The sequence below is a fragment of the Butyrivibrio sp. AE3006 genome (genome assembly GCF_000424165.1).
In the GTDB taxonomy this organism is placed as follows: Bacteria; Bacillota; Clostridia; order Lachnospirales; family Lachnospiraceae; genus Butyrivibrio.
On record NZ_AUJJ01000029.1, the window covers coordinates 1 to 51,811 of the forward strand.

The following is a 51,811-nucleotide window of genomic DNA, read 5'->3' on the forward strand; positions in this document are numbered from 1 at the left end:
GTATTCCAGAAACAGGAAGCGGGTATGGGGCATATCAGTAACCAGAATTTTGTGCAGATACCAATGCTGATATTTGCAGATATGCTAAGATATAAGCTTGCTGAACACGGGATAAGGTTTGCACTTACAGAAGAGAGCTATACATCCAAAGCGGATTTCCTTGCGATGGATGCAATCCCTGTGTATAAAAAGGGAAGTAAGGCTGACTATGTTTTTTCCGGAAAAAGGATAAAACGTGGACTTTACAGGCACTACGATGGGACAATAACAAATGCAGACATAAACGGAGCTGCCAATATCTTAAGAAAAGTATTCCCAAAGGTAACCCAATGGGATAGGGGCATAGTGGACATGCCCTGTTCTTTGGGATGCACTAAGCATCCCAAAGGTTCATGCCGCTCTGCGGCATAACAGAAACCTCTTCCGACGCAGAGTCGGTGGAGGCAGTTCATTCAGATACTTCAATTTCCTTAATAAGAAATTCATTGCCCTGAACCAGGTATGTTTTTTCACTGCCGCAGAAGGGACAGATTCTTCCATGAGCTATTGTGCCATATTGTTTACCGCAGTCACTGCACTCAGTTATTGCCGGTATTGACTCAATATTGAGTTTAGTACCTGCCACAAAATCATGTTTTGCTGCAGCCCAATTCCATGCATCAGTAAGAAAATGAGGAATCACTGATGAAACCTCACCCAGTTCAATAGTCACAGAATCAATCTTCTCAATCTTATTCTCTTCTGCCACAACCTTTAAATCATCAATTATATGAAATACAACACCTAGTTCATGCATGTCTATCACCTTAAATAAATAACACTAAAATTTTACTAATATTTAAAACTACTAAAGCCATAGCTTTATACATATAAGTTCAGAAAAAAACGTATATTCCGCCATTGGGCTTATGAGCATGAATATTTTGTGTGAAGCTGCTTTTAAAAACGTCGGTTCTTAGGTGGCGTTTTTTGACACCTTAGAACCGCTACGTTTTTAACAGAGCGAGAGCGTCAGCAGAACACAATATATCATTCGATAAAACCACATGGCTGCCAATAAACTTATTTTTTAAACTTAATGTTTATAGCTCTCTTTGCTGCGTAAGGGATGATTGCCTTGAATTTGTCTTCGGAAGGAATCATCACGCTGCACTCAGGGTTCTCTCTGAAGAGATGGATTGCGTCGAATTCGCACTTTGTGGTACAAAGGCCGCATCCGATACACTTGTTGGTATCAACTACAGAAGCACCGCATGAAAGACATCTTGCTGTCTCAGCCTTTACCTGCTCCTCTGTAAATACCAGCTTGGCATCACGCCATGAATGCTTAGGATCAGCAATCTTATCGCTCTTTCCGGGAACCTGTCTCTTACAAGTATCGTAGTCCTTAACAAGAATATCATTCTTATCAAGTTCCTTGAAATCGTTACGGTTACGTCCGATTGTAAGTGATGAGTGAGGCTGTACAAAACGATGAATTGAAATTGCACCCTGTTTTCCTGCAGCAATTGCATCAATAGCAAACTTAGGACCTGTATAAACATCACCGCCGACGAAAATGTCAGGCTGCGCTGTCTGATATGTAAGGCTGTCTGCTACTGCGCCGTTTCCTCTGCCAAGCTCTACCTTAGAACCAGTAAGGAGATCGCCCCAAACGATGCTCTGACCGATACTTAAGAATACATGCTGACATTCAACAGTAACTGTATCATTCTCATCATACTGAGGATTGAAACGACCATCAGCGTCCTTAACGGAAGTACATCTCTTAAAGACGATACCCTTAACCTTACCGTTTTCTGTAAGGATTTCCTTAGGACCCCATCCGCAATTGATCTCGATTCCGTCCTCTTCAGCTTCCTCAACTTCATCGTCGGAAGCAGGCATGATATCTCTGCTTTCAAGACAGAACTGCTTAACGCTGTTAGCACCGCATCTTACAGCACTTCTACTTACATCGATAGCAACGTTACCACCACCGATTACTACAGCATCGCCTTCAACCTTGATCGTCTCATCATCGGTTACTGCATGAAGGAAATCTACAGCTGTTACAACGCCTTCTGCATCCTCACCGGGGATTCCTGCTTTTCTTCCGCCCTGGCATCCGATAGCGATATAAAATGCCTTGTAGCCCTGGGCTCTAAGCTCATCAAGTGTGATGTCCTTACCAACTTCAACGCCGGTCTTAATTTCAACGCCCATAGCCTCAATAATATCAATCTCAGCCTGAACTACATCCTTCTCAAGCTTATAAGAAGGAATACCATATACGAGCATACCACCGCACTTCTCGTTCTTCTCGAAGATTGTAGGGTTATAGCCTTTCTCTGCAAGGTAGAACGCGCATGAAAGTCCAGCGGGACCTCCACCGATAATAGCGATCTTTTCATCAAATCCACCGTTAACCTTAGGAATAACCTTTTCAGGTATGAAGCATGTCTCTGAATTAAGATCTCTTGCAGCGATAAACTTCTTTACTTCATCGATAGCAACTGCCTGATCGATAGTTCCTCTTGTACAAGCTTCCTCACATCTTCTGTTACAGATGTGTCCGCAAACTGCAGGAAGCGGATTGTTCTTCTTAATAAGTGCAAGAGCTTCTGTATATTTACCCTGAGCAGCAAGCTTAAGATAACCCTGAACAGCTATATGAGCAGGACAAGCTGTCTTACAGGGAGCTGTACCTGAATCATAGCAGTTAATTCTGTTGTTATCTCTGTAATCCCAATCCCAGTCAGCTTCTGTCCATTTTCTCTCTGAAGGAAGATCATGCTTAGGATATGTAACCTCTGATCCGTCCTTTCTGCAAAGCTTCTGACCAAGCTTAACAGCACCTGCAGGACAAACCTCTACGCAGCGTCCGCATGCTACGCAGTCCTGTGCAGTTACTCTGGCAACATAAGCTGAACGTGACATGTTGGGAGTGTTATAAAGCTGTGAAGTTCTAAGGGCATAACATACATTTACGTTACAGTTACAGATAGCGAATATCTTGTTCTCACCATCGATGTTTGTAATCTGGTGAACAAATCCGTTATCCTCAGCCTTCTTAAATATCTCAAGAGCTTCTTCCTTAGTGATATATCTTCCGCCCTTACCTGACTCTACAACGTAGTCAGCCATATCACCTACAGCGATACACCAATCGTTCTCATCATCGGCGCAGCCTTCTTCATATGTTTTTCTTGAACGTCTGCATGAGCAGGGGCTTGCAGCGTATTTTCCTTCATACTTATCAAGCCAGTGAGAAATGTGCTCAAGAGAGATAGATTCATTCTCCATCTCGATAGCTTTCTCAACAGGAATAACATGCATACCGATTCCTGCTCCTCCTGGAGGAACAAGCTTTGTAACCTTCTCAAGAGGAAGGGTTGTCATGTAATCAAAGAACTTACCCATTTCAGGATGTGCATCGATTACTTCTTTGTTCATGTTTGTGAACTCGGCACTTCCGGGAACGTACATGGGAACAAGGTACTGCTTCTCATGCTTCTCATTTTCCCAGTTGTACTCAAGGAGTCCTGTCCATGACATGTGGTCCAAAAGCTCCTGAAGATGCGCAGGTTCGATACCTGAAATCTTTTTAAGCTCATCAAAGGTCTTAGGCTTTCTAACACCCATCTTAAGAGCAAGCTCTGCTTCCTCATCTGAAACGATTGAAGCAAGTCCCCAATACTCAGGATCATCATTTGTAATTTTCTTAAAACCGAGCTTCTGAAGCGGTCTATCGGTGATCATCTTGCCAAGTTTCACGATAGGCTCACGAAGAACGGCATCATCCTTCACGTAGGAAGGCTTATAAGGTGGTTTTCTTCCCAAAGCAAAATCTCCTAACCTATATAATATAAATTTTTTTGTGTGATATTTATACAATACGAAACTAAATCGCAAATAAATGTTTCCATTTTTGAGTGCAAAATAATAGGGGGCTTTGTTAGCCTCCTATCATCCACGCGAATACGTGTGTCAAATACCCTGCCATCTTGACAGGGTATTTGATAAAAAGCATTTTATTATTAAGCTTTCTCTGCTCTTTCCATAGCAAGCTGGAAATCCTTAGTATCTGTAAATACTTCGTTTGCATAAGGATTCTTACCTGCCTTAACTGATCTCTTGATGATCTCAGCAATGCAGATAACATTTACTGCAATTGCAAGAACTGCTACAAAGCCCTGCATTCTGGGATCAGCTGTGATACCCATTGATGAAATGATCTCACCTGCCTGCGCTGATTTACCTGCACCTGAATTGTAGAGTTCAATTGCCTTAGCATAAAGATCCATTGTTGTGATGCCGTTTGCTGTAGCTCCGCCATAAACTGAAGGAAGAGCTGCTGCAAATTTAGACCAAAGCTGGAATCCGGGAACAACCTGTGCCCACATACACCAGATTGCAAGTGTATTAGCACGATTCTGGATCCATGCACCCTTGTTCCAGAAAGCATTAGCAAATGTAGGAGCAAGAAGAAGTGCAACACCGCAGTACCATGAATGTGTAGGAAGGTTGAGGTAAGTGTACTCAAAGTTCCAAACATCATAAGCTACGATGAACCATACTGTCATATCAGGCCAAAGCATATCTGACTTGTTAGCATCCTTTGATGTGTAAAGGTGAACGCAGCCTGTCATGCAGAAGATATTGATCATACCTGCAATAGCGTTAACAACGTTCCACCATCCACCATAGATGAATACGCCTTCATTTGAAGCCCACCAGGCACCGGAAAGGTCGCCTGTGATTGAGAATGCAGCAAGAGCTGACTCCATGTCTGAAACATTAGCGATCATGATGTTAGCTGCAACGATTGCCCAGGGGAACCATGCAAACCACTTTTCCTTACCAATGCCCCATTTGTACTTGATCATCATGAAGCCTACGCAACCTATATCTGCTGCATAAAGCTTGAAATAGTGGAACCAGCCATCCATGTATGCAACAGTAGGATTAGCCGATCCTCCGAATGCACCAAGATGTGCTGCGATGAAATAAACTGTAAGAATACTTGGAATTATAACAAACACAAGAATTCCGCCAGCCTTCGTTCTACGGCCGATCTCATTCATAAGAATAAGACCTGCAAATACAAGAACCCAACCTAAGAGCTGCATACTTGCACTAGAACCATATAACTGGAATAACATAAAAACACCTCCATTAAATAATAAACTATTAGCTTAATAATAATACCAATGGGGCGTTTTTTATTCTATTGGCAAAAGTAATATATTTTAGGTGAAATTTTTGGACACTATAATGCAAAAAGTAGTTTCCCAACGAATTATTTCAATATTTCCAGTAAATGTTTGAAATAATCCGGTAAAGGAGCATCGGTTTCAATGTACTCTCCAGTTGATGGATGTTTAAAACCAAGAGTCTTTGCATGGAGGCACTGTCCCTGAAGCTTGAATTTGCTTTTCCTCTCAGGTCCATATACCGTATCTCCAAGCAGTGGATGTCCCAAATGAGCCATGTGCACCCTTATCTGATGAGTTCTACCGGTTTCCAGATGGCACTCAATATAGGTCATCTTATCCTCTTCAAAACGTTTTAATACCTTATAATGAGTGATCGCATTTTTGCCCTGGTTTTCAGGCACAACTGCCATTTTTTTCCTGTCTGACTGAGATCTTCCTATATTAGTAGCGACAGTTCCCTCATCTTCTTTTACGATGCCGTGACAAATAGCATGATAAACACGGTTAATGCTGTGTTCTTTAAGCTGCTCAGCAATGCTGTTGTGGGCTTTGTCATTTTTACAGACTATAACAGAGCCAGTGGTATCCATATCAATTCTATGAACGATTCCGGGACGCATGACGCCGTTGATCCCTGAAAGGTTATCTCCTAAATGATACATGAGTGCATTAACCATAGTCCCACTATAGTGCCCGGGAGCAGGATGAACCACCATTCCCTTTGGTTTATTTACAATAATTACGTCTTCATCTTCATAAATAATATCCAGAGGAATGTTCTCAGGCTCTATATCCGGAAGTACCGATGCAGGTATCATCATATCCACAACATCGCCTTCATTAACAACAGTACTTGCCTTAACGGCTTTGTCGTTAATCAGGGCGCTTCCGCTTTTTATAAGCTTTTGAATATAACTTCTGGACATAGAATCAGAGAGAGAGCTCATAAGCTTATCAACTCTCTCTCCGGACATTTCTTCAGATATGACATATCTTATATGATTCTCATCACCTGACTGCATTATTTAAACTCCCTGTACTTGCGCTGCTGATTGAAGCTAAGGAAATCAAAATCCTTTTCTTTATAATAGAACAAAAACAGAAAAATGAATAATATAGTAGATACTGTTACATAGATATCAGCCACATTAAAAATAGGGAAATTGATTATTACAAATGAGATAAAATCCACAACATAATCATTTCTTAATCTGTCAATGAGGTTTCCTGCAGCGCCACTGGCGATCATAACAAGAACCACCTGCATTATGGTGTACTTTTTCTCATTGGGAATACGAAAAAGTACATAAGCTATTACAATCAGTATAATAATAGCGATCATTACGAAGAACACTTTCTGATTCTGAAGAATACCAAAGGCAGCTCCGTTGTTTTTAAGAAAAGTAAGCTCAAGCACCTTTGGAATAAGAACTATACTATCCTTATCCTGAAGATGAACTACTGCCAGATGCTTGGTGAACTGATCCAGTGCTATAAGAATCGCAATAACTACAATATCAAGCACCAGTGAAATCTTTTTCTTCTTAGTAAGTATATCCATAAAAAATCAAAACTCCTAAAACTATTACTTTATTCGAAATCCTCTGTCCATGTGATCTCTTTAAGGGCTGCTCTTACTTCATCATCCGTAACTGTCTTATCAAGGACTGCCTTACCTACCTTTTTAAGAAGCACGAATTTAATACTTCCGGAATCTGCCTTTTTATCAGAATGCATAAGTCTTATCACTTCGTCCTCGTCTATATCCGTAACTGATATAGGAAGACCGAAGGGAACAAACATATCTCTTATCTCATAGTACTCATCCATTGAAAGAAGCTCTCTCTTCCAGGAGATAAAAGCTGCGGCAACTGCGCCAAGTGCTACACATTCACCGTGAAGAAGCTCGAAATTCTTATATTTTTCAATAGCATGTCCTATTGTGTGTCCAAAATTAAGGAATGCTCTGTCACCCTTTTCTGTGGGATCCTTCTCTACAACAGCTCTCTTAATATCACAGCTCTTTTTAACCATGGTGATGAGTGTTTCGGGATCTCTCTCCTCAATCTCATACATGTTCTCGATAAGCCACATGTAAAAGTCTGAGTCCTTAATAAGACCGTGCTTCATAACCTCAGCAAAGCCCGAAGCAAACTGAACTCCGTCAAGAGTCTTAAGTACGCTTATGTTCATAAAAACAAGTCTCGGCATATAAAATGCTCCAACCATGTTCTTATAGCCTTCATAATCTACGCCTGTCTTACCCCCTACACTGCTATCTGTCTGAGCAAGAAGTGTTGTGGGAATCTGAATAAAGGCAATTCCTCTAAGATATGTAGCTGCTATAAAGCCTGCCATATCTCCGACAACTCCGCCGCCAAGAGCAATTATAAGATCATGTCTGTCCAGCTTTTCTTCTATAAGGAAACCATATACCTTATTTATTTCTGTAAGATTCTTATTCTCTTCTCCTGCAGGAATCTCATATACAACAACCTTACTTGCTATAGGTTCAAGTATGCTTTTAACCTGTTCTGCATAAAGAGGACCTACATTTGAATCTGTAATGATACAAAATCTTCTGTCTGAAAATCCAAGCTCTTTAACCTTCGAAGAAAGCTCATCAAAGCTGTCATCAAAAACTATATCGTAGCAGGGCTCCCCATTATATTTTACGTTCAATATTTCTGCCATAAATTCTCCCTAAAACGTACTTCCGGCTCGTAATCTTACCGGTATTCTACTCAAAAAAAGCAGAAGCAAAAGTGCTTCTGCTTAATTATCTAAATTACATTGACTGCGGTCCGGCACTACCCATGGAACTCTCAAAGGCACCGCCTAAGATATCCTGAAAATCACCGGAAATATCAACACTTGCAGGTGTCACTATAAATATATATCTGGAAATCTTCTGAAGATTACCTGATATTGCAAAGCAGGAACCTGATGTAAAATCAATGATTCTCTGAGCAAGCTCTACATCAATGCCCTCAAGATTAAGAACAACAGTCCTGTTATTAAGAAGTGTCTCAGTAATCTCTCTTGCATCCTCGATTGAAGTAGGCTTTACAACGCATACCTCCATACCTGAACCGATATTTCTTGTTCTGGCAGCTGTACTTCTCGGAGCGGGTGCAGACTTCTTGAGCTTCTCTTCATTTATTTCTATTGAAGGATCATCCTTGCCGATCCCACCCGGCTTACGAATAGGCTCAATGGTGCTGTCATAATATGCATCATCGTCCTGATCATAGTAACCACTTTCGTCATCCCCATTCAGCTTCATAGCTGATAAAAACTTATCCATTACGCTCATATTAACTTTCCTCATCTCCCGTTAAATATGATTTAAATAAAAATCAACTATTATATTATGCTAGTTTTCACTCGAAGTGTCAAGGTTTGCAGCCGCCTGCTCTGTTTCCACAGTAGATGCTTCAAGCACAATATAGTCATAGACGCTAAGTCCGTAGGTGGTATTTGATTTTACAATCGAATACTCATCATTCTGGTAAAGAATACTGATCTGTCTGAAGTCCGCATACCCCTTGTTGATGTTATAAACACCAATCAGCGTATCCTTCTGACTGATTGTAAATTTATCCTGTGAATCCATCTTAATGACTTCATCGCCGCTTCTAAGCGACACATCATCTATATAGTAGCTGTCTTCCGTCTCATTATAGAGCTCAACTTCCACAAATTCAGAGGTCTCATTGCCGCTTTCATCATATTTGTCTCTAAGAACACCATAGTTATTATTGCTGCCCTTAATTACATATTCTTTAGGAACAACATAGAAGCTCTTTTCAGCTATGGCGCTGTTTGGAATCTTAAGTCCCTTCTCTTCTTCAGTGATAAGCTCTACATTAAGGAATCTGTCCTTTGCAAAGGTAATCATTGAATTGGTAAAGGTAAATGCCACAAAGGTATCACCTGCATCATTTGTATAATATGAAACCTTACCCCAGGATTCGTCCTGGTTCTTAAGGAATCTTACCTTTACATATTCTCTCTCTGAAAGGTTCTGTACCTTCTCGAGATCATTTTCCTTAATAACAATGCTCCAGGTCTCATCTGTGACTATCTTGTAAGCGCCATCACCTGTTCCCATAAGAGTGTTGCTTATAAGCTGATTCTTTTCATATTTGGTGCTGTCAAGAAGATCAGCTGTCATATCATTTAAAGTCAGTTCTTCGTAACCATCAATGGAATACAGAACAATTCCCGTATCCGGTGCGTAACAGTAGTTGATACTCTGAGCCGTTGAACCACTGGAATTAAGAGACTGGATATTCTGAAGTACGCTTGCGCTGGCAAGCTTCTGTACCGTTCCATCCAGGCTGTTCTTAAAATCATAAACAGATGAAAACTCTGTAGGCTTAAAGCTTGATGAATAACTCACTATCTGGGTCCTAAGCTCGCTAAGATCCTCATCTGTAAGCTCTGCCTGTTCGGATCCTTGCGACTTAAGATAATCGAGAAGGTCACCTGATTCGTCCACAGTATAAACCAGATTACCTACAGCAACCCTCTGCCCTTCCGTGGCAAAATAGTTGATGTAGCCTGATTTATCGGTAGGTACTATCTTCTCAGTTCTAAGAGCCACTGCTTCATAGATATTATTTGAAGAAAGAGAGCCCTCCATTACCTCATAGCCAACAATATGCTTCTTGTTAAAATAAATAACAACGCAGATTACAACGTAAACGATCATAAATGCAAAAAACAGCATACCCACGTTTATGTGCAAAAAGAACGGATACCTTGTAACCTTCCTGTTTTTCTTACGTGCCATAAAAATATACAAACTAAAGAAAAAGCCGCGAGATAAAACGCGGCTTATCTTATTCCTATCTCATTCTAACCATCAAAGAGCTGTAGCAACCTTAGACTTAACTGACTCAGGAAGCTCAGACTCGTCCATAGAAACACTAAGTACAAAATCTACATTGAATTTCTCTGAAAGCTTATCAAGCTTATCAATTGTACTTGTAATGTCCTTGCCTTCAAGACAAGCGATACTGAGGAAACCATCGAAATACATTTGCTGAAGATCGTGATCCTGAGAAATCACGCCGCTGACGAAACCTATGAATTCATCTGAATTTTCGATCATAAATTCCGGAACTACGATAAGACGAACTTTGTTGTTGAGCTCAAACATGTGCTTTGTATTTCTATCAAGAAATACAACATTACCTAAGATATTTTTGACTTCGGTATTGACTTTGTTCAACAGGCATTTTGTCTTGCCCTTACCCTTTTTCCCAACAATTAATTGAACCATATCCATACCCTCCTGAAGTAGATTTATGATAATTCAATTATAAGTGAACATCGTACAAAAGACAACCTAAATAACGAATTTTAACCCGTAATCTGTAAAAGCAGATCAGACATTTCATTGTACAGTGTCTGAGTGTCCTCAGCACGCATAATTACAGCAATGTAAGGGTTACCTGAGGTATCTGTGGCAAGCTGAATAAGGCAGTGTCCGGCAGCAGCTGTCGTACCAGTTTTACCACCAAGAACCGTTATTCCGGCAGGCATCTCATAATTGCCGTTTATAAATCCGTTTGTATTATTTACATTAAGCTCTTTTAAGTCTCCTGTTGACGTATTGTACTGAGTCGAATATGAAGACATTCTGATTATTTCGTTGAATTTATCATATTTAAGAGCTTCATTGAACATAAGATACATGTCATATACAGAAGTATAATGATCATCCTCTGTAAGACCGTTAGGATTCATGAAGTGGGTGTTGGTAGCACCTATACTCATAGCCTCCTGATTCATAAGATCAATGAATTCATCAATGCTTCCTGCAACATTCTCAGCTATAAGAATCGCCACATCATTAGCAGAGTACAAAAGCAGAATATGAAGTGCCTGATCAAGGGTCATGGAATCCCCTGCGGAAAGATTGATCTTCTGTGCACCGTCTTCTGTAACGATTACCTTATTATCAGCCACAAGAATCTGATCAAGTGAACCGTATTTAAGAGCTACTATGGCTGTCATAACCTTAGTTAGTGAAGCGGGATCAAGCTTAAGCTGAGCATTATGAGAATACAGAGTCTCTTTCCTATTCAGATCAAAAAGGCCGCAACAGGTCTTTTCTGTAAGACTAAGTGAATCTCCTATCTCAGAATTGGTCACGCAAAGATCAGAGGCAAAAGTATCAAGTCTTTCCCCTCCGCCTACGTTATATTCAGTTAGTTTGGATGAATAATGAAGAGCGTAGTCTCCCCCGGAGCAACCGCATAAAACCACCGACAACAGAATCGGCAGTACGGCAAACTTATTTATACATCTCACGCCACTCTAAGTCTCCCCTGTCAAGTGATTTAATCAAAAGCTCTGCAGTAGCAAGATTTGTAGCTATCGGAATATTATGCATATCACACAATCTCATAACATTGTTTACATCGGGCTCATGAACCTTCTGTGTAAGAGGATCGCGAAGAAATACCACAAGATCAATCTCGTTGGCCTCAATCGCAGCACCAATCTGCTGCGAGCCCCCTAAGTGGCCTGCAAGATATTTGTGAATATTCAGGTTGGTAACTTCCTCTATGAGACGTCCTGTAGTCCCGGTAGCATACAACTCGTGTTTAGCGAGAATTCCCCTGTATGCTATACAAAAATTCTGCATAAGCTTTTTCTTTGCATCATGAGCAATAAAAGCAATATTCATAAGTAACCCCTTCCCAAAACTTAATAGTATTTTTTACCCTGAAGTCTTACATTCAGAACAAATCCCATGCCTGCATAACACATTACAAGGGATGTAAGTCCGGAACTGACAAACGGAAGCGGAATTCCGGTATTAGGCATAACTCCCGTTACAACTCCGATATTAAGAAATCCCTGGAATCCGATCCACGCACCCATACCTGCTGCGATCAGCATTCCATTAAGATCCTTTGCCCTGCCTGCAACAGCAAAGCATTCTATTGCGATAAGTAAAATCAGTACAACCACCACGCAGGATCCGATAAATCCAAATTCCTCACCTACTACAGTGAAAATAAAGTCAGTTCTTGACTCGGAAATGAAACCACCGTTAAGAACAGAACTGATCTCATTGGTATTATAGCCCTTGCCAAGAAGCTGTCCCGATCCGATAGCCATCATTGAGTTGAGCGTCTGATAAGCGTCACTGTTGGCATAATCCTCAGGATGAAGCCATGCCAGAATACGCCTCTGCTGGTATTCCTTCAAAATAAAGCACTTATCTGATAACGCATCCAAAACTACCAGTATGGCACTTGGTACTACAACCGCAACTACTGTGATTACAAGCTTCCAGTTAATACCTGCAACAAACATTATAGTACCGATAATTACAGTAAGCATGATTGTCGTTGATAGATCCGGCTGCTTATAGACCATAAGAAGTGGCGGTGCCATAAGTAAAAGACAAAATATGACAAAGTGAAAGGTTTTAACCTTGTCCTTATGTCTCATTATGAACTGTGAAAAAAATAAAATCAATAAGATTTTCGACGCTTCGGAAGGCTGAAACTGCACTCCCGCAATGGTTATCCAACGGGTCGCACCATTTACTGAATTACTCATTCCAGTAAATACAAGTGCCAGCAAAAGGATATTCATAGCGTAGAAAACTATATAAAATTTACTTATAAATGAGTAATCCAGAATTGATATAAAGATCATCATCATAAGTCCTATGACCATACCAACTATCTGCTTACTTTTTCCGCCGGGATCGGCACTTCCGATAGCCATAAGGCCCACTATCGTAAGTCCGACTACCATCAAAACCAGCTTAAAATCGTAGTCCAGTATTCTATAGCTTTTTAATTTTTCCCAAAATGTCTCAGTCCGCATTTGCTTCACCGCCCTGTAATTCATTAGCTGTGCCGCTTACAATCTCATCACTTTCGGAAAGTCCGAAGTAATACTGTATTGCTTCTTTGGTTATCTGTGCCGCATAACTGGATGTATAACCATAAGCTATTCTCGTAGCTATGGCTATCTGAGGACTCTCATAGGGAGCATAACATACGAAAAGTGCGTGGTTTGCTCTCTTTTTGGACTCCTCGGCTGTACCTGTCTTACCTGCAACATGAACAGCTACATCATCATAATAGGTCTTATCCTCTACCACCTGTCTCATACCCTGATGAATAGCGTTCCAGTAAGAAGTATCCATATCGATATGATTTCTGACAGTGGCTCCGTTTTCTTCAAGAAGATTACCGTCAGAATCAGAGGTCTTCTTAACAAGGGTCAGATTATAGCAGGTACCACTGTTTGCTACAGCTGTAACATATCTTGCTAGGCCGATTGTGGTATATGAGTTGGTACCCTGACCAATAGCTGAACGAACCGCATCCATATCTGATACGATGGGTTCAGACTCTGTAATCTCTATACCTGTGGTTTCTGAAAGACCGTACATATCGGCATATTTCGCAAGCTTTTTAAGACCTGTATCAGGATAATATGTACCATTTACAAGACCAAGTCTGTAACCTACTTCAAAGAAAAATGCGTTACAGGAATTCCTGATACCGCCTGTAACATTAAGGGATCCGTGAGCACTTGGATAAATCCAGCAGTGTGCTGCCTGATCCAACTTATCGAAAACACCGGTACAGGTAATAGTTTCGGAAGGATCAATTACTCCTTCCAACAATCCTGCTGTCGAGGAAACCATTTTGTAGGTTGATCCGGGCGCAGTTCTCTGCATGGTTGCATAGTTAAGAAGAGGCGCTGACTGGTCACTTCGTAGCTTAGCATAATATGCAGCATCTACACCGTTTGCCATCTTATTGTTGTCATAACCGGGATAAGATACAAGGGCCAGCACATCTCCGTTATTTACATCAGTAATTACCATTGATCCGGTACAGGGATCAAGCGCAAGCTGAGCAGGTGTAATATCCAGATTGGATATGCGGTTTATCATAAATGTATAAGCTGACTCAGCACCTGAAATCCAAAGTGAATGCTCTTCCTCTGAAAGTTCAACAGCACCCTGCTCAAGCAGCATATTGCATACTGTAGTGCCGCTTATGACATCATCTGCAAGCATATACTTGTAGAACTTCTTGTTGAATTCATCATCTTCTTCAAGATCATTAAATACATAATCAACGATTGTGTTGAAAATCTCGTCTGAATCTACATATCTGCTCTCAAGATCGAGAATACTTACATCAATCCAGTTAGAAGCTATACAGTATCTGATGTATTCAGAAAGTGAAATAGTCTCATCCTTAGTCCATGCAATATAAGTAGCATCCTCTTTATCAACCTTATCGGAATTGATAACGCCGTTAGAATAAAGCTTGGATGCGATATAACTCATATATACCTGATACTCCTTAGTGAGCTGATCATAAGGAGTATGGGTTTCAAGAAGCTCTGTGCGAAGACTGTTTCTGACGTTTTCCTTTTTCTCAAGGAATCTTACCTGAACTGCCTTCTCATTATCTCCGGCTTCATCGGAAGCCATGTGCTTTAAATCGATTACATGATTGTCAAAAAGCGCAAAATAAACATCATAGATAGGGATTATGATATCACTGGCCTTCTGATTCTCTCCAAGTGTAAAGGACTTGATATTCTGAATCTTGGAAATAAGAATTCCTGCCAGGGACTGCTCAATAATGTTGTAACAGGCTTCCTGAAGATCCTTATCGATTGTAAGATAAACATCATTTCCGGCCTTTGAATCAATGTAACTGCTTGTCTCGATTACCTTACCTGTATTATCAACGTACACAGTCTCACTTCCCTTGGTACCCTGAAGCACTGACTCCATAGACTGCTCAATACCGGATTTACCAACAGTATCGTTTGATCGGTAATTGGGGTTGGTTTTCTGTAGCTCTTCAAGCTCAGTATCTGAAATCTTACCGGTATATCCAATTATCTGTGAAAAATAAGGCGCATCAACATACACTCTCGCTGTATCCTCTTCTATTGAGATACCTTCAAGGGTGTCAGAATTCTCCATAATATCCGCAACAGTCTTCTCACATACACTTGTTGCAATTGTTGTATCAAGGTACTTCTGATAACTGTTAGAGCTCATCTTGTATCTGACAGTAAGCACCTTTAAAAGCCTGTCCTTGGAATATCCAAGTCCCGGGACAAAGCTCTTTTTATTGTTTGGATCTGACAATCCGCCTATGGAAAACTTCTCGCAAAGATCGTCAACTACTTCCTGAGCAGTCTTGGTACGTTCCTCATATTTAAGGTCATTTATTGAAGAACGTCCGTAAACATCCGCAAGGAAACGAAGAAGTGCATTCCCTTCTATGGCAAATTCAAAGTTATTGGCTGAGTTAAGTGAAATATTAAAGTCAGTGTCAACCACATCACCGTTTTTCTCAACGATATCAATAACCTTTTCAACAGTCTCGTTCAGGGCCTTGTTTTTTCCTGAACCTGACTCGAATACGTCCTCAATGGTAACGGAATTGGAAAGCTCGTTGTATGCAAGAAGCTTGCCGTTTCTGTCATAGATATTTCCTCTTGTTGCAGCAATGGATTTTTCCTTCATGATCTTTAACTGGAAGGTATCCAGATATTTCTCACCGTTGATAATCTGCAGGTAAAAAAGCCTGTAAACAAGACCGGAAGATGCAAGGATCAAAAGCGCAGCAACTATGACAAGTCTTGACGTTATGAAATTTATTACGACTTCTTTTATCTTACTAAACAAATTTCTTAGCACTCCTCTGTTCGTAATCCTCAATACGTGTATTCATCGAGTTGAGAATCGGATAGATAAAAATAGCTGCCAGTGCGGTATAAACAACCTCAGGTATAATGACGTGTATCATATAATAATCCAGATCGAACTTGTTTCTGAACATGAAAAGAAGCACATAGCAGATAAATCCGTAGATAAAATCGGATGTCACTATGAGCACAAGAGGCAAAAGGATGTGCTCAGGATAGAAAATCTTATTGAACTTACCTATGATAAAGCCAATGTACATAAAGATAAGGGCATAGAATCCCAGATATGAACCAAAGAAAATATCAACCAGAATACCGCAAAAAAACCCCACCATCATACCGCTCTTATCGCCTCTCATGAAGGCATAAGAAGAAGTAAGAATCATCAGCAGGTTAGGTACGATTCCGCCGAAATCGATATATCGAAACAGCGTGGTCTGCAATATGAAACTGATTATTATGGAAAAAAACGTAAAAACAAATCGTCTCATTATTCTCCGGTCTTCTTTAACTGCATAATAACAAGGACTTCATCCATATACTCAAAATCTACTACAGGAGTGATCCTTCCTGATTTGGTAAGGTTATTGGAGTCCTCTTCTATTGTTGAAATATATCCGATCAAAATTCCGGGTAAATACTTATCACTGATATTGGATGTTACGACCTTATCACCTACAGTAACCTTGTCAGCCTCGTCCACAAGCTTGGAAAAAGCAATCTGTCCCTCGTTGTACAGCTCAAGATCACCTGTGGCAATCAGGTTCTCTGATGCAGAAAGTACTGTGGCACTTACTGAAGAATTGTCAGCGATAATGGTCTGAACCTTGGCCCAGTCAGGACCTGCATCTGTGATTCTGCCCACAAGTCCGCCGCCAGCGATTACATTCATATCTACCACTACGCCGTTATCCGTTCCCTTGTCGATAACAAAGGAATGATACCAGTTACCTGCATCCTTGGCGATAATTCTCGCACCGATCTTCTTGTAATCAGAATACTGATTATCAAGGCTATAGAGCTCACGAAGCTTTGTAAGCTCATACTTATCCTGTTCAAGCCCAGTATTCTCATTGGTAAGCTCATCAACTTTTTGTCTGAGGGCAGCATTCTCATCCTGCAAAGCCTTGATGCTTGCAAGATTATCTGAAAGGCCTTTTATATATGTGCTTACAGTGGTAATACCCTTCTGCATGGGAATTACAAAGGTTGCTGCTACAGAATTAACAGAACCGTTGAAAACACTGGTATTAAAAGTGATGGCAATAAGACCGGTACATAAAATTGTTAAAATAAAGAGGAGATATTTACTTGGAAGTGTAAATTTATCTCCCCCTCTTTTAATGACAGGACTCATTTATACATCCTCTTCAACCGAATATGCGAGATTCTTATACTGATCGTCCTTAATAATCTTAGAAAGTCCAAGTGCAACTGAACCGATAGGGTTCTCGGCAAGGTTTACATTAAGACCTACGCCGTTTGAAAGTCTCTGAGCAAGGTGGCAAACCTGTGATGCACCACCTGTAAGGTAAAGACCATGCTTGTAGATATCTGCAGCAAGTTCCGGAGGAGTACGCTCAAGAGTAGCCTTGATGTTATCAAGAATCTGATCAAAGTACTCAATAAGTGACTGGTCAATAAGATCTGTAGGAATTGAACGCTCAACAGGAAGACCTGTAACGATATCTCTACCGTAAACAACGGCATCCTTTCCTGCCTTCTCAAGATCCTTAAGAGACATCTTGATATTCTCGGCGGTCTTCTCACCGATAAGAAGTGAAAACTCCTTACGGATAACGCCTCTGATGGCATCATCAAATTTCTTACCGCCAACCTTAATAAGTTTACTGATAACGATACCCTTAAGTGAAAGGATGGAAATCTCAGTTGTGTCATAACCAACGTTAACAACGAGAACACCCTGCGAATTCATAACATCAACGCCCATTCCAAGACCGTCTGCAACAGGCTTTTTAACCATCATGATCTTCTTGGCCTTAACGCCTGACTCTCTGATAAGATCATGGAATGCTCTTCTCTCAACCTCTGTAACATCCTTAGGAACTGCGATATAGAAATCCAAAGGTTTAAGAGCGCCCTTCATCTCATCTGTGATGAAAAGCTTAACAAGGTTCTTCATATGCTCGATATCTGCGATAACACCGTTGCTAAGAGGATATGAAATCTTTATATTGCTGGGTGCCTTCTCGTACATATCATAAGCAGAATTACCATAAGCAAGAAGTGATGTCTTATTCTCTACAGCGATAAGATTCTTCTCAACTGTGATGGAATCTGTAGCCTTGTTATAAATTTTTATATTGCTGGTTCCAAGATCAATTCCGAATGTGTTGTTGCCCAAAACTAAGCCTCCTAAATATTTTCTAATAAATGTTGTTCTAAATAACTGTAATATCGATGATCTCCGATGATTATGTGATCCTGCAGCTTGATATCAAGCATGCTTCCGGCTTCATAAATCTGTCTGGTCATCTCGTCATCTGCGCTGCTGGGAATGGGATCCCCTGAAGGATGATTATGCAAAAGAACTATATACACAGCCTTGTTCTTCAGCGCACTTAAAAATATCTCTCTTGGAGATACCGAAGCATTCTTGACGGTTCCCACGGAAATGACTTCATCTCCGATAAATGCCATCTGGTGATTTAAAAAAGCTACAATCACATGCTCCTTATCCTTGTGACACATGGATTCCATATAATAATCCGCAATCATAGCAGGAGATTTGAATTCTAAAAGCTGAAGCGATCTGCATCTTGCTATACGATTGGATAGCTCTGCGATGCATTTAATTTTAATAGCTTTCACATCTCCGATTCCGGGGACTGATTTTATCTCATCAAGGGATAAATAGTGAATCCCGGAAAGACCCTCGGAATACTTCTCTCCTTTTTTTAGAAGAAGGGCTCCCATCTGTGTCGGTGTCAGAGTACTTGTCCCTGTTCTAAGTATGATAGCCAAAAGCTCAGCATCCGTAAGTGCCTCAGCCCCGAATCTACTGAATCTCTCATAAGGAAGTGTCTCCTTATAGGACTCGTTCTCCATTAGTCTGTTTTTTGTTTTATTCTGTTCCATGCCAGTACCATTCTGCTTCTCCGGGCAAATAATACTTAAATGAAATCAGACCTCAGAAAATTATAGCATATTTTCTATTAAATAGAATCACAATTTTACGAGGTTTTTCTCATGCATAACAGCAAGGGTCTTCATAATGCCGTATTTTACATGCTGCCATGTAAGGCCACCCTGGAAATATACTGAATAGGGCTCTCTTAAGGGGCCATCAGCTGAAAGCTCAATTGAGCTTCCGGATACGAATGCACCTGCAGCCATGATAACCTGTGAATCATATCCGGGCATATCCCAGGGCTCAGGTGTAACGTATGAATCAACAGGAGCTGCCGCCTGAATTCCTTCGCAGAAAGCTATTAAAAGCTCAGGCTTTCCAAAGGTGATGGCCTGAATAATATCAAAGCGCTCTTCTGTACTGTTCGGTAATACAGAGAATCCAAGGGATTCATATATGTTAGCAGCAAAAATTGCGCCCATAAGTGCATTGGCTGTAACATTCGGCGCGAGGAAAAGTCCCTGATAAAACTGAGGAAGTATTCCAAGTGAAGCGCCGACCTCTTTTCCAAGTCCGGGAGAGGTAAGTCTGTATGCTGCGTTTTCAATGCATTCCTTTTTACCTGCAATATATCCGCCGATGGGAGCAAGGCCGCCGCCGGGATTCTTGATAAGGGATCCCACAACCATATCTGCACCCACATCTGTAGGCTCTATGGTTTCTACAAATTCGCCGTAGCAGTTATCTACCATGCAGATGATATCGCTCTTTTTGCTTTTAATGAATGCGATAAGCTCGCCTATCTTCTGGGCTGAAAGTGTAGGCCTTGTCTGGTATCCCTTACTTCTCTGAATTGTAACAAGCTTGGTTCTTTCGTTAATTGCTTTTTCTATATTTTCATAATCAAAGCCGCCATCAGGTAAAAGATCGACCTGTGAATAGGTAACTCCGTATTCTGCAAGGGATCCCTTTGACGGTCTGATGCCGATAACCTCTTCAAGTGTGTCATAGGGCTTACCTACAGGGGATAAAAGCTCATCTCCCGGGCGAAGGTTACTCATAAGTGCAAGAGCCAGGGCGTGTGTTCCGCAGGTGATCTGAGGTCTTACCAGAGCATCCTCAGTATGGAAAATTGCAGCATAAACCTCTTCAAGCTTATCTCTTCCCATATCGTTGTAGCCATAGCCTGTTGTTCCAAGAAGGCAGGCCTCTGATACCTTACAATCCTGCATAGCTTTTAAAACCTTTGCCTGATTGTAATCGGACACCTCTCTTATTTTCGCAAATCTGGGTTCCAATGATTTCCAGATTTTATCACAATAGTCATAAACTTCAGAGCTTATACCCATGCTCTCATACATTTTTTTCATTCTAAATTACTCCATCTATCCTTAATCATATTGACGATAGCATCAAGCACTAAATCGTCATCTCTTCCGTATTCCTTTTTATCAATAAAGGTTACGGTCTTTTCTCTTCTAAACCAGGTGAGCTGCCTCTTTGCAAAATGCCTGGTATTTTTCTTTAGAAGATCTATGGCTTCATCAAGACTGATCTCACCGTCAAGATACGAGATCATCTCTCTGTAGCCAAGGGCCTGCATTGATGTGGCATCTCTTTTGATGTTCTGTGCCATGATGTCTCTAACCTCATCCACAAGGCCTTCTTCCACCATTTTATCTATTCTTTTCTCGATCCTGTCATATAGCACATCTCTGTCATCAGTAAGAACAAAATAGAAAAAATCGTAGGGCGATTCGTTTTCTCTCTGCTCCTTATTGTGCTCAGACATCTTCTCCCCGGTGTCCTTATAAAAAGACAGGGCTCTTATTACTCTTTTAACATTATTCTCATGAAGATCCTTGGTGTATTCAGGATCAATACTTACAAGTTCTTCATAGAGTTTATGTACTCCCTCGGGAGTCTTGGCAATTTCTTCAAGCTCCTTCCTATAGGCAGATGACTCATCGCTGCTCTCGGGAACTTCGAAATCCACATCATAAAGTACGGACTGAATATAAAAACCTGTTCCGCCAACAAGAATCGGTATTTTACCACGAGATATTATATCTTCAATGATGTCCTTTGCCCGTCTTTTAAATTCAAAGGCATTAAAATCCTCAGAAGGGTCCAGAATATCTATCATGTGGTGCTTTACTCCCTGCATTTTTTCAGGAGTTATCTTATCCGTACCAATATCCATTCCTTTATAGACCTGCATGGAATCGGCAGAGATTATCTCTCCGCCGATTCTTTTTGCAAGTCCTATTGATATTTTTGTTTTGCCAACCGCAGTTGGGCCTGTAAGAATTATTAGCTTTTCTTTTTCCATATCTTAGTCAACAATTCGTTTAAACTTCTTCTCTATTTCGTATTTGCTCATAGAGATAATTGTAGGTCTGCCGTGAGGGCAATTGTAAGGATTATCAAGAGTCATAAGTTCATCAAGAAGCTCTTCCATCTCAAGCCTTGACATTTTCATGTTTCCTTTTACAGAAGCCTTACATGCCATACTGGCTATCTTATAATTAATGATATCCGGCTTTCTGTCAAGATTTGTATCATTTGATATCTCATCCAAGACGCTTATGAACATCTCTTTTTCGTTTTCGCAGCCGTAGAGATCAACGGGTACTTCCCTTATGGCATAATCATTGCCGCCAAATGGCTCTATATTAAAGCCAAGCTTTTCAAAGGAAGTATGATATTTTTGGAAAACATCAATTTCTTTAGAGGTAAGCGTCACTATGATAGGCGGATTTATAAGCTGCGAAGCAGTATTTTTCTCTTCATATCGCTTGATCATGCGCTCATAGTTAACCTTCTCATGAGCTGCATGCTGATCAACAATGAACATCTTATCCTTGAAAACAGCGATCCAATAGGTATCAAAGATCTGACCAAGAATCTCAATATCATTCCTGTTCTTTTTTGAGATTACTTTTTCATCAAAAAGATCAAGCTGGATGCCTTTCTCAACGATTACCGCATCAGAATTCTTAATGATGGGGCCCTGGGCTTTTTCATCCCCTGACTTTGGAGGTGTGTGATCGCCAAATACCCTGGTCCATACAGGAGATTTCATATTATCCTCGATTACCACAGGTGCGGGTGCTATGCCTTCTGCAAAAACAGGCTCACTCTCTTTAAGCTTCTTATCTTCAGTAAGTCTGCTGTTTTCAAAGGGCTCAGGAATCTTCTTTTCAGGAACAGGTGCTACAACAGGCTTAGGCGCAGCTTTTATCTCTTCCTTTTCATCACGAAGAACTTCAGGGATCATCTCGTGATTATGAAGTGTCCTTGCAACATTTCTTCTGATAAATTCATAAACCGCCGCCTGATTGGCGAATCTTATTTCCATCTTGGAGGGATGCACGTTTACATCCACATCTGCAGTATTCATTGAAATATGCACCACGCAAAAAGGGAATTTGTGCTGCATAAGATACTCTTTATAGCCCTCTTCGAGAGCCTTGGACACTATCTTATCTTTAACATATCTGCCGTTTACGAAATATATCTCAAAGTTCCTGTTTGATCTGTTAAGTGAAGGTTCTCCGAGATAACCCTCTATGGTATATCCATCCTCATGAACCTGAATGGGCACAAGGCACATGGAAATATCCCTTCCGTAAATTCTGTAAATGAGCTCTTTCAGATCGCCGTTTCCGGATGTTGTAAACCTGTCATCCTTATTGTTTATGTAATGGAAGGATATTGAAGGATTATCAAGAGCAAGATGCTCCATAAGGTCTCCTACATAAGAGCCTTCCGTCTGGGGTGTCTTCAGGAATTTTTTTCTGGCAGGTGTATTGTAGAAAAGCTCTCTTACGATTATCGTCGTTCCTGTGGGCGCTCCGATATCTTCCATGGATTCTTCGATTCCGCCGTTTATCACATACCTTGTTCCCACCAGTTCATCAGCTGTTTTCGTGATAAGCTCCACCTTGGAAACAGCAGAAATACTTGATAAAGCCTCACCTCTAAATCCAAGAGACTTAAGAACATAGAGATCCTCAATGCTCATAAGCTTACTTGTGGCATGTCTCTTAAAAGCATTCCTTATCTCGGATTTCTCAATGCCGCAGCCGTTATCGGTAACTCTGAGCATTGTGGTTCCGCCGTCATGTATTTCTACTGTAATTGAAGTTGCACCGGAATCAATGGCATTTTCAACAAGCTCCTTGATGACACTTAAAGGTCTCTCAACCACTTCACCCGCAGCAATCTGATCTATAGTATTTGGATCAAGCTCCTGGATCTTCGCCATCCCTTCTCCTCCCCGGCAAAAGCCGAAATCAAATTATTACAGCTTCCATCTGTTGTTTAGCTGGTTCTGTAATTTGTATAAAGTATTAAGCGCATCCATAGGTGTGAGATTCGAAATATCAATCTCCTGAAGTTCTTTTATAACGTCTTCATCCTTGACTGTGTCAAAGAGACTCATCTGAGAGAGGTCAACCTGATCGTAATGCTTAACTGTATTTTTTCTGTCGCTCTTATGATTAACCTCAATCCCCTGTATTTTCTCAGTGATATCGTTATCTGTAAGTTCCTCTGCTATGGCCTTTGCTCTGTCTATTACCATATCGGGAATGCCGGCAAGTCTTGCTACCTGAATACCGTAGCTCTTGTCAGCGCCGCCCTTAATGATCTTGTGAAGGAAAACAATATCGTCGCCTTTTTCTTTAACAGCTATGCAGTAGTTGTTGACGTTATCGATTTTACCTTCAAGCTCTGTAAGCTCATGATAGTGTGTTGCAAAAAGTGTTCTTGCTCCAAGCAGTTTTCTGTTACTTATGTGTTCAATAACTGCCCATGCAATTGATAGTCCGTCGTAGGTAGAGGTTCCTCTTCCAATCTCATCAAGGATGAGTAGGGATTTGGAGGTGGCATTTCTCAAAATATTGGCAACCTCATTCATCTCCACCATGAAAGTACTCTGTCCGCTTCCAAGATCGTCGGAAGCTCCCACTCTTGTAAATATTCTGTCCACAACGCCGATGTTTGCTGAATCTGCAGGAACATAGCTTCCAATCTGAGCCATAAGCACGATCAGGGCTGTCTGTCTCATGAAAGTGGACTTACCTGCCATGTTGGGACCTGTGATAATAGCAACTGCGTGCTTTTTATCATCAAGGAAGGTATCATTTGAAATGAACATATCTGTTCTGTCAAGCATCTGCTCGATAACAGGATGTCTTCCTCCCTGAATCTTAAGAACGCTCTTATCATTAAGCGAAGGCTTTACGTAATGGTTCTTCTCAGCAACGTATGCAAGGGAACAATATACGTCAAGAAGCGCAATATTTCTGGCTGTTCTCTGTATTCTCTCTATCTCTAAGGAAATTGAATCCCTTATCTTACAGAACATCTCGTACTCAAGATTATTAAGCTTATCCTGGGCATTAAGTATTGTATCTTCAAGTTCCTTAAGCTCAGGTGTGGTATATCTTTCGCAGTTTGTAAGGGTCTGCTTTCTTATAAAGTAGTCAGGCACCTTATCCTTAAAGGAATTGGTAACCTCAAAGGAATAACCAAATACATTGCTGTACTTTATTCTGATGGTCTTGATGTCGGTCTTCTCACGCTCTTTTGCTTCAAGATCGGAAAGCCACTGCTTACCCTTGGTGCTGGCGTCTCTGAAATGATCAATATCAGGATCAAAGCCGTCCTTTATAATGCCACCATCCTTTATGGCAAGAGGCGGCTCCTCAATAATAGCCTTATCTATAAGCTCGAAAATATCAGAAAGGGCATCTATCTGAGAATTCACCTCATCAAGAGACACGATATCCTTCAAATCCTCAAGAACTATCTTAATGGCAGGAAGCATTTTTACTGAATTCCTGAATGCAAGAAGGTCTCTGGGGCTGGCTGTATGGTAATTAATCTTAGCCATGAGACGTTCCATATCATAGATAGGTCCAAGGTATTCTCTAAGCTCATCCCTTGCTATTGTATTCTTTACAAGTGCTTCGACAGCTGACTGTCTCTTAAGGATATCCGATACCTCAATAAGCGGCTGCTCGATAAAGCTTCTAAGTGTTCTCGCACCCATGGCAGTCTTAGTCTTATCAAGAACCCATAAAAGAGTACCCTTTTTCTGCTTATCGCGAAGAGTCTCTATCAGCTCCAGGTTCCTTCTGGTAGAAGAATCCAGAAGCATATACTTACTTGTAAGATATGGATAGATATGAATTATATTGGACAATCCATCCTTTTGAAGCTCAGTAAGATACTTAATTACAGCACCGGCTGCCAGAACTCCGCAGGGAAAATCTGTAATTCCAAGTCCTGCAAGAGATGATACCTTAAAGTGCTTAAGAAGAGCCTGTTTACCTGTATCCTCATCAAAATATCTGGGATCCATGGGATTAACCACTACCCCGGCTCTGTCCCTGATATTGTCTATATCTATTCCGCTTACCAAAAATGCATCGTTACAGATAAGCTCAGAAGGCTGAAACTTATTGATCTCATCAATGATCTCTTTAATGGTATCAACCTCTGTAAGTAAAAAGTCGCCGGTGGTAACATCGGCAACAGAGATTCCTGTCTTTTCATCAGAATAGAATACGCCCATGAGATAATTATTTCTGGTCTCATCAAGGGCCTGCATATTAAGGTTGGTTCCGGGAGTCACGATTCTTGTGACATCTCTTTTTACTATTCCCTTAGCTTCCTTGGGATCTTCGAGCTGCTCACAGATAGCGACCTTGTAGCCTCTTCCCACAAGCTTTGACAGGTAGGAATCCACAGCATGATGAGGAACTCCGCACATGGGAGCTCTCTCTTCAAGTCCGCAGGCCTTTCCTGTCAGTGTGAGTTCAAGTTCCTTGGACACAACCTTTGCATCATCGAAGAACATTTCATAGAAGTCACCAAGCCTGTAAAAGAGGATGCAATCCTTGTAGTCTTCCTTGGTCTTTATGTAGTTTTGCATCATGGGGCTTAGTTTTTCAAAATCTATATCCAAAGTAGTTTATCTCCATATCTGCATTATTTTATCATTGTGCCCATATAGTAAAAACCGTGGCACTCATCAAGCTTAACATCAACAAATTCACCAATAAGTGATTTGTCAGCAGGGAAATGTACCAGAGTGTTATTGGACATTCTTCCTGTAACAAGTGAAGGATCCTGCTCGTTCACTTCTTCAACAAGTACTCTGTGGGTCTGGCCTGTGAATCTTGATGCACGCTTTTTGGCTGTCTCCTGAACAACCTTAAGAAGTCTGTCGAAGTTGGGCTTACTAACAGACTCAGGAACCTGTTCCATAGAGGCAGCAGGTGTTCCTGTTCTCTTGGAATAAATAAAAGTAAAAGCATTGTCAAATTCTGCTTTTCTTACTACATCGATGGTCTCATCAACATCGCTGTCAGTCTCGCCGGGGAAGCCTACGATGATATCTGTTGTAAGAGATACATCGGGAATCTGTGCCTTAATCTTATCAACAAGAGCAAGATAGCTTTCCTTGGTGTAGCGTCTGTTCATCTTGTTAAGAATCTCATCAGAGCCTGACTGCAAAGGAAGGTGAATATGCCTTGCAACCTTCTCATTTTCAGCGATCACTTTAATAAGATCATCTGATAAATCCTTAGGGTGTGAAGTCATAAATCTCACACGTTCTATTCCATCAACCTTGCACACTTCATTTAAAAGCTCTGCAAAGCTCATCTTATCCTCTTTGGGAAGTCCTCTTCCATAGGAGTTGACGTTCTGGCCAAGAAGCATGATCTCTTTTACGCCATCAGCTGCAAGATACTCAATTTCTCTGATTATATCCTTAGGATTCCTTGATCTTTCGCGGCCTCTTACATAAGGCACAATGCAGTAGGTGCAGAAATTATTGCAGCCAAACATAATATTGATACCTGACTTGAAGGGATACTTTCTAACGATAGGAAGATCCTCAACAATCTGATCTGTATCCTTCCAGATATCAATAATCATTCTGTCAGATTCAAACATTGTGCAGATAAGCTCTGCAAACTTAAAGATATTATGTGTTCCGAATATAAGGTCCACATGGCGATAGCTCTTCTGAATCTTCTCAATCGCGCCCTGCTCCTGCATCATGCAGCCGCAAAGAGCAATCTTCATCCAGGGCTTTTTCTTTTTGATACCTGATACGTAGCCAAGTCTTCCAAATACTCTCTGATCAGCATTATCTCTGACAGTACAGGTATTGTAGATGACAAAATCAGCATCCTCTGACTCAGTCTGCTCATATCCGATTTTAGTAAGAATACCGATAAGCTTCTCGGAATCTCTGGCATTCATCTGACAGCCAAAAGTAACGACACAGGCTGTAGGCTTTCTGCCAAGCTCTTTTTCAAGATCCTTTACATACCCTTCAGCCTTCTCCATATAGGAAAACTGCTTTTTGGTCTCTTCCCCTGCATTTTCTGTAATAACGCTGTGTAATACTTTCTCACTCATTAAATTCAAATAACTCCATCTAAAAATCAAACTGTAAAATCGCCGTAAATAGTGCAAAGATTAAGCAGAATACTTACTGTCTTGTTAATCTCCTGCACTGATGCGTACTCATATCTTCCATGATAGTTGTATCCGCCTGTGCAAAGGTTCGGACAGGGAAGTCCCTTAAAGGAAAGCATTGCTCCATCCGTACCGCCTCTGATAGCAAATTCAAGAGGTGTAACGCCCTCATCAAGCATTGCCTTTCTTGCATTCTCGATAAGATGCATGTGAGGCTTGATCTTCTCTATCATGTTGTAATAAGAATCTTCCATGGTAAGCTCAACTGTGTTCTCACCATATTTTGCATTGAGGAAATCAACGATTCTCTTAACTGTCTCTTTTTTCTCTGTAAACTTCTCCATATCATGGTCACGAATGATATAGTAGCACACTGCTTTCTCGCAGGTTCCCTTCATCATTGTGAGATGATAAAAGCCCTCTCTTCCCTCTGTGTACATGGGATTCTGGCTTACAGGAAGCATTGACTGGAACTCGTATGCAATAAGTGTTGCATTGAGCATCTTGTTTTTCGCATCGCCGGGGTGAACACTCTTACCGTTTATGATGAGCTCAACCTCAGCCGCATTGAAATTCTCATATTCAAGGTCGCCAAGCTTGCCGCCATCTACTGTATAAGCAAACTCTGCGCCGAATCTGTCTATATCAAAAAACTTTGTACCCTCACCGATCTCTTCATCAGGAGTAAAGCCTATTTTTATCTCTCCATGCTTAATCTCGGAATTCTGCAAAAGAGTCTGAGCCATGGTCATGATCTCTGCAATGCCGGCCTTATCATCTGCTCCGAGAAGTGTTGTTCCGTCAGTTACAATGAGGTCCTCCCCCTTGTGATTTAACAGCTCAGGAAAAGTCTTAGGTGAAAGCACATACTTTCCATCATCTGAAAGTTTAATATCTGCTCCGTCATAATTCTCCACAATTCTTGCATTAACATCCTTACCGCTTACGGCATCAGATGTATCCATGTGAGAGATAAAACCTATAACAGGTGTCTCTTTGTCGTTATTTGCAGGAATTGTTGCATAAACATAGCAGTGCTCTGCATCATAAAAAACGTCTGATGCACCCATCTCCTCAAGTTCCTTTGTAAGAAGCTTAGCAAGCTCGTGCTGCTTCATGGTAGAAGGACTTGTATTTGTGTGTTCGTCAGACTGTGTATCAAATTTGGTGTAGCGAAGAAATCTCTCTACAACATCCTCAGGTTTATTTTGAATTGTGAAATTACTCATTTGCTTTTATACTTTCCTCCAGTTCTTTCTCCCAGCGCAGTCTGTCCCTGCCTGTGAGGAATATTTCCTTGATGTATTTAAAAGTAGCTGCTTCTCCCTGCTCTCCGAGCATGTTAAGAAAGAATTCCAGCTTGTTGGCAGTATCGGGATGGATGAGATCCTTCACCCTTTCCTTTTCTCTCTCGTAATACTTGTATGAATCCCAGGCTTCGTATTCGTCACCTCTGTAGGTCATACATGCCGCAACTCTGTCAGCTATCATCTCAGCTATGTATTTGTCAGGCATCGGTGCAGGAACTATGGAGCTGTCGCTTCCGGGCTTATTGAAAAAGTCTATGTAGTACTCAAAATGATGTCTGTTCCTGCCCTTGTGATGAAGCCATGCATCAGAGTAGCCCTTTACTTCACGCTCTCTGGCGTTGGGGGATCTTGTCCCCTGATAAAACTTTGCTCCTCTGAAAAATTCAGTGAAAGAATATTTTGAAAGGTCATGTGTCAGCCCCTGAAAATATATCCCCATCTGAAAACAATGCTTGCAAACAAGATGCCTGTGCTTGGTAATTGTAATAAAATGACCAAGCATCTTTTTTAATGTAATCTTATCCTCTGTCATTTATTTACACTGCTTCTCTTTTTTGTTGTTTTTGTCACAGGCTTACCAACGCCTATCAGAATCTTTACAGATCTCTCGGTACACTCAATTTTCTCCTGGTCCTTAAGTGTCTGCATACGCTTGTAGTCTTCTGTGTTCTCGGTATCGTTCAGTATCTTCCACTGCATTCCTTCAGGGAGCTTTGGAAGTGCAAAGCTAACCGGAGTCCAGTGCATGTTATAAGCCACATAGAAGAAATCCTGTTCCTTATCAGACTGCTCGTATAAACCACAATAAAGCATGCCGATACAGTGACTGTAATTTGAAAGATCGGGTCTCCAGGCCTCTGTCCCATGATAAGAAAGATCAGGATAACCACAGGCCTTATAATCCATCAGCTTAAAGGGCTTGGACTCATGAAGTATCTTGTATTTAAATCTAAGATTACTAAGAAACCTCACATACTCAATAAGAGCTTCTCCCTGGGGTCTTGAAGCTTCCTTCCAGTCAACCCATCCGGTGGCATTATCCTGGCAATAAGGATTGTTATTGCCATCCTGAGAATTAAGGAATTCATCGCCGCCAAAAAGCATAGGTGTTCCCTGTGAAAAGAACAGCATTGTAAGCGCATTCTTAATCTGCTTATTCCTTAGAGCTAAAATAGACTGCTTTCTTGTCTTACCCTCGATTCCGCAATTCCAGCTAAGGTTGTATGGATTACCGTCAGAGTTATTCTCGCCGTTAAGCTCATTTCTCTTGTGCTCGTATGAAACAAGATCGCAAAGCCTGAAGCCGTCATAATTGCATATATAATTCACAATGCCTGCATTCTGAGAATTACTCAGCATCAGTCTTATGAAGTCATTAAGGGAATTATCATCACCCTTAAGAAAACGCCTCGATGAGTACATGAACTGATCCTGATATTCAGCAAGAGTTCTCATATCAGGAGTGCGTCCCTTGTAAAGCCTTCCGTAATCAAAGCCGTAATACCATATTTTAATATCCGAAAGCGCCGGATCTTCAGCAATAAGCTGCGGCGCAGCTCCGTTACCCTTAAGGTGTACTCCGTCAATATGGTAATTAAATACCCAGTGTCTGATAGAAGAAGCCATTAAATCCTGTGAGGCATTCTCATCAAAATAGAACTGCATTATAACTTCAATGCCATTCTTATGGAAAAGCTTGACCATATCCTTGAACTCAACATCCGCATCTGATCCCGAATATGCATAAGCTGTTCTTGGCGCAAAATAAAAGCCGTTTTTATAGCCCCAGAAATTAATCTTCTTTCTCTGAGTTGCATGATCCTTTATCTGACCATCCTCGCTGACCATTACCTTTTTAGCGGTATTAACTCGTGATATGGACCCCTCCGGCATATTAACTCCGTTAGTCCTCTCAGGTCCTGCATTATCAAGAACGCACATCTCATAGGATGGCATAATCTCTATGGCTGTAACTCCAAGTGACTTTATATAAGGGAGCTTTTCACAAAGGCCGCTGTAGGTACCTCTCTTTTTAAGCTCAACACCACTTGAAGGGCTCTTAGTATAGCCTCTTACATGTAATGTGTAGATAAAAGAGTCTTCGTATTTCCTGCGTGGACACTTATCGCTGCCCCAATCATAGGGAGTATCGTCAATCCTGCATCTAAGTGTCGTAATATCTACAGGCTTTGCCCACTTATCATAGCCTTCTATATAACGGGCGTAAGGGTCGCAGAAAATCTTTTTTCCGCAAAAAAGCATGTAGTATTTATATTCAGATGTATCACCCAAAATCTCACAGCTAAAGATATTACCGCTTCTGTACTCTTCAGAAAATTCGATTTTCTCGCCCTTTCTGTCATTTTCGCAGTACAAAATTATGCCGCATTTGCTCTTAGCTTCAAATGCTGCACATACTCTTATGCTGTTACCTGCTCTTGATATCCCCATGGGATAAGGCTGCAAACTACTAAGTTTTAAGTTTTTTCTCATCTTTTTTCCTTAATCGATATTTTGCGACATAATATTATACCACACAAATACGGAAAAGGCGGCTATGAATTATCACGCCGCCTCATAAGTTCATATAAAATTTGAATTCGGAATATGATCAGTCCTCAGGATCTGCATCTATAAGCTCATCAAACTCCACATCATCAAGATACTCATCAAAAGCATCAGCCACAGCCTCGTACTCATCATCATCCTCGATGTATCCAAGCTCCGGCTCATCATCCTCTGACTTCTGGATAAACTGATAGAACCATACATTACCGTCGTTATTCTGTCCATTCTCATCAAGAGGAAGAAGAACTATGTAGTCTTTCTCCTGTACTGTAAGTACTATCAGAACTGCGCAGCTAACCTCAGTGCCATCATTAAGCTCGATATCCACTGTCATCTGCTCGTCATTCTGAATCTTGGTGTTCATCTTAGTTGCGATCTCAGAAAAGATCATGTTGTTTTTTCCTCCTTCACAATGAAGCCGTGCCTTATACTGACAGATCTAATTTCTGACCATAGTCCTTTACAGGCTTTGCTTCGATTGTACTCCAATCAATATTTTTAATCTTGTCGATGAGTTCTTCTACAGAGTCTGCATAAACAGAGGTCTTCTTTTCGTAGGCCGGCTCTTTCTTGCCATAGCCTTCTTTTAGCTTATCCAGCTGTTCCTGCCGTTCTTCTCTTGCCTTTGCCTTCTTTTCTTCAGCCTTGGCAGCCTCTTTATCAGCAGCTACCTGCTTGTTGTACTTCTCGTTCTGCTCCTTAATGGTAGCAAAGAACTTGGTAGTACCGTCGGCATCAATCTTAACGCCTATTGACTCAACACTCTGGCCTGATTCTTCAATCTGCTGCTTCATATCAGCAAGCTTGCCGGTTGATTCATCGATGATTCCCATATATTTATTCTTGGTCTCTTCATCGGCAGCCATCTGTTCAAGTACTTCGGGCTCGATCAGAACACTGAACTCCTTTGTGCCTCTGGACATAATGTCCTCGGCTTCCTCATCTGAGGAATAGTTTGACACAAAAAAGTCCATATTTCCATACTTTTCTTTAAGTTCATCCAAAAGTTTTTTCGCAGCATCACTGAGCTCAACACCTTCCTGAATGTGAGTTTCTGACGCAGCTTTATTTTTCTGGATCTCTAACTTATCATTTTTCTTTTGGGATGCATTTACATCGTCAGCTTTCTTGAACCTCTGACTGTTTGTCTGATAGGCACTAAGCTGATTCGCAATAGATGAACCCAGCCCATTTACCGTACTCATATTGAAACCCTCCTTTGCTTAAGAATCTGCGACTTCCTTGTCACAATTAGATATAGTATTCTAAATTGTTTATCGACAGATTCTAAATATAACTTAATAGCAGGATCAATATTTTTTACATATTTATGAAAAACTGATCCAGCTTATTGTGGAGCGTAGTCCTGTCAACAGTTTTAAGTATGTAATCAGCAGGCTTAAGGGCAAGCACTCTTACGATGCTGGCTTTATCGCCCTTTGCAGTAAGGAACATAACTGGAATGTCCTTGATGCTGGCATCACTCTTAAACATCTCAAGAACCTTTGGTCCCGATGTAACGGGCATCTCGTAATCAAGAAGAATCAGGTCCGCCGTGTTTTTTGCAAGCCAGGTAATGGCCTGAATTCCGGAGTTAACCATGGCAACTCTGTAATCATCCATTAGCCAGGATCTGATAGTTCTCATGTATGCAACATCATCATCAACGATCAGTATGCAGCGCTTTCTTGCTTCCATCATCTCATTGGTGAAAAAGATCTTGCATGCTTCAATGAAATCATCCATCTTAAGAGGTCTGGAAAAAAACCTCTCGATATTTGACTCGGGAAGATATTTAAGAGCTTCATCATACTCAACAGGATTACCTATAACCATGATTGTTCTGTTGGATTCAAGACAAAGATCCTTAAGATATATCAGTGTCTTAGGTACAATCTCATCAAGATAATACACAAAGAGTTCAGTTTCTTCCTGCACTTGCTTTATATCTTCAACCTTTTCCTGTGTGAAATATGCGTTTATTCCGGCATCCCGAAGCTTCATGAGAAGGCCTTTTACCATAAAGGATTCGTTTGCACCGATAATCTGTAAGTTTTTAGCCATCGCATCTTCTCCATTTATTCTTTGATAATCCTTGCAATGTTCTCCCAGTCCAGGTTAGTTAATAGTTTTTCTATTTCCTCAAACTTCTTTTCATCTTTTTCAGGTAGTTTATATTCTTTCATGGATTTGATAACCATATCTGCCAGATCAAAATCCATGCTATCACAAAACTCCAGTAGCGACTGATAAGCATCATTCAGTGAGCTCTGAGGTATTTCCTCTTTATCATCAGCATCTTCCTCACCACTAAGGAAGGAAAGCTTCTGCTTAAAGCCTCTGTAGTAATTAAGAAGGTCTTCCGTCTCAGCCTTTATCTTATCAATATCTCCGGCATTTCCTGCATCCTCAAGGTCCTTGGCATCGGATCTTAGTTTTTCTGCACCGATAAGATTTCCTGAGCTCTTAAGTGCATGAACCTTGATCGTGTAATTCTCCCAGTCCTCATTCCGATAAAAATTCTCAATTTCTTCGGATTTCATATCAATTGAACTGTAGAAAATATTTAAAGCTGTAACATAAGCATCATAGGATCCGCAAAGTGAAAGTCCCTGCTGCTCGTCTATATCATCTATAACCTTCAGACTTTCTATAACATCGCCGCCTTCAGGAACACTTTTCGTATCCATGCTGACCTTCTGTTCCATGGGCTGTTCAACCGGAATAGGCTTTTTCTCAGGACTCTTCTTTGGTGTATTGTGCGGAAGTTTAAGCTTTTTTCTCATGCTGTCAGGAAGATAAATTATAAGAATAGCCAGAAGCTGATTAAAATCAATGGGCTTTTCTATATAATTATCAAATCCCGCATCCAGACAGGTGTGACCTTCTGCCGGAGTATCCGCTGCCACCATGGCAACTATGGGCGTTGCCTTATTTTTGTTATCAATTCCCATCTTAATCTGATTGAAGGTTTCGATACCATCGGGATCAGGCATCATATAATCCATCAGAATAAGGCAGTACTCATTGTTTCTAACATAGCGCAGACAGTCTCTTCCACTTGCAGCTTCATCACAACCAACACCCAGGAATTCCAGGTGTTTCTTTAGGAAAAACAGATCAAGTTTTGAATCATCAACAACTAATACTGTCTCGCTCACAAAAAGCTCCTTTAGGACTCTTTGGCAATTATATTTGCTCTCTTCATCAGAAGCCCGATAGCTGCGTACAGATCAGGATCATCCGAATAGTCCTCTCTGATATCAACGATGGTCTCAGGTTTAACCTGTGCCATCGACGGTTCATATTTTACAGATTTGGTAGGAATATGTTTCTTATAATCCTTACCGTCCGTTTTAATTACTTTATCCGAAGGCAAAAGCTCTAAAAGTACTTTTTCAAGAGCATCGCCTATTATCGGCTTACTTAAGTAATCTTCAAAGCCTGAATTCTTGTAAACTTCTCTTGCACCTGAGAATGCATTTGCTGTAAGAACTACGCAGGGCTTATTGCAGTTAGGCGACTTCTCGTTACTCCTAAGTCTCCACAGCATTTCCATACCGTCCATTCCGGGCATCCTGTGGTCAATAAGAAGTAGATCAAATTCCTGCTCATCACATATCTTAAGTGCTTCTTTACCGCTTGTGGCTGTTACTATCTGTATCTTTGTATCCTGAATAAGACTCTTTGTAACCACAAGGTTGATCTCATTATCATCAACAATAAGTATCTTCGCTTCAGGAGCTTCAAATAGCTGTCTGTAATTGTCTTCGCTCTTTATCAGCTTTTCATAGGTCTCATGGAAATCACCTATAGGATCCCAGCTTCTTGTTTCCTGCTGAACAGTGAAGGAAAATGTTGAACCTTTACCATATTCACTTCGAACCATCAGCTCTGAATTCATAAGTGCCAAAAGCTTTTGGACGATACTCATTCCAAGACCGGTACCTTCGACATTTCTGTTTCTGACTTCCTCTAATCTCTCGAAGGGACTGAACAGCCTTGTCATATCCTCATCTCTGATACCAATACCCGTATCGGAAACTGATATCTTAAGTCCGATTGTGCCGTTTATATCAAGATGTCCACTGGATATATAATCAACATCCATGTGTATAGAACCCTTTTCCGTATACTTAATGGCGTTTGTGAGGATATTCAGAATAATCTGTTTAAGTCTTACGTTATCCCCATAAAGGAGATGAGGCATCTCTTCGTTAACTGTGATCTGGAAATCGAGCCCCTTATTTCTTGCTCTCTCATCAACCATGCTGATCAGCTCAGCGATAGTACCGGCCAGATCATACTCTACGTTGTAAAGCTCCATCTTTCCTGCTTCTATCTTTGAGAAATCAAGAACGTCGTTTATAAGGGAAAGTAGCGTATTTCCTGCACTTTTTATGTTATGGGAATACTTAAGCAGATTATCATCATCATATTCTCTTATGATCAGCTCATTCATTCCCAAAATCGCATTAATGGGAGTTCTGATCTCGTGTGACATTTGAGATAAGAACTGGCTCTTTGCGCTGTTGGCAGCTATAGCTTCCGCTTCTGCTTCAGCCGCCTTTTCACTTAACTGTTCAAGCTCAGCATTATTAAGTGCCATGCTTATTCTTAGCTTTTGTATAAGCACAGCGACGATTCCGGATACTATAAGTGAAGTAAATATCTGGAATACATCCCTTGAATAGAAAAATGACACTTTATTTATAACAACCAGTACACAGAAAATGACGCTGAGTGTAAATTCAAAAAGAATATAAATCTTAAGCCTATCGATATATATGGCTACAAAAATAATCAAAAAGAACGGAAACAGAACTGATGGCGTCTCGGGACCTGCTGTCATTGAATCGATAAAAATACATCCCAGATACAGTATTCCGTAGGCGACAAGACTCTCTCTCCGGCATGCCTTAAAGGACAGCTTTTTGTTAACAAGTATCTGATTGGTAATGAAAAATGCAATAATAAAAGCAAATAGAAGGTAATAAAGAGAGTGTATAATAAACCCTCTGATTATTACCTTCGAAATTATAATCATGGCTAAAAAGATGGCCGCTACTACGATGGACATCTTTCTTTGAACTGACATATTAGTTTTTACGATATCTTTTTCACAGAGCTCGAAGTACCGGTCTTCCTTGCTTCGATATTCTGCGAGGACCTCATGTATCATAAGGTTTCCCCCTTTATATGTCTGTTCAAATCATAGCAATTGTGATATTTAATTACAATGAACTAATTATAAAAAAACGCTAAATTATTAACTATCATTTCTTATCTTCAGGAGTTTCCTTTGGTGCTTCCTGAGGTTGTGAAACGTTAGGCTGTATAGGCTGCATCTGAGGCTGTGCCATATTCTGATGCATAGCTGCATTTTTTGCCATTTTCTCAGCTCTTCTCTTTTTAGCCTTCTTATCGCAAATCTTAACTATAATTATAACAATTATCAAAATAACGATAAGAACGATAAGTGTAGGTATATGAGTAATAATTGCAAGCAGAAGTGATTCAAAGAATGCAACTACAGCCGCAAAGTTGTCAACAAAGCCTTCTGTAGCCTTCTCCCAGAAGGTCTTGGGCGCATCAGGTGTGTACTCAATAACCTCATCAATATTCATGACAACCGTGCTATAGCTTACCTGATTATCAAAGGTTCTAAGCTGTGATTCCATGGATTCAAGCTGATACTGAACATCTGTGAGCTTATCCTGAATTGTAATGATATCCTCAATTGACTCTGCTTTCTCCATAAGAGTAAGGAGCTGATCCTGCTCTTTAAGAAGGGCCTTTTTGTGGCCTTCAAGGTCAGCATAAGTAAGAGTTACATCCTTAACATTTCTGTTCTGATTCTTGATGTGACTCTTTTCATCAACGGAGGTCATAAAACTGTCAAGCTTAGCCTCAGGAATCCTTAAGGTAAGAGAACCATATCTTTCACTTCTTGAGTTATAGCTGTTATTATTTATGCTCTCGCTTTCGATATAGCCGCCAAGCTGCTCTGTCTTTTCCTTGATGAATTTTACAAGTGAATCAAATTCCTGAGTCTCAACATCAATATTTATATTTGTAATAAGCTTTCTGTTTGATTTATTGGACTCCGCATTTTCTTCTGTTATCTCAGTGGCATTGTTAGAACTGCTTCCCGGAGCTTCTTCCTCGTATAATTCAACTGCTTCATCACCATAGAAGCCATCTGATGCTCCGGCTGATTCTGTGGCATAAGAGGGCTCATAGCTGTTTTTATCATATGAGCTTCCGCCACAGGCAGCAGTAAACGCCAGAACTGATGCAGTAAGAGTTATCGCAAATATTCTTAAATTATTCTTTTTCATAACATTCTTTCCCCCATAATTAAGTTACAGTAAACGGTAAATAATTTTGACGCTCACCAAAGTATTACAAATATACGTTTATTATATTACAAAAACACGAAGAAAACTATGCCTTCTTCCGGTCAAAAGCAGAAACAGGCCGTAGGAATACAGAGGCCTAATATCAGTAATGCTTGCTTTTCCCGCCTTATAAATCCTTATTTGTCATCCTTAAAATATTCATACAAAGGCCTTAAAAAGCTTGATCTCATAGATGGGTTATCTTTTGAACCTTTCACATAGCTAAGATAAAGATTTTCCTTGGCTCTTGTCATAGCAACATAAAACATTCTTCGCTCTTCCTCTATTTCAGCCATGGATACACTCCTTCTTGATGGAATTATTCCCTCATTAATGTCAGGGATAAAAACATTTCTGAATTCAAGTCCCTTTGAAGCATGCATCGTCATGATTCTAACCCCCTCTTTATTTACAAAATCCTTCTGCTTTGAAATTTCTTTAATCTTCTCCTGTTCATTTATATACTCGGAAAATTCATTAAAGTTTTCAAAATGTCTGCATATTTCCATAAGCTCATCAAGATCGCTCATTATTTCATCCAGCCTTGCTTTATCTGACAGGTACTTATCCTTTAGATACTTGTTAAAACCAAGAACATTCCTTATGTAGTGAATGGCAAAATATGGCCTGAGGGACCTTATCATCTTTATATCACGTTGAAGCTTTTTAACGGAATCCGCGGTACTCATTCTACCTTTTTTGATGAAGTATGAGGAAAGCGAATTAAGATCAACAATATCTTCGCTAAGGCTTTCCCTTGTGATATATCTTACAGGCTTATTCATGATCTTTAGAAAATCACTCCTCATACCTCCTCCACATGCAAAATTAAGGTATGCGATCACATCACTGACTCCGTTCTTTTCATGAAATAGCGTTATTTTCTCTTTGTAGGAGCAGGGAATTTCTCTGTTTATCAGAAACTTGGCCATGCCTGTTGCTTCGGTATTGGTTCTAAAAATAATTGCCGTCTCCTTAAGCTTTAAATCCTTAAGCTTATCTGCAATAAACTTATACTCAGAATCCTTATCTTCAAAGCTAAGGCCGCCTATCTGTCCCTTTATGCCGCTACCTGCCTTAATGTTCTTTTTAAACCTGATACTGTTTTCTTCGATGACCTTAAGGCTTCCATCAAGAATACTCGATGCACATCTGTAATTTATATCAAGGATAATCTCATCTGCCCTTGGAAAATGCTTCTTAAACTCAAGCATAAACTCAGGTCTTGATCCTCTAAAGCCGTAAATTGACTGATCATCATCACCCACAACGAAAAGATTTTCATTTTTTCCAATAAGCAGCTTTACCACCTCAAACTGCATTCTGTTTATATCCTGGTATTCATCAATAAGGATATACTTAAATTTGTCCTGCCAAAGCTTTAATACATCTCTGTTTTTAGAAAGAAGCTCATGGCACATAAGTACCATATCATCAAAATCAATAAGAGACTGTTCCTTCATAAACAGACCATATTCTCTATAGATTTCAGGAAAAAACTCGTACAAAGGTACGTCCTTTGAAGCAGCCGTGGGACTTTCTCCATCGTTTTTAACCTTGGAAATCTCTGACAAAATAAGTCTTATAGTCTCCTTGTCATAATCGATGCTTACTTTATTTTGCTTTTCTCGTACCTGCAATTCCTTAAGTACATGATTTAGAATATTGTACTTATCAGATTCGCGCATAATAGTAACAGAGCTGCCACATCTGCCGCCGCTTTGCTGTAAAATTTGAAAAAAACATGAGTGGAATGTTCCAAAGAGAACCTCTGGATACATGGAATTTGTTTCTTTAGTGAAACGTTGCTGCATCTCTATGGCTGCAGCCTTGGTAAAGGTTATTACCAATATATTTCCGGGACTTACTCCCTTTTCGATGAGCCTTATGACTCGCCTGATTATAACAAAGGTCTTACCGCTACCCGGTCCTGCTATGACACAGGCAGCACCTTCTCCGTGCTCTATGGCACGGAGCTGTGCGGGATTACCTGTCATTTTATTTTGATTCAAGCTTCTCAATAGCCTTGTTAAGTCTGTCTAATGTCTCTTCCTTACCGATTACTTCCATAAGCTCGGTTGCTCCGCAGGGTGTCATAGCTTTTCCTGAAAGAGCTATTCTGATAGGCCAGAGTACATATCCGTTCTTGTATTCCTTTGCCTTGATGTAATCCTGAAGTGCAGCATACAGCGCATCATTGCTGTAATCGCTCTGAGCTTCAAGAATAGGCTTTAAGTCCTTAAGAACTGCAAGAGATGACTCCTCATCGGTCTTCATCTTCTTGTGCTTGTAGATCTCAGTCTCATAAGAAGGAACTTCCTGGAAGAAATCAATCATCTCAGCAATGTCGGGCCAAATCTCAATTCTGGTCTTTATCATAGCTGCGATCTTATGGAAATCGTAATCCTTCTTAATAACTTCCTGCATGTAAGGAAGTGCAAGCTCATAGAACTTATCATCATCCATAGCCTTAAGATACTCGCCGTTCATCCAACGAAGCTTGGTGTAATCGAATACTGCGGGAGATTTGTTAATACGCATGTAATCGAACTTCTCAACAAGCTCTTTAAGGCTCATGATTTCTGTATTGTCATCAGGTGACCAACCAAGAAGTGCAACGAAGTTAACAACTGTCTCAGGAAGGAATCCCTGCTCGATAAGATCCTCAAAAGAAGAATGTCCGCTTCTCTTACTGAGCTTATGATGATCCTCATCTGTGATAAGAGGACAATGGATGTACTTTGGTACTTCCCATCCAAATGCATCGTAGAGTCTGTTGTACTTGGGTGATGAAGAAATATACTCATTACCTCTTACAACATGAGTGATACCCATAAGGTGATCATCTACTACATTTGCAAAATTGTATGTAGGATATCCGTCAGACTTGATAAGTACCATATCGTCAAGTTCTGAATTATCTACTGTAATATCTCCGTAAAGCTCGTCATGGAATGTTGTAGAACCTTCTCTGGGATTATTCTGACGAATTACATAAGGCATACCTGCTGCAAGGTTAGCTTCAACCTCTTCCTTGCTAAGGCCAAGACAGTGCTTATCATAAACACTTACTTCTTTTCCATCGATAACCTGTGTGAGTGTAGCAAGTCTCTCAGGTGTGCAGAAGCAGTAATATGCTTCCCCCTTTTCAACAAGCTCTTTTGCATACTTAAGATAAATGCCTTCCTTCTGTCTGTCACTCTGTACATAAGGACCTACGCCCTTATCCTTATCGGGACCTTCATCATGAACAAGACCTGCGGACTCAAGAGTGCGATAAATGATCTCAGTAGCACCCTCAACATAACGCTCCTGGTCTGTGTCCTCGATTCTTAAAATAAAATCTCCTCCATCATGCTTAGCAATAAGGTAAGCATAGAGAGCTGTTCTTAAATTACCGACATGCATCCTTCCTGTAGGGCTGGGAGCATATCTTGTTCTAATCTTCTGTGCCATAATCTCTCCAATAATTATTTACATAACTTCCGAAAATTCTTTTTTCTCGAATTCCACAACAATGCCGGAAGCTAAGTTTCTACATAATGCAATCTGTTTCTTACCAAGTTGAATTATAAGACCGCCATGTTCTTTTTTACCAATTACTTTTACATGGGAACCATCGGTAACTCCGATTGACTTAAGTCTCATCTGGAAGACAGATTGTTCGACGTTCATCCCTTTGACAAGGTAAACGCCATTCTTCTCCCCGTCAATAAGTGTCATATAAAACCTCAAAATAAAAAGAAATATTAAAGTACAACTATCGAATTATATACCAGCATTACATTAATGAAAAGAGCATCGCTTTAATGCGATAAAGCATCCGCTTATTTACTGGGATATTTCGCCATAACACTCGGGTCTTCTGTCTCTGAAAAGTCCCCATGAAAGTCTGTTCATTCTGATTTCATGGAAATCATAAACAGCCATAATAATCTCTTCTGACGAGCTTCCTGCCTGCCTCAAAATATCACCGGTCTCATCAGTCATAAAGCTATGGCCATAGAAATTAAGAGATGAAAGCTGTCCTCCGTTCTCTTCTGAGGGTGTGACGTTCTCAATTCCAACTCTGTTAGCGGCAACTACAGGAATGATATTGGCTGCAGAATGTCCCTGCATGGTTCTCTGCCAGTGTCCTGAGCTGTCAACATTCAGTATAGGCTCAGAGCCAATGGCTGTGGGATAAAGAATGATATCTGCTCCCTGAAGCGCAAGACATCTTGCGGTCTCCGGGAACCACTGATCCCAACATATTCCAACGCCAACTCTTCCATAAGCTGTTTCAAATACGATGAATCCGCTGTCCCCCGGAGTGAAATAGAATTTCTCCTGATAGAAATGGTCATCAGGTATATGTGTTTTCCTGTAAACACCGAGAATATCTCCGTCAGCGTCAATCATGGCAACGGAATTATACATTACGTTACCTTCACGTTCATAAAAGCTGATAGGCATTACCACTGACAGCTCTCTGCATACGTCCCTAAAATGCTGAACTGCAAGATTCTGCTCCACAGGAGTAGCAAAATCATAATAGTCGTAGCGTCGCTCCTGGCAAAAATACTGTCTCTCAAAAAGTTCAGACAAAAGTATGATCTGAGCACCCTGAGATGCTGCTTTTCTCACAAATTTTTCGGCTTTTCTAATATTCTTATGTACAAGTTCAAGATCGGATATTTCAGGATCATTATAGGCTTCCTTACCACAAGCGAATTGAATAGCTGCAACAGTTACTGATGTATTATCCTTTAGCATTTTCATCCTCCCGTTTTTTCAAAATAAACGCTATATTGCCGTTACTTTAAACTTATGAAACTAATCAAAATTCACTATCTTCCGCCTCATATTGCTGACAGGTGCAGGTATCTGCTGAGTTATGCAGTGAATATTTCCTCCCCCAAGAAGAATCGCCCTTGTATCAATGGGAATAATCTTCCTGTTTTTACATATTTTTGAAAGAGTCTCTACAGCTCTTCTGTCACTTTCTGTATTCTCTCCACCAAACTGCGGAACAAGTACAGAGGTATTTGTAAAATAGAAATTGGCATAGCTGGCAGCAAGTCTCTCCCCCGGCTCTCGCTCATCCTCGCCCTCTTCAAATATGTAATTATCTATATCCTCCTGAGTACAGATAACAGGCGTATCAGGTACATAAAGCTTATGTATTCTAAGATGTCTGCCCCTTGCATCAGTGACACTTTCCAAATATTCAAGATCCTTTAAGGACATCTCATATTGCGGATCATCCTTATTATCAGTCCAGGCCAGCACTACTTCACCGGGAGCAGTAAAAGCACAGACATTATCAACATGTTCATTGGTTTCATCGTTATAGATTCCGTAAGGAAGCCACAAAACCTTTTGGGCTCCGAGATAATCCTTTAACTTTTGCTCAATCTCTTCTTTTGACAGCTCAGGGTTTCTTCCTTTACTAAGAAGACAGCTCTCTGTGACCATTACCGTTCCTTCACCGTCGCAGTGAATGGAGCCTCCCTCAAGGACAAAGGGATGTGCATCAAAAGCTTCTACTCCAAGAATATCGCAAAAGCTTTTTGCAACGGCATCATCCTTATCCCAGGATGCATATAATCCGTCAAATTCGCCGCCCCAGGCATTAAAGCACCAGTCAATTCCTCTAATCTCGCCCTTTGCGTTTCTCACGAAGGTGGGGCCTACATCTCTTGCCCAGGAATCATCTGTTTCCATAGGAATAATATGTACATTGTCTTTAAAATTGCCGCAGGCATCAAAAATCTGCTCTTTTGCTTCATCGATTTCATCTGCGCCTACAAGGACATATAATTTTTCACATTTCACAATTTGTGAAAAGATTTCGCAGAATGCTTTTCTTGCTTTATCCTTGTTTTTGCCCCAACTTCCGGGCCTTTGCGGCCATATCATGAGCGTAGCGTCGTGTATATCGTATTCTGCGGGCATCGTGTATCCCAGGTCAGCGGGAAATACTGCATTTTCCAAACTCATAGTGTGTAAAAATTCCTTTTCTGATTTCACAGTTTAAACACAATTAAAACACTTTTCCTTAACTTTTTACCTGTATTATAAGAACATCAAGAGATGAACCTCTTGAATAACCCCTTCATAAAAAGTAACTATTAACCCCTCATAAACACAAAACACACAAAACACTTTTCTTCAAAAAAGCTGGAACTTCCGTGACAAGGTTCCAGCTTTCCTTCTTTTTGCAGATAAAAATTATGAATGCGCCTTGCAGACGCATTCATATTTAAATCGTAAATCTTACTTTGTACCGAAGATACGGTCACCGGCATCACCAAGGCCGGGAACGATATAACGATTCTCATTTAAGAAATCATCAATATGTGCACATGTAATCGGTACATCAGGATGCTCTGAAGTAACCTTCTCAAGTCCCTCGGGAGCTGCTATAAGGCAGATAAAGCGCATCTTCTTAACGCCCTTATTCTTGAAAAGCTCGATTGCATCACATGCAGAACCGCCGGTTGCAAGCATGGGATCAAGAATAATAACTTCTCTTTCTCCGATATCCTCGGGAGCTTTGAAGAAATAATTAACGGGCTCGTATGTTGTCTCATCTCTGTACATACCTACGTGAGCAATCTTCGCATTAGGAATTACCTTAAGTACGCCGTCAAGCATACCCATACCTGCTCTCATGATAGGAGCAAATGCATAATTGTCCTCGTTAAGTCTGCCCATCTCTATAGTCTTTAAAGGTGTTTCAACAGTTGTCTTTTCCAAAGCAACATCTCTCATTGCCTCATAGATAAGATATGCACCAATTTCACTAACCAGCTCTCTGAAAAGCTTTGTTCCTGTGTGCTTATCTCTGAGAATTGAAAGTTTATGCTCGATCAGGGGATGATCTAAAACTGTTACATTTTTCATAGTATTTCTACCTCCGTTTATACTGCATAAGATTCTAACATATTAAAGCCTCATTTTAAAGTCTTCATATCCAAAGGTTTTTACTACTTCACAGCTTTCTTCATTATGCATCAAAGCTATGTCGGGAAGCGGCATTCCGTTGAAGGTATTGTTTTTTACCATGCTGTAAATCGCCATATCTTCAAAAACAAGACGATCCCCAATATTGAGTTCTGAATCGAAGCTATAGTCCCCTATAACATCACCTGCAAGACAGGTTCTTGAAGAAAGTCTGTAGGTATACTTTTTTTCACCGGCTTCGTAGCCGTCTCTAAGAGGTGGTCTGTAGGGCATCTCCAGAACATCAGGCATGTGGCAGGCAGCAGAGGTATCAAGAATAAGCACGGGATACTTCTCAGTCTTTACAATATCCATAACAGTGGTAATAAGGTATCCTGCATCAAGAGCTATAGCTTCTCCCGGCTCAAGATAGACTTCGATATCGTATGTCTCTCTTATGTATTTAACAAGCTCTATCAGGCCTTCTCTGTCATAGTCATCCCTTGTGATGTGATGACCTCCGCCCATATTTATCCATTTTAAGGCAGATGTACCGGTTGCGCCTTTATCAGAAGCGCCTGAATTCGCCTTCTGCGGAAGGTACTTTCCAAATTTCCTCTCAAATTCGTAAAAGGTATCTCTTAAAGGTTCAAAACCCTGTTCACATAAGGTATGAAAATGAAGTCCCTCTACGCCTTTCGGAAGTTTATCCGGCATATCGCAAAGTCTTATGCCAAGCCTGGATCCCGGTGCACAGGGATCATAGATTTCATGACCTTCCTGAGTGGAAAACTCAGGATTAACACGAAGCCCGACAGATAGCTTTCCTTCCTTCCAGCTGCGCTCCCAGATTTTTCTGTGATGCTCTAACTGATTTATTGAGTTAAATACAAGATGGTCAGCAATACCGCACACCTCTTCCATCTCATCATCATGAAAGGCAGGTTCAAAAACATGAACCTCCTTGTCCCCGGTTTTTCCTTTTTCATGGAACTCCTCGAATGCAAGCTTGGCTTCAAAAAGTCCCGATGCCGTGGTACCTGTCAGGTATTTTGCAATAAGCGGATAAGTACTGTAGGCTGAAAAAGCCTTCTGTGCAAGTAGTATCTTTGCTCCCGATTTATCCTGAATATTCTTTAATATGCTGCAGTTCTTCGAAAGCTTTTGCTCATCAATTACATAGACAGGTGTTTTTAGTTCATCAAATCTCATTTTCTGTTAATCCTTATTACTTATAAAAAATCAATATTCTTAGCTTATATTAATGCAAGCGCTTACTCTTTGTTTATCAGATCCTTAAATACCTCACTGGCAATTATAAGGCCGCAGGCAGATGGACAAAAAGCGCTGCTTCCGGGAATAGCCTTATGGCGCTCTTCATCATAAAGCTTACTTTCTATAGGCTCTTCGTCAGAATAAACCACTTTAAGATTTTTGATATTCCTTTTCTTAAGCTCCCTTCTCATAACCCTGCAAAGAGGACAAATGCTGGTCTTATAAATATCAGCCACCTTGAACCTCGAAGGATCAAGCTTATTTCCTGCGCCCATGGCGCTAATAATAGGAACTCCAAGTTCCTTTGCTCTTTTAATGATCTCAATCTTGGCAGTTATCGTGTCAACACAGTCAACGATATAATCATACTTTGAAAAATCAAAATCATCAGCATTTTCAGGAAGATAAAAGCACTTATGGACATCAACCTTAACCTCAGGATTGATATCCAGCATACGCTCCTTCATCACATCTACTTTATTTTTCCCAACAGTGCTGTGAAGGGCAATTATCTGTCTGTTCAGATTACTCTCTGCCACAGTGTCGCTATCTATGAGATCAAAAGCACCAACACCGCATCTTGCCAGTGCTTCGCATACATAGCCTCCTACACCGCCTACTCCAAACACTGCAACTCTCGCGTTTTTCAGTGAAATCAGCGCATTGCTGCCAACTAAATTTTCAAGTCTAGAAAACTGTTCTTCCATAAACTTTCCTTTGTAAAATTTATTTTTTATTAATAAATTTCTAACGATTTTTTATTGTACTTTCAACCGATTTGTTGCAATAATTATTATATAAATTTTAACCTACTAACGTATTCTAGCATACGGGGGTAAATATGCGTAAACGAATTCTTATAGCAGATGACACAACCTTCATGAGAGAAATGCTCAAATCGGCTCTTGATAAGGAAAAATATGAGATCGTTGGGGAAGCCACAACCGGTCAGCAGGCAATTGATATGTATAAAGAAAAAAAGCCTGATCTTCTGATTCTCGATATTAATATGCCTGTAATGAATGGAATCGACGCTCTTACTCATGTTATGGAGCTTGACCCCAAAGCAAAGGTCATTATGTGTTCTGACCAGAAACAGGAACCAATGATCGTGCTTGCCCTTAAAAAAGGTGCTAAGGACTTCGTAATCAAGCCTTTCCTTTCAAGTGATGTTATGCGAGCTCTTAATAAGGTATTTAAAGAGTAATAGTTATTCAAATATAAAGCTACTAAAGGCGCAGAACCTGAATTCTGCGCCTTTTAATATGCTTGAATTTATTAGAAAAAATGAATCAGTCAACTATCCGCAAATCATTTTATGTTGATCAATGGAATATCAATCAATAAGTGTAGGATTCTCTTCTACTACCCAGGGAAGTCCGTACTCATTAAGCATCTCCATATAAGGATCGGGATCAAACTCATCTGTTGTGAATACGCCCGGCTTTTTCCACTGTCCTGTTACAACAAGAGCTGTACCGATCATAGCAGGAACACCTGTTGTGTAGCTGATTGCCTGGCTTCCTAGTTCTTTGTAGCACTCCTGGTGATCACATACATTGTAGATGTAAATTGTTCTTTCTTTTCCATCCTTTATGCCGCGGAAAATGCAACCAATATTTGTCTTTCCAATAGTTCTGGGGCCAAGGCTTGCAGGATCCGGGAGCAGTGCTTTAAGGAACTGAATAGGAACAATCTCTCTTCCCTCGAACATTACAGGACTTGTTGAAAGCATTCCAACATCCTCAAGACATCTCATGTGGTCAAGATAGCTCTGACCAAAGGTCATGAAGAAACGGATTCTCTTAACCTCAGGGAAGTTTCTGCCAAGAGCTTCGATCTCCTCATGGTGAAGAAGGTACATATCCTTTTTACCAACCTGAGCAAAATCGTACTCTCTCTTTATCTCCATGGGCTTAGTCTCAACCCAGTGGCCATCTTCCCAGTAGCTGCCGTTGGCACTTACTTCACGAAGATTGATCTCAGGGTTAAAGTTTGTTGCAAATGCATAGCCGTGGTCACCACCGTTACAGTCCATGATATCGATATAATGAATCTCATCAAAATAGTGCTTTTTAGCATAAGCAGTAAATACAGATGTTACGCCGGGGTCAAAACCTGTTCCAAGAAGAGCTGTAAGACCTGCATCCTTGAACTTATCAAAATAAGCCCACTGCCAGCTGTAATCAAAATAAGCTGTAAAGCCCTTTTCCTTGCAGCGCTTCTCATAGATAGCTCTCCACTCAGGATCGTCTGTATCCTCGGGCTCATAATTTGCTGTATCAATATAATCAACCTTGCAATCAAGACATGCATCCATGATTGTAAGATCCTGATAAGGAAGTGCCACATTAAGCACAGCATCAGGCTTGTAGCTGTTAATAACTCTCTTGATATCCTCTACATCATCAGCATTTACAGTATCTGTAGTAATCTTTACAGGTGTTCCTGCCTTATCTAGCTTCTCCTTAAGAGCATCACACTTGGAAACTGTTCTTGATGCAATGCACATCTCTGTGAAAACTTTGCTGTTCTGTGCACACTTCTGGATTGCAACCTGTGCTACACCGCCGCAACCAATAACTAATAATCTACTCATTTTTAATCCTCCTAATTTTCCCTCATCCGGCGCTTCGCGCCACCTTCCCCCAGAGGGGGAAGACTATTATTGCCTTCTCCCCTCTGGGGAGAAGGTGCCCGTAGGGCGGATGAGGGGTTATCTAGACATATCCTCTTCTTCCTGAAGAAGGTCCTCAACATACTTAGGCAGCATGAACGCTCCCTTGTGAAGATGTGTTGTATAATACCAGGTCTTAATATTTCTCTCTTCCCATCTGTCAGGATTAAAATCCTTAAGGGGATGATACTTTTTACTTGCAAAACCAAAGAGCCAGTATCCCGCAGGACATGTAGGAATATGTGCCTGATAAACCCTGTTTATGGGGAATACTCTGTAAGCCTTCCTGTGCATCGCTCTGCAGCTCTCTTCATCTTCATCATAGAAAGGACTTCCGTGCTGATAGACCATAATTCCATCATCATGAAGTGCCTTGTAGCAGCTTCCGTAGAATTCCTTGGTAAAAAGTCCTGCCTCGTGTCCAAGTGGCTCCGTTACATCATTAATAATGAGATCATACATATCCTCACATTTTCTAAGATATTTAAGACCATCCTGGTAATAGATATGAACCCTGTCATCATCAAGGCCGCAGGCATTATCCGGAAAATACTGCTTACAAACATCCACAAACATACTGTCCGGCTCAACCACATCTATAACCTTGATCTCATCATAGTGACTGAGCTCTCTGGCAACACCGCCGTCACCTCCGCCAAGGACAAGGACTCTTTGAACTTTGGGATGAACCGCCATCGGCACATGAACTATCATCTCATCATAAGGGAATTCGTCCTTTTCAGAAAAAATAATGTTACCGTCGGAAGTAAGAAACTTGCCAAATTCAGGTGAATCAAATACATCTATTCTCTGAAACTCGCTTGAACCGGAGAAAAGCTGCTTCGCAAGACGAATGCTTATCTTTACATTATTTGTATGCATATCGCTAAACCAATAATCCATTTCAGCCATAATCTCTAATCTCCATTTTTTCATAATCATATGCAAAACATAGCTAATCTGCGCATAATATGCAATTTAAGATTACATACGTCAATCCGAAAAGTCAATGAGTTGTTAAGTCAGACCCTCAAAACGCTTGGCAACCCCCTCAAAAAGTTTAATTATCCAAGAAAGGAGCCCCGAAAAGAGGCTCCTTAACTATTGAAAAATACTAATCTTATTTAACCTTTACGCTCTTTGTTTTACTCCAATTTGAGTATACTTTAGCTGCTCCGGACTTCTTATAAGTACGGATTCTTACGTAGTATTTCTTCTTGGATTTAAGTTTCTTGATTTTTGTTGAGGTGGTCTTTGTTTTCTTAATAGTAACAGTCTTGACATTATTCTTGAAATTCTTGTCTGTGCTGTACTGAATTTCGTAACCCTTGATACCTTTAGCTGCCTGCTTCTTCCAGGTAACAGTGATTGATTTCTTTCCTGCATCAAGCTTGGAAACTTTTGTAGTCTTCTGCTTCTTGTCGATGTTCTCCTTAGCTTCTGCCCTATCAGTTGATTCGGTGTTAACCTTGTCGTTATCATTAACGGTCTGAGCCTGAGACTGATCGGCATTCTGATTATCAGTTATTGCAGGCCTTTCTTTAAATACTATTACGAGTTTTTCATAATATGGACCTGGATTATCATTCTCAATGGTTTCAAGACTATTTTTACTAAAAGTATAAGTTATGTCATATTCAATACTGTTGGTTGGAAGAACTACATAAGTAATATCTTTTACATCCGATCCAGTAATCTCGATATCATAATTACCATCACAATCAAGATCTATTTTACTATTAAATTTCGCAAATCTTTCATCCCATTTAGCTTTTTCTTCAAGAGCTGTGATATAAATAAGGGTTATTGCTATAGCTTGGGATGGAATACCCTTTAAATTATTTTTTCCTTTTGTAAGGTCCAATGTATATGATCCCTGATTATTTTTTTGATTAGAGGGATCCACTACGGTGCCTGGATCAGGATTCGTTGATTCATCCTTTTCCCATTTTGAGTAGACTGCGATTGATTTAGTTATAGGAGTACTAAAGTCAAATGGTATAGTAAGTGCTTCATCTGTAAACCAGCCCTTGAAGATGTAGCCAGGTTCTGAGATCTCTTCGATGGACTCTACAGGTTTACCATAGTTAACCTTTTTAGTAAAATACCCATGACTATTACGTCCATAAAAATATACTACAAATGTAAGTGAGTCACGTAGTGTTGTTATTAATTGATTGGTTTCATTAATACAATTACTTAGCGTATTAACATAAGCATTTACTTGATCAATTTTTAAAGCATTATTAAGGCAACTATTATAATGGGTAATTGTGCCAATAAGTGTCTCTCTTTTCTTCTGTAAATCCGTAGAGTCTTGTATTAAATAATAATAATCAAGATCCGGCATACCGTTATATAAATTGAGGCCATCATCAATTAGTCTTTCAAGTTCGGTTGTATCTGCGCCTACTACTGTAACTGTTAAATTAACTCTGACTTCCTTATATCTGGCTGTATCTTTTGGTACGTAACCTGCTAAATATGTGAATTCACCGATGTAATTCAGGTAGCCATTATCACGCCAACCCCATCCATCAGGAAGTTTTACATCACTTAAAGATTGTCCCAATATTCCGGTGACGTCTGTAGGTATCTCGTATTCAGGCTCAGCTCTTTCTATAATTACTGTGTAATTAGCAATTGGACTCTCATAATACTTAACATACTCATCTAATACAGTTGCAGTTATGACTGCACCACCATTACCTACGTCGACAATCGTCACTTCACCTGTGTCAGGATCCACCTTAAGTACGTTCTCATTACTTGATCTATATTTAACTGATATGTAATGACCTCCTGTCAAGAGAAAACTTACAGGGAGTCACCACAAACTTATTTAATTGTTACTAAAGACATCCGGAAAGAGCCTCGGGGTATCAGTTCCCGGCATTGGCCACTCTGATATACGTGGATTGGTTACCGACAGGTCAATGGTCCGCCGTGAGCTCTACCGTCTAAAAGCGTGGATCACAGATCACTCTGTGCCGGCATAGTTAAATCGTAGATAGCTCGAACCTTGAAATGGCCGAAGCCCTTTCAAGATGCCTTCAGTTGTTACTTGGTTCTTGCCAGATGTAAATGGCATAAGCCATCTTACATCTGCTTGATCACCCACTATAACAGCG

44 protein-coding genes are annotated in these 51,811 nt (G+C 40.5%); 2 read left to right on the forward strand and 42 right to left on the reverse strand.

The genetic code is table 11. The features are described 5' to 3' along the window. Positions 1–411: transposase (locus G603_RS20535; RefSeq protein ID WP_242834888.1), on the forward strand; the 411-nt coding region annotated here is incomplete at its 5' end. Between the two features lie 37 nt (positions 412–448). On the opposite strand, the gene G603_RS0114315 is transcribed toward G603_RS20535, so the two are convergent. The 39 genes from G603_RS0114315 to G603_RS0114505 form a co-directional block, all read right to left on the reverse strand. Then, a complete protein-coding gene (locus tag G603_RS0114315; RefSeq protein ID WP_026523552.1) occupies positions 449–796 on the reverse strand; it encodes a hydrogenase maturation nickel metallochaperone HypA in 348 nt (115 codons plus the stop codon). Between the two features lie 266 nt (positions 797–1,062). Then, positions 1,063–3,741, reverse strand: coding sequence for an FAD-dependent oxidoreductase (locus G603_RS0114320; protein ID WP_051207934.1), 2,679 nt, complete (start codon positions 3,739–3,741; stop codon positions 1,063–1,065). Positions 3,742–4,019: 278 nt separating this feature from the next. Then, a complete protein-coding gene (locus G603_RS0114325; protein WP_026670659.1) occupies positions 4,020–5,144 on the reverse strand; it encodes a DUF5692 family protein in 1,125 nt (374 codons plus the stop codon). 137 nt (positions 5,145–5,281) lie between these two features. Next, complete coding sequence (locus G603_RS0114330; protein ID WP_035793412.1) at positions 5,282–6,220, reverse strand: RluA family pseudouridine synthase; 939 nt, start codon at positions 6,218–6,220, stop codon at positions 5,282–5,284. After that, entirely contained in the window at positions 6,220–6,759 is a 540-nt protein-coding gene (lspA, locus tag G603_RS0114335) for a signal peptidase II (protein WP_026523548.1), read from the reverse strand. Before lspA ends, G603_RS0114330 begins: the two co-directional genes overlap by 1 nt. Before the next feature lie 29 nt (positions 6,760–6,788). Further along, positions 6,789–7,892 carry a 3-dehydroquinate synthase gene (gene aroB / locus G603_RS0114340; protein WP_026523547.1) on the reverse strand — a complete coding sequence of 368 codons (1,104 nt, stop codon included), beginning with the start codon at positions 7,890–7,892 and terminating at the stop codon, positions 6,789–6,791. 94 nt (positions 7,893–7,986) lie between these two features. Continuing rightward, positions 7,987–8,514, reverse strand: a complete 528-nt coding sequence (locus G603_RS0114345) for a cell division protein SepF (RefSeq protein WP_026670661.1) — start codon at positions 8,512–8,514, stop codon at positions 7,987–7,989. Between the two features lie 60 nt (positions 8,515–8,574). Then, complete coding sequence (locus G603_RS20540; RefSeq protein ID WP_051207918.1) at positions 8,575–9,996, reverse strand: HlyD family efflux transporter periplasmic adaptor subunit; 1,422 nt, start codon at positions 9,994–9,996, stop codon at positions 8,575–8,577. A 72-nt stretch (positions 9,997–10,068) separates the two neighbouring features. Then, positions 10,069–10,488 (reverse strand): hypothetical protein, encoded by a 420-nt coding sequence (locus G603_RS0114355; RefSeq protein ID WP_026523546.1) that lies wholly within the window; start codon positions 10,486–10,488, stop codon positions 10,069–10,071. Positions 10,489–10,568: 80 nt separating this feature from the next. Next, the gene (locus tag G603_RS0114360) at positions 10,569–11,522 is read right to left on the reverse strand and encodes a D-alanyl-D-alanine carboxypeptidase family protein (protein WP_026670662.1); all 954 of its coding nucleotides are present in this window, start codon (positions 11,520–11,522) and stop codon (positions 10,569–10,571) included. Next, entirely contained in the window at positions 11,506–11,901 is a 396-nt protein-coding gene (gene mgsA / locus G603_RS0114365; protein WP_026494686.1) for a methylglyoxal synthase, read from the reverse strand. Before mgsA ends, G603_RS0114360 begins: the two co-directional genes overlap by 17 nt. 20 nt (positions 11,902–11,921) lie before the next feature. Further along, positions 11,922–13,058, reverse strand: a complete 1,137-nt coding sequence (locus G603_RS0114370; RefSeq protein WP_026670663.1) for an FtsW/RodA/SpoVE family cell cycle protein — start codon at positions 13,056–13,058, stop codon at positions 11,922–11,924. Continuing rightward, positions 13,048–15,906, reverse strand: coding sequence for a penicillin-binding transpeptidase domain-containing protein (locus tag G603_RS0114375; RefSeq protein WP_026670664.1), 2,859 nt, complete (start codon positions 15,904–15,906; stop codon positions 13,048–13,050). The genes G603_RS0114370 and G603_RS0114375 overlap by 11 nt, the downstream gene beginning before the upstream one ends. Then, on the reverse strand, positions 15,899–16,417 hold the full coding sequence (mreD, locus tag G603_RS0114380) for a rod shape-determining protein MreD (RefSeq protein WP_026523542.1): 519 nt from the start codon (positions 16,415–16,417) through the stop codon (positions 15,899–15,901). Before mreD ends, G603_RS0114375 begins: the two co-directional genes overlap by 8 nt. Beyond that, positions 16,417–17,283: a rod shape-determining protein MreC gene (gene mreC / locus G603_RS0114385; protein ID WP_081667164.1), complete on the reverse strand. Its 867-nt coding sequence runs from the start codon at positions 17,281–17,283 to the stop codon at positions 16,417–16,419. Before mreC ends, mreD begins: the two co-directional genes overlap by 1 nt. Then, positions 17,284–18,291 carry a rod shape-determining protein gene (gene mreB, locus G603_RS0114390; protein ID WP_026494691.1) on the reverse strand — a complete coding sequence of 336 codons (1,008 nt, stop codon included), beginning with the start codon at positions 18,289–18,291 and terminating at the stop codon, positions 17,284–17,286. An 11-nt stretch (positions 18,292–18,302) separates the two neighbouring features. Continuing rightward, the gene (radC, locus tag G603_RS0114395; protein ID WP_026670665.1) at positions 18,303–19,025 is read right to left on the reverse strand and encodes a RadC family protein; all 723 of its coding nucleotides are present in this window, start codon (positions 19,023–19,025) and stop codon (positions 18,303–18,305) included. An 87-nt stretch (positions 19,026–19,112) separates the two neighbouring features. After that, complete coding sequence (locus G603_RS0114400) at positions 19,113–20,387, reverse strand: methionine gamma-lyase family protein (protein ID WP_026670666.1); 1,275 nt, start codon at positions 20,385–20,387, stop codon at positions 19,113–19,115. Further along, positions 20,384–21,349, reverse strand: a complete 966-nt coding sequence (gene miaA / locus G603_RS0114405; protein WP_026670667.1) for a tRNA (adenosine(37)-N6)-dimethylallyltransferase MiaA — start codon at positions 21,347–21,349, stop codon at positions 20,384–20,386. The genes G603_RS0114400 and miaA overlap by 4 nt, the downstream gene beginning before the upstream one ends. 3 nt (positions 21,350–21,352) lie before the next feature. Continuing rightward, positions 21,353–23,287, reverse strand: a complete 1,935-nt coding sequence (gene mutL, locus G603_RS0114410; protein ID WP_026670668.1) for a DNA mismatch repair endonuclease MutL — start codon at positions 23,285–23,287, stop codon at positions 21,353–21,355. Between the two features lie 36 nt (positions 23,288–23,323). Continuing rightward, positions 23,324–25,966 (reverse strand): DNA mismatch repair protein MutS, encoded by a 2,643-nt coding sequence (gene mutS, locus G603_RS0114415; protein WP_026523536.1) that lies wholly within the window; start codon positions 25,964–25,966, stop codon positions 23,324–23,326. 53 nt (positions 25,967–26,019) lie between these two features. Continuing rightward, the gene (miaB, locus tag G603_RS0114420) at positions 26,020–27,462 is read right to left on the reverse strand and encodes a tRNA (N6-isopentenyl adenosine(37)-C2)-methylthiotransferase MiaB (RefSeq protein WP_026670669.1); all 1,443 of its coding nucleotides are present in this window, start codon (positions 27,460–27,462) and stop codon (positions 26,020–26,022) included. Between the two features lie 26 nt (positions 27,463–27,488). Continuing rightward, a complete protein-coding gene (gene pepT, locus G603_RS0114425; protein WP_051207921.1) occupies positions 27,489–28,751 on the reverse strand; it encodes a peptidase T in 1,263 nt (420 codons plus the stop codon). Continuing rightward, positions 28,744–29,364 carry a DUF5662 family protein gene (locus tag G603_RS20545; RefSeq protein WP_242834889.1) on the reverse strand — a complete coding sequence of 207 codons (621 nt, stop codon included), beginning with the start codon at positions 29,362–29,364 and terminating at the stop codon, positions 28,744–28,746. Before G603_RS20545 ends, pepT begins: the two co-directional genes overlap by 8 nt. Further along, on the reverse strand, positions 29,361–31,325 hold the full coding sequence (locus tag G603_RS20550; protein WP_051207923.1) for a hypothetical protein: 1,965 nt from the start codon (positions 31,323–31,325) through the stop codon (positions 29,361–29,363). Before G603_RS20550 ends, G603_RS20545 begins: the two co-directional genes overlap by 4 nt. 118 nt (positions 31,326–31,443) lie before the next feature. Next, complete coding sequence (locus G603_RS0114440) at positions 31,444–31,791, reverse strand: DUF1292 domain-containing protein (protein ID WP_051207925.1); 348 nt, start codon at positions 31,789–31,791, stop codon at positions 31,444–31,446. Between the two features lie 34 nt (positions 31,792–31,825). After that, positions 31,826–32,605, reverse strand: a complete 780-nt coding sequence (locus G603_RS0114445; RefSeq protein ID WP_026670672.1) for a DUF6033 family protein — start codon at positions 32,603–32,605, stop codon at positions 31,826–31,828. A gap of 115 nt (positions 32,606–32,720) precedes the next feature. Beyond that, on the reverse strand, positions 32,721–33,464 hold the full coding sequence (locus G603_RS20555) for a response regulator (RefSeq protein ID WP_035793414.1): 744 nt from the start codon (positions 33,462–33,464) through the stop codon (positions 32,721–32,723). A 14-nt stretch (positions 33,465–33,478) separates the two neighbouring features. Next, the gene (locus tag G603_RS0114455) at positions 33,479–34,561 is read right to left on the reverse strand and encodes a response regulator (RefSeq protein WP_026670673.1); all 1,083 of its coding nucleotides are present in this window, start codon (positions 34,559–34,561) and stop codon (positions 33,479–33,481) included. A gap of 11 nt (positions 34,562–34,572) precedes the next feature. Beyond that, complete coding sequence (locus G603_RS21665) at positions 34,573–36,582, reverse strand: ATP-binding protein (RefSeq protein WP_051207927.1); 2,010 nt, start codon at positions 36,580–36,582, stop codon at positions 34,573–34,575. A 94-nt stretch (positions 36,583–36,676) separates the two neighbouring features. Next, the gene (locus G603_RS21670) at positions 36,677–37,741 is read right to left on the reverse strand and encodes a DUF4349 domain-containing protein (protein ID WP_051207929.1); all 1,065 of its coding nucleotides are present in this window, start codon (positions 37,739–37,741) and stop codon (positions 36,677–36,679) included. Between the two features lie 197 nt (positions 37,742–37,938). Next, positions 37,939–39,813, reverse strand: a complete 1,875-nt coding sequence (locus G603_RS0114470) for an ATP-dependent helicase (RefSeq protein ID WP_155832689.1) — start codon at positions 39,811–39,813, stop codon at positions 37,939–37,941. Then, positions 39,800–41,257 (reverse strand): glutamate--tRNA ligase, encoded by a 1,458-nt coding sequence (gene gltX, locus G603_RS0114475; protein ID WP_026670675.1) that lies wholly within the window; start codon positions 41,255–41,257, stop codon positions 39,800–39,802. Before gltX ends, G603_RS0114470 begins: the two co-directional genes overlap by 14 nt. Before the next feature lie 18 nt (positions 41,258–41,275). Continuing rightward, positions 41,276–41,524: a FeoA family protein gene (locus tag G603_RS0114480; protein ID WP_026670676.1), complete on the reverse strand. Its 249-nt coding sequence runs from the start codon at positions 41,522–41,524 to the stop codon at positions 41,276–41,278. Positions 41,525–41,632: 108 nt separating this feature from the next. Continuing rightward, positions 41,633–42,562, reverse strand: a complete 930-nt coding sequence (gene aguB, locus G603_RS0114485; protein WP_442852363.1) for an N-carbamoylputrescine amidase — start codon at positions 42,560–42,562, stop codon at positions 41,633–41,635. Positions 42,563–42,616: 54 nt separating this feature from the next. Further along, complete coding sequence (gene aguA, locus G603_RS0114490) at positions 42,617–43,783, reverse strand: agmatine deiminase (RefSeq protein WP_051207932.1); 1,167 nt, start codon at positions 43,781–43,783, stop codon at positions 42,617–42,619. 276 nt (positions 43,784–44,059) lie between these two features. Then, positions 44,060–44,689, reverse strand: a complete 630-nt coding sequence (upp, locus tag G603_RS0114495) for a uracil phosphoribosyltransferase (RefSeq protein ID WP_026670678.1) — start codon at positions 44,687–44,689, stop codon at positions 44,060–44,062. A 42-nt stretch (positions 44,690–44,731) separates the two neighbouring features. Next, entirely contained in the window at positions 44,732–45,940 is a 1,209-nt protein-coding gene (gene nspC, locus G603_RS0114500) for a carboxynorspermidine decarboxylase (RefSeq protein ID WP_026670679.1), read from the reverse strand. A gap of 62 nt (positions 45,941–46,002) precedes the next feature. Continuing rightward, positions 46,003–46,710: a tRNA threonylcarbamoyladenosine dehydratase gene (locus G603_RS0114505; RefSeq protein WP_026670680.1), complete on the reverse strand. Its 708-nt coding sequence runs from the start codon at positions 46,708–46,710 to the stop codon at positions 46,003–46,005. A 134-nt stretch (positions 46,711–46,844) separates the two neighbouring features. Between G603_RS0114505 and G603_RS0114510 the strand changes: the two genes are divergently transcribed. Beyond that, complete coding sequence (locus G603_RS0114510; RefSeq protein WP_026523523.1) at positions 46,845–47,210, forward strand: response regulator; 366 nt, start codon at positions 46,845–46,847, stop codon at positions 47,208–47,210. A gap of 129 nt (positions 47,211–47,339) precedes the next feature. Here the strand turns inward: G603_RS0114510 and G603_RS0114515 are convergent, their stop codons facing one another. From G603_RS0114515 to G603_RS22905, 3 genes are all read right to left on the reverse strand, one after another. After that, positions 47,340–48,602, reverse strand: a complete 1,263-nt coding sequence (locus tag G603_RS0114515; RefSeq protein WP_026670681.1) for a saccharopine dehydrogenase family protein — start codon at positions 48,600–48,602, stop codon at positions 47,340–47,342. Positions 48,603–48,719: 117 nt separating this feature from the next. Continuing rightward, on the reverse strand, positions 48,720–49,583 hold the full coding sequence (speE, locus tag G603_RS0114520) for a polyamine aminopropyltransferase (RefSeq protein ID WP_026494717.1): 864 nt from the start codon (positions 49,581–49,583) through the stop codon (positions 48,720–48,722). 217 nt (positions 49,584–49,800) lie between these two features. Then, entirely contained in the window at positions 49,801–51,429 is a 1,629-nt protein-coding gene (locus G603_RS22905; RefSeq protein ID WP_026670682.1) for an InlB B-repeat-containing protein, read from the reverse strand. Positions 51,430–51,811 lie beyond the last annotated feature (382 nt).

What these genes read in the sequence shown, in the direction of transcription:
- G603_RS0114315 (WP_026523552.1), bottom strand. Translation starts at nt 796, where the DNA reads ATGCATGAACTAGGTGTTGTATTTCATATAATTGATGATTTAAAGGTT.
- G603_RS0114320 (WP_051207934.1), bottom strand. Translation starts at nt 3,741, where the DNA reads ATGATCACCGATAGACCGCTTCAGAAGCTCGGTTTTAAGAAAATTACA.
- G603_RS0114325 (WP_026670659.1), bottom strand. Translation starts at nt 5,144, where the DNA reads ATGTTATTCCAGTTATATGGTTCTAGTGCAAGTATGCAGCTCTTAGGT.
- G603_RS0114330 (WP_035793412.1), bottom strand. Translation starts at nt 6,220, where the DNA reads ATGCAGTCAGGTGATGAGAATCATATAAGATATGTCATATCTGAAGAA.
- lspA (WP_026523548.1), bottom strand. Translation starts at nt 6,759, where the DNA reads ATGGATATACTTACTAAGAAGAAAAAGATTTCACTGGTGCTTGATATT.
- aroB (WP_026523547.1), bottom strand. Translation starts at nt 7,892, where the DNA reads ATGGCAGAAATATTGAACGTAAAATATAATGGGGAGCCCTGCTACGAT.
- G603_RS0114345 (WP_026670661.1), bottom strand. Translation starts at nt 8,514, where the DNA reads ATGAGCGTAATGGATAAGTTTTTATCAGCTATGAAGCTGAATGGGGAT.
- G603_RS20540 (WP_051207918.1), bottom strand. Translation starts at nt 9,996, where the DNA reads ATGGCACGTAAGAAAAACAGGAAGGTTACAAGGTATCCGTTCTTTTTG.
- G603_RS0114355 (WP_026523546.1), bottom strand. Translation starts at nt 10,488, where the DNA reads ATGGTTCAATTAATTGTTGGGAAAAAGGGTAAGGGCAAGACAAAATGC.
- mgsA (WP_026494686.1), bottom strand. Translation starts at nt 11,901, where the DNA reads ATGAATATTGCTTTTATTGCTCATGATGCAAAGAAAAAGCTTATGCAG.
- G603_RS0114370 (WP_026670663.1), bottom strand. Translation starts at nt 13,058, where the DNA reads ATGCGGACTGAGACATTTTGGGAAAAATTAAAAAGCTATAGAATACTG.
- mreD (WP_026523542.1), bottom strand. Translation starts at nt 16,417, where the DNA reads ATGAGACGATTTGTTTTTACGTTTTTTTCCATAATAATCAGTTTCATA.
- mreC (WP_081667164.1), bottom strand. Translation starts at nt 17,283, where the DNA reads ATGAGTCCTGTCATTAAAAGAGGGGGAGATAAATTTACACTTCCAAGT.
- radC (WP_026670665.1), bottom strand. Translation starts at nt 19,025, where the DNA reads ATGGAACAGAATAAAACAAAAAACAGACTAATGGAGAACGAGTCCTAT.
- G603_RS0114400 (WP_026670666.1), bottom strand. Translation starts at nt 20,387, where the DNA reads ATGAAAAAAATGTATGAGAGCATGGGTATAAGCTCTGAAGTTTATGAC.
- miaA (WP_026670667.1), bottom strand. Translation starts at nt 21,349, where the DNA reads ATGGAAAAAGAAAAGCTAATAATTCTTACAGGCCCAACTGCGGTTGGC.
- mutL (WP_026670668.1), bottom strand. Translation starts at nt 23,287, where the DNA reads ATGGCGAAGATCCAGGAGCTTGATCCAAATACTATAGATCAGATTGCT.
- mutS (WP_026523536.1), bottom strand. Translation starts at nt 25,966, where the DNA reads ATGATGCAAAACTACATAAAGACCAAGGAAGACTACAAGGATTGCATC.
- miaB (WP_026670669.1), bottom strand. Translation starts at nt 27,462, where the DNA reads ATGAGTGAGAAAGTATTACACAGCGTTATTACAGAAAATGCAGGGGAA.
- pepT (WP_051207921.1), bottom strand. Translation starts at nt 28,751, where the DNA reads ATGAGTAATTTCACAATTCAAAATAAACCTGAGGATGTTGTAGAGAGA.
- G603_RS20545 (WP_242834889.1), bottom strand. Translation starts at nt 29,364, where the DNA reads ATGACAGAGGATAAGATTACATTAAAAAAGATGCTTGGTCATTTTATT.
- G603_RS20550 (WP_051207923.1), bottom strand. Translation starts at nt 31,325, where the DNA reads ATGAGAAAAAACTTAAAACTTAGTAGTTTGCAGCCTTATCCCATGGGG.
- G603_RS0114440 (WP_051207925.1), bottom strand. Translation starts at nt 31,791, where the DNA reads ATGATCTTTTCTGAGATCGCAACTAAGATGAACACCAAGATTCAGAAT.
- G603_RS0114445 (WP_026670672.1), bottom strand. Translation starts at nt 32,605, where the DNA reads ATGAGTACGGTAAATGGGCTGGGTTCATCTATTGCGAATCAGCTTAGT.
- G603_RS20555 (WP_035793414.1), bottom strand. Translation starts at nt 33,464, where the DNA reads ATGGCTAAAAACTTACAGATTATCGGTGCAAACGAATCCTTTATGGTA.
- G603_RS21665 (WP_051207927.1), bottom strand. Translation starts at nt 36,582, where the DNA reads ATGATACATGAGGTCCTCGCAGAATATCGAAGCAAGGAAGACCGGTAC.
- G603_RS21670 (WP_051207929.1), bottom strand. Translation starts at nt 37,741, where the DNA reads ATGAAAAAGAATAATTTAAGAATATTTGCGATAACTCTTACTGCATCA.
- gltX (WP_026670675.1), bottom strand. Translation starts at nt 41,257, where the DNA reads ATGGCACAGAAGATTAGAACAAGATATGCTCCCAGCCCTACAGGAAGG.
- G603_RS0114480 (WP_026670676.1), bottom strand. Translation starts at nt 41,524, where the DNA reads ATGACACTTATTGACGGGGAGAAGAATGGCGTTTACCTTGTCAAAGGG.
- aguB (WP_442852363.1), bottom strand. Translation starts at nt 42,562, where the DNA reads ATGAAAATGCTAAAGGATAATACATCAGTAACTGTTGCAGCTATTCAA.
- aguA (WP_051207932.1), bottom strand. Translation starts at nt 43,783, where the DNA reads ATGAGTTTGGAAAATGCAGTATTTCCCGCTGACCTGGGATACACGATG.
- upp (WP_026670678.1), bottom strand. Translation starts at nt 44,689, where the DNA reads ATGAAAAATGTAACAGTTTTAGATCATCCCCTGATCGAGCATAAACTT.
- nspC (WP_026670679.1), bottom strand. Translation starts at nt 45,940, where the DNA reads ATGAGATTTGATGAACTAAAAACACCTGTCTATGTAATTGATGAGCAA.
- G603_RS0114505 (WP_026670680.1), bottom strand. Translation starts at nt 46,710, where the DNA reads ATGGAAGAACAGTTTTCTAGACTTGAAAATTTAGTTGGCAGCAATGCG.
- G603_RS0114510 (WP_026523523.1), top strand. Translation starts at nt 46,845, where the DNA reads ATGCGTAAACGAATTCTTATAGCAGATGACACAACCTTCATGAGAGAA.
- G603_RS0114515 (WP_026670681.1), bottom strand. Translation starts at nt 48,602, where the DNA reads ATGAGTAGATTATTAGTTATTGGTTGCGGCGGTGTAGCACAGGTTGCA.
- speE (WP_026494717.1), bottom strand. Translation starts at nt 49,583, where the DNA reads ATGGATTATTGGTTTAGCGATATGCATACAAATAATGTAAAGATAAGC.